The organism is Streptomyces albus subsp. chlorinus (assembly GCF_013302895.1).
Taxonomy (GTDB): Bacteria; Actinomycetota; Actinomycetes; order Streptomycetales; family Streptomycetaceae; genus Streptomyces; species Streptomyces chlorinus.
This window is the reverse complement of the sequence record NZ_VJOK01000001.1, coordinates 996,135-1,053,293: the sequence shown is the minus strand read 5'-3', so window position 1 is coordinate 1,053,293 and position 57,159 is coordinate 996,135. Positions and strand designations below refer to the sequence as shown.

The 57,159-nt window shown below is 73.5% G+C and carries 52 protein-coding genes, 1 pseudogene and 1 riboswitch (1 of these 54 cut by a window edge); of the genes and pseudogenes, 45 read left to right on the top strand and 8 right to left on the bottom strand.

Annotated elements, in window-relative coordinates; genetic code table 11:
* The 9 genes from mltG to nusB all read left to right on the top strand — a co-directional run.
* A protein-coding gene (mltG, locus tag FM076_RS04855) for an endolytic transglycosylase MltG (protein WP_173868691.1) crosses the window boundary here: on the top strand, positions 1–692 show its 3' end. Its footprint begins 1,327 nt before the window's first position; only the last 692 of its 2,019 coding nucleotides appear in the window; the start codon falls outside the window, past its left edge; the stop codon is at positions 690–692.
* Entirely contained in the window at positions 692–1,531 is an 840-nt protein-coding gene (locus FM076_RS04850; protein ID WP_173868690.1) for a shikimate dehydrogenase, read from the top strand. The genes mltG and FM076_RS04850 overlap by 1 nt, the downstream gene beginning before the upstream one ends.
* 90 nt (positions 1,532–1,621) lie before the next feature.
* Positions 1,622–2,806 (top strand): chorismate synthase, encoded by a 1,185-nt coding sequence (aroC, locus tag FM076_RS04845; protein ID WP_173868689.1) that lies wholly within the window; start codon positions 1,622–1,624, stop codon positions 2,804–2,806.
* Positions 2,803–3,336 carry a shikimate kinase gene (locus FM076_RS04840; protein ID WP_173868688.1) on the top strand — a complete coding sequence of 178 codons (534 nt, stop codon included), beginning with the start codon at positions 2,803–2,805 and terminating at the stop codon, positions 3,334–3,336. The genes aroC and FM076_RS04840 overlap by 4 nt, the downstream gene beginning before the upstream one ends.
* On the top strand, positions 3,333–4,433 hold the full coding sequence (gene aroB / locus FM076_RS04835; protein WP_173868687.1) for a 3-dehydroquinate synthase: 1,101 nt from the start codon (positions 3,333–3,335) through the stop codon (positions 4,431–4,433). The genes FM076_RS04840 and aroB overlap by 4 nt, the downstream gene beginning before the upstream one ends.
* 226 nt (positions 4,434–4,659) lie before the next feature.
* Complete coding sequence (locus tag FM076_RS04830; RefSeq protein ID WP_243274304.1) at positions 4,660–5,664, top strand: AAA family ATPase; 1,005 nt, start codon at positions 4,660–4,662, stop codon at positions 5,662–5,664.
* Between the two features lie 236 nt (positions 5,665–5,900).
* A complete protein-coding gene (locus FM076_RS04825; RefSeq protein ID WP_173868685.1) occupies positions 5,901–7,097 on the top strand; it encodes a M24 family metallopeptidase in 1,197 nt (398 codons plus the stop codon).
* 82 nt (positions 7,098–7,179) lie between these two features.
* Complete coding sequence (gene efp / locus FM076_RS04820) at positions 7,180–7,746, top strand: elongation factor P (RefSeq protein ID WP_016467707.1); 567 nt, start codon at positions 7,180–7,182, stop codon at positions 7,744–7,746.
* A 2-nt stretch (positions 7,747–7,748) separates the two neighbouring features.
* Positions 7,749–8,174, top strand: coding sequence for a transcription antitermination factor NusB (gene nusB, locus FM076_RS04815; RefSeq protein ID WP_173868684.1), 426 nt, complete (start codon positions 7,749–7,751; stop codon positions 8,172–8,174).
* Between the two features lie 199 nt (positions 8,175–8,373).
* Here nusB and FM076_RS04810 read toward each other — a convergent pair whose 3' ends face one another.
* Positions 8,374–8,874, bottom strand: a complete 501-nt coding sequence (locus FM076_RS04810) for a transcriptional regulator BldD (RefSeq protein ID WP_030407913.1) — start codon at positions 8,872–8,874, stop codon at positions 8,374–8,376.
* Between the two features lie 250 nt (positions 8,875–9,124).
* Here FM076_RS04810 and pyrR point away from each other — a divergent pair, with 250 nt between their 5' ends.
* The 14 genes from pyrR to FM076_RS04740 all read left to right on the top strand — a co-directional run bounded on the left by pyrR (position 9,125) and on the right by FM076_RS04740 (position 26,763).
* A complete protein-coding gene (gene pyrR, locus FM076_RS04805; RefSeq protein WP_173868683.1) occupies positions 9,125–9,742 on the top strand; it encodes a bifunctional pyr operon transcriptional regulator/uracil phosphoribosyltransferase PyrR in 618 nt (205 codons plus the stop codon).
* 186 nt (positions 9,743–9,928) lie between these two features.
* Positions 9,929–10,945 (top strand): aspartate carbamoyltransferase catalytic subunit, encoded by a 1,017-nt coding sequence (locus FM076_RS04800; RefSeq protein WP_173868682.1) that lies wholly within the window; start codon positions 9,929–9,931, stop codon positions 10,943–10,945.
* A gap of 1 nt (position 10,946) precedes the next feature.
* Positions 10,947–12,245 (top strand): dihydroorotase, encoded by a 1,299-nt coding sequence (locus tag FM076_RS04795; RefSeq protein ID WP_173868681.1) that lies wholly within the window; start codon positions 10,947–10,949, stop codon positions 12,243–12,245.
* 5 nt (positions 12,246–12,250) lie between these two features.
* Positions 12,251–12,841, top strand: coding sequence for a hypothetical protein (locus FM076_RS04790; RefSeq protein ID WP_173868680.1), 591 nt, complete (start codon positions 12,251–12,253; stop codon positions 12,839–12,841).
* Positions 12,841–13,995 (top strand): glutamine-hydrolyzing carbamoyl-phosphate synthase small subunit, encoded by a 1,155-nt coding sequence (carA, locus tag FM076_RS04785; RefSeq protein WP_173874513.1) that lies wholly within the window; start codon positions 12,841–12,843, stop codon positions 13,993–13,995. The genes FM076_RS04790 and carA overlap by 1 nt, the downstream gene beginning before the upstream one ends.
* Positions 13,988–17,308 carry a carbamoyl-phosphate synthase large subunit gene (gene carB / locus FM076_RS04780; RefSeq protein ID WP_173868679.1) on the top strand — a complete coding sequence of 1,107 codons (3,321 nt, stop codon included), beginning with the start codon at positions 13,988–13,990 and terminating at the stop codon, positions 17,306–17,308. The genes carA and carB overlap by 8 nt, the downstream gene beginning before the upstream one ends.
* 107 nt (positions 17,309–17,415) lie before the next feature.
* Positions 17,416–18,540 (top strand): quinone-dependent dihydroorotate dehydrogenase, encoded by a 1,125-nt coding sequence (locus FM076_RS04775; protein ID WP_173868678.1) that lies wholly within the window; start codon positions 17,416–17,418, stop codon positions 18,538–18,540.
* Positions 18,537–19,376: an orotidine-5'-phosphate decarboxylase gene (gene pyrF / locus FM076_RS04770; RefSeq protein ID WP_173868677.1), complete on the top strand. Its 840-nt coding sequence runs from the start codon at positions 18,537–18,539 to the stop codon at positions 19,374–19,376. Before FM076_RS04775 ends, pyrF begins: the two co-directional genes overlap by 4 nt.
* A 272-nt stretch (positions 19,377–19,648) precedes the next feature.
* Positions 19,649–19,972, top strand: coding sequence for an integration host factor (locus FM076_RS04765; protein ID WP_019356158.1), 324 nt, complete (start codon positions 19,649–19,651; stop codon positions 19,970–19,972).
* 37 nt (positions 19,973–20,009) lie between these two features.
* Positions 20,010–20,606 (top strand): guanylate kinase, encoded by a 597-nt coding sequence (gene gmk, locus FM076_RS04760; protein WP_173868676.1) that lies wholly within the window; start codon positions 20,010–20,012, stop codon positions 20,604–20,606.
* Between the two features lie 66 nt (positions 20,607–20,672).
* Positions 20,673–20,951 carry a DNA-directed RNA polymerase subunit omega gene (gene rpoZ / locus FM076_RS04755; protein WP_173868675.1) on the top strand — a complete coding sequence of 93 codons (279 nt, stop codon included), beginning with the start codon at positions 20,673–20,675 and terminating at the stop codon, positions 20,949–20,951.
* Positions 20,952–21,053: 102 nt separating this feature from the next.
* Positions 21,054–22,298 carry a bifunctional phosphopantothenoylcysteine decarboxylase/phosphopantothenate--cysteine ligase CoaBC gene (gene coaBC, locus FM076_RS04750; protein ID WP_173868674.1) on the top strand — a complete coding sequence of 415 codons (1,245 nt, stop codon included), beginning with the start codon at positions 21,054–21,056 and terminating at the stop codon, positions 22,296–22,298.
* A 576-nt stretch (positions 22,299–22,874) separates the two neighbouring features.
* Positions 22,875–24,083 carry a methionine adenosyltransferase gene (gene metK, locus FM076_RS04745; RefSeq protein WP_173868673.1) on the top strand — a complete coding sequence of 403 codons (1,209 nt, stop codon included), beginning with the start codon at positions 22,875–22,877 and terminating at the stop codon, positions 24,081–24,083.
* A gap of 520 nt (positions 24,084–24,603) precedes the next feature.
* On the top strand, positions 24,604–26,763 hold the full coding sequence (locus FM076_RS04740) for a primosomal protein N' (RefSeq protein WP_173868672.1): 2,160 nt from the start codon (positions 24,604–24,606) through the stop codon (positions 26,761–26,763).
* A 375-nt stretch (positions 26,764–27,138) separates the two neighbouring features.
* Here FM076_RS04740 and FM076_RS04735 read toward each other — a convergent pair whose 3' ends face one another.
* Positions 27,139–27,948 (bottom strand): hypothetical protein, encoded by an 810-nt coding sequence (locus FM076_RS04735; protein ID WP_430625923.1) that lies wholly within the window; start codon positions 27,946–27,948, stop codon positions 27,139–27,141.
* Positions 27,949–28,262: 314 nt separating this feature from the next.
* Here FM076_RS04735 and fmt point away from each other — a divergent pair, with 314 nt between their 5' ends.
* From fmt to FM076_RS04695, 8 genes are all read left to right on the top strand, one after another.
* The gene (gene fmt, locus FM076_RS04730; RefSeq protein ID WP_173868671.1) at positions 28,263–29,207 is read left to right on the top strand and encodes a methionyl-tRNA formyltransferase; all 945 of its coding nucleotides are present in this window, start codon (positions 28,263–28,265) and stop codon (positions 29,205–29,207) included.
* A gap of 105 nt (positions 29,208–29,312) precedes the next feature.
* On the top strand, positions 29,313–30,785 hold the full coding sequence (locus FM076_RS04725) for an RsmB/NOP family class I SAM-dependent RNA methyltransferase (protein ID WP_173868670.1): 1,473 nt from the start codon (positions 29,313–29,315) through the stop codon (positions 30,783–30,785).
* Between the two features lie 73 nt (positions 30,786–30,858).
* Complete coding sequence (gene rpe / locus FM076_RS04720) at positions 30,859–31,542, top strand: ribulose-phosphate 3-epimerase (protein ID WP_173868669.1); 684 nt, start codon at positions 30,859–30,861, stop codon at positions 31,540–31,542.
* Positions 31,543–31,675: 133 nt separating this feature from the next.
* Complete coding sequence (locus tag FM076_RS04715) at positions 31,676–32,674, top strand: sugar-binding transcriptional regulator (RefSeq protein WP_173868668.1); 999 nt, start codon at positions 31,676–31,678, stop codon at positions 32,672–32,674.
* A 98-nt stretch (positions 32,675–32,772) separates the two neighbouring features.
* The gene (locus FM076_RS04710; protein WP_173868667.1) at positions 32,773–33,249 is read left to right on the top strand and encodes a cation:proton antiporter regulatory subunit; all 477 of its coding nucleotides are present in this window, start codon (positions 32,773–32,775) and stop codon (positions 33,247–33,249) included.
* 39 nt (positions 33,250–33,288) lie between these two features.
* Positions 33,289–34,542 carry a cation:proton antiporter gene (locus FM076_RS04705; RefSeq protein WP_173868666.1) on the top strand — a complete coding sequence of 418 codons (1,254 nt, stop codon included), beginning with the start codon at positions 33,289–33,291 and terminating at the stop codon, positions 34,540–34,542.
* A 104-nt stretch (positions 34,543–34,646) separates the two neighbouring features.
* Positions 34,647–36,092: a GuaB1 family IMP dehydrogenase-related protein gene (locus tag FM076_RS04700; RefSeq protein ID WP_173868665.1), complete on the top strand. Its 1,446-nt coding sequence runs from the start codon at positions 34,647–34,649 to the stop codon at positions 36,090–36,092.
* 106 nt (positions 36,093–36,198) lie between these two features.
* Positions 36,199–36,903 carry a class I SAM-dependent methyltransferase gene (locus FM076_RS04695; RefSeq protein ID WP_173868664.1) on the top strand — a complete coding sequence of 235 codons (705 nt, stop codon included), beginning with the start codon at positions 36,199–36,201 and terminating at the stop codon, positions 36,901–36,903.
* Here FM076_RS04695 and FM076_RS04690 read toward each other — a convergent pair.
* Entirely contained in the window at positions 36,867–37,898 is a 1,032-nt protein-coding gene (locus FM076_RS04690; RefSeq protein ID WP_173868663.1) for a GDSL-type esterase/lipase family protein, read from the bottom strand. The genes FM076_RS04695 and FM076_RS04690 overlap by 37 nt on opposite strands.
* A 60-nt stretch (positions 37,899–37,958) precedes the next feature.
* Between FM076_RS04690 and FM076_RS04685 the strand changes: the two are divergent.
* The 3 genes and pseudogenes from FM076_RS04685 (at position 37,959) to FM076_RS04675 (ending at position 41,183) form a co-directional block, all read left to right on the top strand.
* Positions 37,959–38,427: pseudogene (locus FM076_RS04685) on the top strand (Lrp/AsnC family transcriptional regulator).
* 136 nt (positions 38,428–38,563) lie between these two features.
* On the top strand, positions 38,564–39,379 hold the full coding sequence (locus FM076_RS04680; protein WP_173868662.1) for a carbon-nitrogen hydrolase family protein: 816 nt from the start codon (positions 38,564–38,566) through the stop codon (positions 39,377–39,379).
* A gap of 82 nt (positions 39,380–39,461) precedes the next feature.
* Positions 39,462–41,183, top strand: coding sequence for a flavin monoamine oxidase family protein (locus FM076_RS04675; protein WP_173868661.1), 1,722 nt, complete (start codon positions 39,462–39,464; stop codon positions 41,181–41,183).
* Positions 41,184–41,235: 52 nt separating this feature from the next.
* Here the strand turns inward: FM076_RS04675 and FM076_RS04670 are convergent, their stop codons facing one another.
* On the bottom strand, positions 41,236–42,162 hold the full coding sequence (locus tag FM076_RS04670) for a TIGR03619 family F420-dependent LLM class oxidoreductase (RefSeq protein ID WP_173868660.1): 927 nt from the start codon (positions 42,160–42,162) through the stop codon (positions 41,236–41,238).
* 130 nt (positions 42,163–42,292) lie between these two features.
* Complete coding sequence (locus FM076_RS04665) at positions 42,293–43,000, bottom strand: DUF5995 family protein (RefSeq protein WP_173868659.1); 708 nt, start codon at positions 42,998–43,000, stop codon at positions 42,293–42,295.
* Positions 43,001–43,146: 146 nt separating this feature from the next.
* Here FM076_RS04665 and FM076_RS04660 point away from each other — a divergent pair, with 146 nt between their 5' ends.
* On the top strand, positions 43,147–43,683 hold the full coding sequence (locus FM076_RS04660; protein ID WP_173868658.1) for a GNAT family N-acetyltransferase: 537 nt from the start codon (positions 43,147–43,149) through the stop codon (positions 43,681–43,683).
* Here FM076_RS04660 and FM076_RS04655 read toward each other — a convergent pair.
* Both FM076_RS04655 and FM076_RS04650 read right to left on the bottom strand, forming a co-directional pair.
* Positions 43,647–45,044, bottom strand: a complete 1,398-nt coding sequence (locus FM076_RS04655; protein WP_173868657.1) for a uracil-xanthine permease family protein — start codon at positions 45,042–45,044, stop codon at positions 43,647–43,649. The genes FM076_RS04660 and FM076_RS04655 overlap by 37 nt on opposite strands.
* 99 nt (positions 45,045–45,143) lie before the next feature.
* Positions 45,144–46,361: an MFS transporter gene (locus FM076_RS04650; protein WP_173874512.1), complete on the bottom strand. Its 1,218-nt coding sequence runs from the start codon at positions 46,359–46,361 to the stop codon at positions 45,144–45,146.
* Positions 46,362–47,022: 661 nt separating this feature from the next.
* A riboswitch (FMN riboswitch) is annotated at positions 47,023–47,153 on the top strand.
* Between the two features lie 204 nt (positions 47,154–47,357).
* On the opposite strand from FM076_RS04650, the gene ribD reads away from it, so the two are divergent.
* The 10 genes from ribD (at position 47,358) to FM076_RS04600 (ending at position 56,415) form a co-directional block, all read left to right on the top strand.
* Positions 47,358–48,587, top strand: a complete 1,230-nt coding sequence (gene ribD / locus FM076_RS04645) for a bifunctional diaminohydroxyphosphoribosylaminopyrimidine deaminase/5-amino-6-(5-phosphoribosylamino)uracil reductase RibD (RefSeq protein ID WP_173874511.1) — start codon at positions 47,358–47,360, stop codon at positions 48,585–48,587.
* Positions 48,588–49,247 (top strand): riboflavin synthase, encoded by a 660-nt coding sequence (locus FM076_RS04640; protein ID WP_173868656.1) that lies wholly within the window; start codon positions 48,588–48,590, stop codon positions 49,245–49,247.
* Positions 49,244–49,924, top strand: coding sequence for a nicotinamide mononucleotide transporter (locus FM076_RS04635; protein ID WP_173868655.1), 681 nt, complete (start codon positions 49,244–49,246; stop codon positions 49,922–49,924). The genes FM076_RS04640 and FM076_RS04635 overlap by 4 nt, the downstream gene beginning before the upstream one ends.
* A gap of 46 nt (positions 49,925–49,970) precedes the next feature.
* Entirely contained in the window at positions 49,971–51,332 is a 1,362-nt protein-coding gene (locus tag FM076_RS04630) for a bifunctional 3,4-dihydroxy-2-butanone-4-phosphate synthase/GTP cyclohydrolase II (RefSeq protein WP_180217714.1), read from the top strand.
* A gap of 114 nt (positions 51,333–51,446) precedes the next feature.
* The gene (gene ribH, locus FM076_RS04625) at positions 51,447–51,932 is read left to right on the top strand and encodes a 6,7-dimethyl-8-ribityllumazine synthase (RefSeq protein WP_173868654.1); all 486 of its coding nucleotides are present in this window, start codon (positions 51,447–51,449) and stop codon (positions 51,930–51,932) included.
* A 34-nt stretch (positions 51,933–51,966) separates the two neighbouring features.
* Positions 51,967–52,239 (top strand): phosphoribosyl-ATP diphosphatase, encoded by a 273-nt coding sequence (locus FM076_RS04620; protein ID WP_173868653.1) that lies wholly within the window; start codon positions 51,967–51,969, stop codon positions 52,237–52,239.
* A 71-nt stretch (positions 52,240–52,310) separates the two neighbouring features.
* Complete coding sequence (gene hisG / locus FM076_RS04615; RefSeq protein ID WP_173868652.1) at positions 52,311–53,159, top strand: ATP phosphoribosyltransferase; 849 nt, start codon at positions 52,311–52,313, stop codon at positions 53,157–53,159.
* A gap of 14 nt (positions 53,160–53,173) precedes the next feature.
* Positions 53,174–53,692 (top strand): PH domain-containing protein, encoded by a 519-nt coding sequence (locus FM076_RS04610; protein ID WP_173868651.1) that lies wholly within the window; start codon positions 53,174–53,176, stop codon positions 53,690–53,692.
* Between the two features lie 177 nt (positions 53,693–53,869).
* Entirely contained in the window at positions 53,870–55,270 is a 1,401-nt protein-coding gene (locus FM076_RS04605; RefSeq protein WP_173868650.1) for a hemolysin family protein, read from the top strand.
* A complete protein-coding gene (locus FM076_RS04600) occupies positions 55,267–56,415 on the top strand; it encodes a hemolysin family protein (RefSeq protein ID WP_173868649.1) in 1,149 nt (382 codons plus the stop codon). The genes FM076_RS04605 and FM076_RS04600 overlap by 4 nt, the downstream gene beginning before the upstream one ends.
* On the opposite strand, the gene FM076_RS04595 is transcribed toward FM076_RS04600, so the two are convergent.
* Positions 56,339–57,159 (bottom strand): AAA family ATPase (locus tag FM076_RS04595; protein WP_173868648.1); only part of this gene is annotated, 821 nt, incomplete at its 5' end. The two genes, FM076_RS04600 and FM076_RS04595, sit on opposite strands and share 77 nt — an antisense overlap.

Sequence of the window (57,159 nt, the reverse complement as noted above, 5' to 3'; positions counted from 1 at the left end):
TCATCGTCGCCGAGGGCTGGCGGGCCACCAGGGTCTACGAGGAGATCGACAAGAAGCTCGACGTCTCCAAGGGCACCACGAAGAAGGTGGCCGAGTCCGGGGACATCGGTCTGCCCAAGTGGGCGCACGGGAAGCCGGAGGGTTTCCTCTTCCCCTCCAAGTACAGCATCGGCAAGAGCAGCACCCCCAAGGAGGTGCTCCGCAAGATGGTCCACCGGGCGGAGGCCGAGTACGCCAAGGTGGGGCTGGAGGACGAGGCCGAGAAGGCCGGCAAGACCCCCGAGCAGATCGTCACCATAGCCTCGCTCATCCAGGCGGAGGCCCAGGAGGACCACGAGTTCGGCAAGGTGTCCCGCGTCATCTACAACCGCCTCGACAAGGACATGAGGCTCGGCTTCGACTCGACCATCAACTACGCGAGGGGGCGCTTCACGCTGGACATCTCCGTCGCCGACACCAAGTACCCCTCGCCGTACAACACGTATCTGCACAAGGGGCTCCCGCCGGGGCCCATCAGCAACCCAGGGCACCAGGCGATAGAGGCGGCACTGAAACCCACGGACGGTGACTGGCTGTACTTCGTCACCGTCAAGCCGGGAGACACCCGCTTCACCGACGACCCCGCCGAGCACCAGAAGAACGTCGACGACTTCAACAGGGAACAGCGCAAAGAGAAGGAGAACGGCGGCTGATGCCACATTCCCCCTCGCGTACCGCCGGCCGTGCCGCCGTCCTCGGCTCCCCCATCGCGCACTCGCTCTCGCCGGTGCTGCACCGCGCGGCCTACGCGGAACTCGGCCTCGACGGGTGGACGTACGACCGGTACGAAGTGACCGAACAGGGCATCCCGGGCTTCCTCGCCGGGCTGGACGACCGGTGGGCGGGGCTCTCGCTCACCATGCCGCTGAAGCGGGCCGTGCTCCCGCTGCTCGACGAGGTCAGCGGCACGGCCGCCTCCGTGGAGGCCGTCAACACCGTGGTGTTCACCGAGGACGGGCGCCGCAAGGGCGACAACACCGACATCCCCGGCATGGTCGCCGCGCTGGCCGAGCGCGGGATCACACGGGTGGAGACCGCCACCGTTCTGGGCGCCGGCGCCACGGCCTCCTCCGCGCTGGCCGCCCTCGCCCGGATCTGCGACGGCGAGGTCACCGCCTACGTACGCGGCCAGGAGCGGGCCCGCGAGATGCGGGGCTGGGGCGAACGGCTCGGGATGCGGGTGCGCACGGACGACTGGTCGCGCGCCGCCGAGGGGCTGCGGGCGCCGCTCGTGGTGGCCACCACCCCGGCGGGCGCCACGGACGGGCTCGCCCACGCCGTGCCCGCCCCGGGCGGCACCCTCTTCGACGTCCTCTACGACCCGTGGCCGACACCGCTGGCCGCCGCCTGGAACGGGGCCGTCGTGGGCGGCCTCGACCTGCTGGTGCACCAGGCCGTGCTCCAGGTCGAGCAGATGACGGGCTGCCGCCCGGCGCCGCTGGCCGCCATGCGCGAGGCGGGCGAGGCGGAGCTGCGGGCCCGCGCCGGTTGACCGGCCCTTGCGGGCAGGCCCCTCCCCGCGGCATGGGAGGATCGGTTCCAGGAACGTGGACGGGCCGCAAGACGGCCGAGAGGAGCACCGTTGAGCAGGTTGCGCTGGCTGACCGCAGGGGAGTCGCACGGCCCCGCACTCGTGGCGACGCTGGAGGGCCTCCCCTCCGGTGTCCCGGTGACCACGGACATGGTCGCCGACGAGCTGGCGCGCCGCCGCCTCGGCTACGGCCGCGGCGCCCGCATGAAGTTCGAGCGTGACGAGGTCACCTTCCTCGGCGGCGTGCGCCACGGGCTGACCCTCGGCTCGCCGGTCGCGATCATGGTCGGCAACACCGAGTGGCCCAAGTGGGAGAAGGTGATGGCGGCCGATCCAATCGCCCCCGCCGAGCTGGAGCAGCTGGCCCGCAACGCGCCGCTGACCCGCCCCCGCCCCGGCCACGCCGACCTGGCGGGCATGCAGAAGTACGGCTTCGACGAGGCCCGTCCCGTCCTGGAGCGCGCCTCTGCGCGTGAGACCGCGGCGCGGGTGGCACTGGGCACCGTCGCGCGCTCCTACCTGCGCGAGACCGCCGGCGTGGAGATCGTCTCGCACGTGGTGGAGCTGGGCGCGGCCAAGGCGCCCTACGGCACCCTCCCGCAGCCCGGTGACGTCGCACGGCTGGACGCCGACCCGGTGCGGTGCCTGGACGCGGCGGCGAGCGAGGCGATGGTCGCCGAGATCGACCAGGCCCACAAGGACGGCGACACCCTCGGCGGTGTCGTCGAGGTCGTCGCCCACGGCGTGCCCGTCGGCCTGGGCTCGCACGTGCACTGGGACCGGCGGCTGGACGCCCGGCTGGCCGGTGCGCTCATGGGCATCCAGGCCATCAAGGGCGTGGAACTGGGTGACGGCTTCGACTTGGCGCGCGTCCCGGGCTCCCTGGCGCACGACGAGATCCTGGCGACCCCGGACGGCATCCGCCGCGCCTCGGGGCGCAGCGGCGGCACCGAGGGCGGCCTGTCCACCGGTGAACTGCTGCGCGTGCGGGCCGCGATGAAGCCGATCGCCACCGTCCCGCGCGCGCTGGCCACCGTCGACGTCCGCACCGGCGAGCCCGACAAGGCGCACCATCAGCGCTCGGACGTGTGTGCCGTGCCGGCCGCCGGGATCGTCGCCGAGGCGATGGTGGCGCTGGTGCTGGCGGACGCGGTGGCCGAGAAGTTCGGCGGGGACAGCGTCGCCGAGACCCGCCGCAACGTGCGCGGCTTCCTCGACAGCCTGGAGATCAAGTGACCGGTCCCGTCGTGGTGCTCGTCGGCCCCATGGGGGTCGGCAAGTCGACCGTGGGCGCGATCCTCGCCGAACGCCTCGGCGTGACGTGCCGCGACACCGACCAGGACATCGTCGAGACGGCGGGCAAGCCGGTCTCGGAGATCTTCCTGGAAGAGGGCGAGCCGCACTTCCGCGAGCTGGAGCGGGCCGCCGTGCGTACCGCGCTGGCCGAACACACCGGCGTCCTGGCGCTGGGCGGCGGCGCGGTGCTCGCCGAGGAGACCCGCCGGCTGCTGGCCGGACACCCGGTGGTCTTCCTGGAGATGGGCGTGAACGAGGCCGTCAAACGCGTCGGCCTGGACGCCCCGCGGCCGCTGCTCGTGATCAACCCGCGCCAGCAGTGGCGCAGGCTGATGGAGGAGCGCAGGCCGCTGTACACCGAGGTGGCCCGCGCCGTCGTCAGCACCGAGGACCGCACGCCCGAGCAGGTCGCGGACGAGATCCTCGCCGCCCTGCAGCTCCCTTCCACCCAGCCGGAGAAGCAGCAATGACCACGCAGGACCCCGCCGTGACCCGTATCCCCGTCGGCGGCACGGCGGGCACGGCCCCCTACGAGGTGCTCGTCGGACGGCAGCTCCTCGGTGAACTCCCCGGCCTCATCGGCTCCCAGGCGCAGCGGGTCGCCGTGCTGCACCCGGAGGCGCTCGCCTCCACCGGGGAGGCACTCCGCGAGGACCTGGCAGCGCAGGGATACGAGACCGTCGCCGTCCAACTGCCCAACGCGGAGGAGTCGAAGACCGCCGAGGTCGCCGCCTACTGCTGGAAGGCCCTGGGCCAGTCCGGTTTCACCCGCACCGATGTGATCGTCGGCGTCGGGGGCGGGGCCACCACCGACGTGGCCGGGTTCGTCGCGGCCACCTGGCTGCGCGGGGTGCGGTGGATCGCCGTGCCGACGACCGTGCTGGGCATGGTGGACGCGGCGGTCGGCGGCAAGACCGGCATCAACACCGCCGAGGGCAAGAACCTGGTGGGCGCCTTCCACCCGCCGGCCGGGGTGTTGTGCGACCTGGCGGCCCTGGATTCGCTGGGCGTCCACGACTACGTCAGCGGGCTCGCGGAGATCATCAAGGCGGGCTTCATCGCCGACCCCGCGATCCTGGAGCTGATCGAGTCCGACCCGGCCGCGGCCCGTACCCCGCAGGGCCCGCACACCGCCGAGCTGATCGAGCGCTCGATCCGCGTCAAGGCCGAGGTCGTCTCCGAGGACCTGAAGGAGTCGGGCCGCCGCGAGATCCTCAACTACGGGCACACCCTCGGTCACGCCATCGAGAAGAACGAGCGCTACAACTGGCGGCACGGCGCCGCCGTCTCGGTCGGCATGGTCTTCGCCGCCGAGCTGGGGCGCATCGCGGGCCGGCTGGACGACGCGACGGCCGACCGGCACCGCGCGGTGCTGGAGTCGGTGGGCCTGCCCGTCACCTACCGGGGCGACCAGTGGCCCAAGCTGCTGGAGACCATGAAGGTCGACAAGAAGTCCCGCGGCAACCGGCTGCGTTTCATCGTCCTGGAGGGGCTGGCCAAGCCGGCCGTCCTGGAGAGCCCCGACCCCGCGATGCTGCTGGCGGCGCACGCCGAGATCGCCGCCTGAGAGCCCGGGGCGCCGCCGGGCCGTCCGCGCGTCCTCCGGCGGCCGGGCGGCCCGCGCGTTCCGGTGCGGAACCGCGGGCCGCCACCAGGCGTCGGGCACTTGGGAGCTGATCCGGCCGTTCACACGGAGACGGCCGGGGAAGGTACCGTCAGTGGTCGAACGCACGGCATATCGGATGGCGCTGCCCACCAGCGCCCGACACACCTGGGACGGAGTTGGGGTCCGGATGCAGCACAGCGGTGCCCAAGGTGCCTATGGAGGCTTCGGGGCACGGTGGCCGGCCCCGCCGGCGTCTCCCGGCGCCCTCGCGGCGGGCGGTCCGGTCCCGCCGCCGCACCCGCACGCCCAGGTGCCGCAGCCGCAGGGCCACACCCAGGTCCCGCCGCCGCACTCCCCGCACCCCCACACCCACCCGCATCCGCACACCCCGCCGCACTCCCCGCACCCGCAGCAGGCTCCCCAGCCGCCGCAACAGCCCCCGGCACCGCCCCAGCAGCACCCGCGGCCGGTTCCGGGCCCCCCGCCGGCCGTCCCCGCTCCTCCGGCGGGCGCCCCTCCGCAGCCGGGCGGCAGCATGCCGCCGGCCGAGGCGACGGGCCACGTCAGGCTGCCGGCCGGCGCCCCCGTGGAGATACCGGCGCCGGACGCGACACCGGCCCAGCTGGACGCCACCCGCGCCGCCGTCGCGGTCCTGCTCATCGGCCCCGCGGGCGCGGGCAAGACGACCGTCGCCCGGTACTGGGCCGACCACCGCGCCGTGCCCACGGCCCACATCAGCCTGGACGACGTGCGCGAGTGGGTCCGCTCCGGGTTCGCCGACCCGCAGACGGGCTGGAACGAGAACTCCGAGGCGCAGTACCGCCTCGCGCGCCGCACCTGCGGCTTCGCGGCCCGCAACTTCCTGGCCAACGGCATCTCCTGCATCCTGGACGACGCCGTCTTCCCCGACTGGCCCGTCATCGGCCTCGGCGGCTGGAAGCGCCACGTGGGCCCCGGGCTGATTCCCGTGGTGCTGCTCCCCGGCCTGGACGTCGTCCTGGAGCGGAACGCGGAGCGGACCGGGAACCGGCGGCTCGCCGACGAGGAGGTGGCGCACATCCACGGCCGCATGGCCGGCTGGTACAGCTCCGGGCTGCCGATCATCGACAACTCGCGGCAGGACGTGGCCAGCACGGCGCAGATGCTGGACAACGTGGTCGCGCGCAGCCTCGCCAGCCCGGTGAGCTGGTGACGGCCGCCTCCGTGCTCTGACCCCCCTGCCCCAGTCACTGTTCCTGCCCCTGTCATTGTCCGTGGCCCTGTCATCGGCCCTGATCCTGGCTCTGGCCCTGGGGCGGTCCCGGTCCCCGGCTTGGTGCCCGCTGCCGGGCGTGCCGGGCCGTACGGTGGGCCGGGGATCTTCTCCGCCGTCGCCCGTCCGGCCGCGTCCGGGCGGCCCCCGCGCCCCGTGCTGCGTACCCTCGGCATATGTCTGAGGTGCATGTGTCCCGCCGCGCCCGGCTGCGCGACCGCTGTGCGGCGAGCACCGCCCACGACGGCCCCGCCGACGCGGTGCTGATCTCCAGTCCCGCCAATGTCCGCTATCTGACCGGCCGCGCGGCCCCCGGCAGCGCCTTGCTGCTCGGCCCGGACGGCCAGGACACCCTCGTCTCGGTACCGGGCGGGGGTCCGGCCAACGGTGCCCATCCCGCCGACGACCTGCGCGAAGTCACGCTTCAGGTGCGCGGCGGCCCGCTGGGCGTACCCCCCGGCCACGGTCCGGGGAGCTGTCCGGGAGACGCGGAGAGCGGGAGCGGCGCCCATGGGGACGCCGTCGTGGCCGCGGCCGGCCTCGCCGAGCGGAGCGGGGCCCGCGCCCTCGCCGTCGAGGAGCACCATCTGACCGTCGCCCGGCACCGCGCGCTGGCCGCCGCCGCGCCCTCGCTCCACCTGGCGGACCTGGGGCTGGCCGTGGAGCAGCAGCGGGTCGTCAAGGACGAGGAGGAGATCTCCGCGCTGCGCGTCGCCGCCGAGATCACCGACCAGGCCCTGGGCGAACTGCTGGAGTCGATCCTGGTCGGCCGCACGGAGCGGCACCTGGCCCTCGAACTGGAGCGCCGTCTGATCGACCACGGCGCCGAGGGCGCGGCCTTCCCCACCTCGGTGGGCACCGGCCCCAACTCCGGGCTGGCCGGCCACCGGCCCACCGACCGGCGGGTGGAGGAGGGCGACTTCCTCTCCGTACGGCTGGGGGCCCGCTACCGCGGCTACCGCTGCCAGATCGGCCGCACGTTCGTCATCGGCACCGCGCCCGCCAGTTGGCAGATCGAGCTGTACGACATCGTCTTCGCCGCCCAGCGGGCCGCCCGGGAGTCGCTGGGCCCGGGGACGGAGTGCCGTGAGGTGGACCGGGCCGCCCGCCAGGTGCTGGGGGCCGCCGGGCACGGCGCGGCGCTCGGCGAGTCGACGGGGCACGGGGTGGGGCTGGAAATCGGTGAGGACCCTCGGCTCTCCCCGGCGGCCGTGGGTAAACTGGACGCTTGTGTGCCGGTCACCGTCGAACCGGGGGTCCATCTCCCGGGCCGGGGCGGCGTCCGGATCGACGACACGCTCGTCGTCCGCCCGCAAGCGGACGGCGGACCCGAGCTACTCACCATCACGACCAAGGAGCTGCTCGCCCTCTAGCCCCTGCGGGGGCCGGCCCACGGGTCGCGGAGGCGCGGCAGCCGCTTTGGTCTCCGCAGCAGTCTCAGGAGATTCCGCGACCGTGGCTTCCACGAACGACCTCAAGAACGGCATGGTGCTCAAGCTCGACGGCGACCAGCTGTGGTCCGTTGTCGAGTTCCAGCACGTCAAGCCGGGCAAGGGCCCCGCCTTCGTCCGCACCAAGCTGAAGAACGTCCTGTCCGGCAAGATCGTCGACAAGACGTTCAACGCGGGCACCAAGGTCGAAACGGCCACCGTGGACCGACGGGACATGCAGTTCTCGTACATGGACGGCGACTACTTCGTCTTCATGGACATGCAGACCTATGACCAGCTCCACGTCGACCGCAAGACCGTCGGCGACGCGGCCAACTACCTGATCGAGGGCTTCGACGCCACGGTCGCCATGCACGAGGGCGAGGTGCTCAACGTCGAGCTGCCGGCCGCCGTCGAGCTGACGATCAAGCACACCGAGCCGGGCGTCCAGGGCGACCGCTCCACCGGCGGGTCCAAGCCCGCCGAGCTGGAGACCGGCTACCAGATCCAGGTGCCGCTGTTCATCACCACCGGCGAGAAGATCAAGGTGGACACCCGCTCCGGCGAGTACCTCGGCCGGGTGAACAGCTAACCGTGGCCGCACGCAACAAGGCCCGCAAGCGCGCCTTCCAGATCCTCTTCGAGGCCGACCAGCGCGGTGCCGACGTGCGGACCGTGCTCGCGGACTGGTTGCGGCTCGCCCGGACGGACAGCCGGCAGCCGCCGGTCTCCGAGTACGCGATGGACCTCGTCGAGGGGTACGCGGAGAACGCCGCGCGGATCGACGAACTGCTCTCCACCTACGCGGTGGGCTGGACGCTCGACCGGATGCCCGACGTGGACCGGAGCATCCTGCGGCTCGGGGTCCACGAGCTGCTGTGGGTCGACGACGTCCCGGACGCCGTCGTCATCGACGAGGCCGTCCAGCTGGCGAAGGAGTTCTCGACCGACGAGTCCCCGGGCTTCGTCAACGGCCTGCTGGGCCGGCTGAAGGAACTGAAGCCGACGCTGAGGCGGTAACCCTCTTTCCGCCGCGGCGGCGGTGGGTCACAACGCAACAAACCGGCGGTGCCCAGCCGGCCGGACCCGTCCTGCGGATCGGGTCACGGCCGGTTCGGCACCGCCGGTCCACGCCATGGGGCGGCGCTCCCCCCCCCGCCTCCGGCTGGCCGGGAGGTGTCCCCGGTCGCGGCGGAAGGAGATGCTCCGCGGAAGAGGGTCACACCTCTTCGTGGGACACCGCCCTGCGGGCGTCCGCGTCCAGTACACCCCAGCTGATCAGCTGCTCCGTCAGCACGGACGGCGACTGGTCGTAGATGACGGCCAGTGTGCGCAGGTCGTCCTGGCGGATCGAGAGGACCTTGCCGTTGTAGTCCCCGCGCTGCGACTGGATGGTCGCGGCATACCGCTGGAGCGGACCGGCCTTCTCGGCCGGCACGTGGGCGAGGCGCTCCAGGTCGAGCACCAGCTTCGGCGGGGGCTCGGCGGCCCCGCCCGGAGTGGTTCCCGGTAGCAGCTCCTGCACCGGGACACCGTAGAAGTCGGCCAGCTCGGCGAGGCGCTGCACGGTCACGGCCCGGTCGCCGCGCTCGTACGAGCCCACCACGACCGCCTTCCAACGGCCCTGGGACTTCTCCTCGACACCGTGGAGGGAGAGGCCCTGCTGGGTGCGGATGGCGCGGAGCTTGGCTCCGAGCTGTTTGGCGTATTCGCTGGACATATGGCTCCCCGGACGCTGTGTTTCGCGCTGTCTCACGCTGAGCGGCTGCGCCACGCGAATCGCTGCGCCGCGCTCTTGGTAACTCACTGTGAGGTTACGCAGCGTAATGTGCCGCGTCAAGCCGAGGGGGTCCAGACGGCTGGTGCTGCCCCCGGGCGGGGCCGTCGGCGGGGCCTGGTAGCGTTGAGCGACGACAGACAGACGTCCTTTAAGGCCCGTCCCGTGAGGCGGGGAAGGAGGTCCGGTTTCCATGGACGACAGCAGCAGCGCAAGCCTGCAGCCGGCGCGCCCCGTACTGGAGGCGCCGGACATCAAGCGGGTCCTCACCCGCATCGCCCACGAGATCGTCGAGCGCGCCAAGGGCGCCGACGACGTGGTGCTTCTCGGCATTCCCACCCGCGGCGTCTTCCTCGCCCGGCGGCTGGCCGCCAAGCTCGAAGAGATCACCGGCAGGGCGATCCCCGTCGGCTCGCTCGACATCACGATGTACCGGGACGATCTCCGTCTCGGCCCCGCACGGGCCCTCGCCCGCACCGAGATCCCGGCCGAGGGCGTGGACGGACGGCTCGTCGTCCTCGTCGACGACGTGCTCTACTCCGGCCGCACCATCCGTGCCGCACTGGATGCCCTGGGTGACATCGGGCGCCCCCGCGCGGTGCAGCTCGCCGTTCTCGTGGACCGCGGTCACCGCGAGCTTCCCATCCGCGCCGACTACGTCGGCAAGAACCTGCCCACGTCGCAGCGCGAGATCGTCAAGGTGCAGCTGACCGAGGAGGACGGCCACGACGGCGTGCTGCTCGGCGCCCGCGCGACCGGCCCCGACGACGCGTCCGAGCCCGCCTCCCGCGGCACCGCCCCGGCGGGCTAGCCGCGCCCCGAACCGCTCCGGCCCCCGCCCGGCACCCGCTGACGGTACGCGACGGGGCGCGCGGAACGCCGCCGTACGCCGTCATGCCCGCACGACCCGGGTGCTCCCGGCGCGTACACCTGTGCGCGGAGCCCCGCGGCCTCGCGACGACCTCCATCCGACCCCACGGAAGGCACAAGGCAACAGATGAAGCGCCACCTCATCTCGGCCGCCGACCTCACCCGCGACGACGCCGTCCTCATCCTCGACACCGCCGAGGAGATGGCCCGGTTCGCCGACCGGCCGATCAAGAAACTGCCCACCCTGCGCGGCCGCACCATCGTCAACCTCTTCTTCGAGGACTCCACCCGCACCCGGATCTCCTTCGAGGCCGCGGCCAAGCGGCTGTCCGCCGACGTGATCAACTTCTCCGCGAAGGGCTCCTCGGTCTCCAAGGGAGAGTCCCTCAAGGACACCGCGCTCACCCTGGAGGCCATGGGCGCCGACGCCGTCGTCATCCGGCACGGCGACTCGGGCGCCCCGCACCGGCTGGCCACCTCCGGGTGGATCGGCGGCTCGGTCGTCAACGCCGGTGACGGCACCCACGAGCACCCCACCCAGGCGCTGCTGGACGCCTTCACCATGCGCCGCCGGCTGGTCGGCGCGGAGGGCGCGGGGCTCGACGGCCGGCGCATCACCATCGTCGGCGACATCCTGCACAGCCGCGTCGCCCGCTCCAACGTCCACCTGCTGTCCACACTGGGCGCCCACGTCACGCTCGTCGCGCCGCCCACGCTGCTGCCCATCGGCGTCGAGAGCTGGCCGTGCGAGGTCTCCTACGACCTGGACGCCGTGCTGGCCAAGTCCGACGCCGTGATGATGCTGCGCGTCCAGCGCGAGCGGATGAACGCGGCCTTCTTCCCCACCGAGCGTGAGTACGCCCGCCGCTACGGCCTGGACGGCGAGCGGATGGCGCGGATGCCCGAGCGGTCCATCGTGATGCACCCCGGGCCCATGAACCGCGGCATGGAGATCACCGCCGAGGTCGCCGACTCGCCCCGCTGCACCGCCGTCGAACAGGTGGCCAACGGCGTCAGCATCCGGATGGCCGTGATGTATCTGCTGCTCGGCGGCGCCGAGCCGGCCCGCCCCGCACCCGCCCCGGAGGGTGGCGCGGCAAGCCGCCCGCACGCCGGCGGGTCCCGTACGAAGGAGGACCACTGAGATGACCGAGCCGGACGACAAGACGCTGATCCGCGGGGCGCGGCTGCTGGGCGGTGAGCCGCAGGACGTCCTGCTGGCCGACGGCACCGTCCAGGAGATCGGCCGGGGCATCGAAGCGCCCGGCGCCGAGGTGGTCGAGGCCCAGGGCGGCATCCTGCTGCCGGGCCTGGTGGACCTGCACACCCATCTGCGCGAGCCCGGCCGCGAGGACTCCGAGACCGTGCTGACCGGCACCCGGGCCGCCGCCAAGGGCGGCTACACCGCCGTGCACGCCATGGCCAACACCTTCCCCGTCGCCGACACCGCGGGCGTCGTCGAGCAGGTGTGGCGGCTGGGCAAGGAGTACGGCTACTGCGACGTACGCCCTGTCGGCGCCGTCACCGTCGGCCTGGAGGGCAAGCAGCTCGCCGAGCTGGGCGCCATGCACGACTCCGCCGCCGGGGTGCGGGTCTTCTCCGACGACGGCAAGTGCGTGGACGACGCGGTGATCATGCGGCGGGCCCTGGAGTACGTGAAGGCGTTCGACGGTGTGGTCGCCCAGCACGCCCAGGAGCCCCGGCTGACCGAGGGCGCCCAGATGAACGAGGGCACCGTCTCCGCCGAACTCGGGCTCGCCGGCTGGCCGGCCGTCGCCGAGGAGTCGATCATCGCCCGGGACGTGCTGCTCGCCGCCCACGTCGGCTCCCGCGTCCACATCTGCCACCTGTCCACGGCCGGCTCCGTGGAGATCGTGCGCTGGGCCAAGTCCAAGGGCTGGAACGTCACCGCCGAGGTGACCCCGCACCACCTGCTGCTCACCGACGAGATGGTGCGCTCCTACAACCCCGTCTACAAGGTGAACCCGCCGCTGCGCACCGAGGCCGACGTCATGGCGCTCCGCGAGGCCCTGGCCGACGGCACCATCGACTGCGTCGCCACCGACCACGCGCCGCACCCGCACGAGGACAAGGACTGCGAGTGGGGCGCGGCGGCCATGGGCATGGTCGGCCTGGAGACGGCCCTCTCGGTGGTCCAGCACACCATGGTGGAGACCGGGCTGCTGGACTGGGCGCAGGTCGCCGACCGCATGTCCCACCGGCCCGCCGCCATCGGCCGGCTGGAGGGCCACGGCCGCCCCGTGGCGCACGGCGAGCCCGCCAACCTGGTTCTCGTCGACGCGGCTTACCGTGGACAGGTGGACCCCGCGGGCTTCGCCTCCCGCAGCGCCAACACCCCCTACGAGGGCCGTGAGCTGCCCGGACGCGTCACCCACACCTGGCTGCGGGGCCGCGCGACGGTTGTGGACGGGGTACTGAGGTGAGCGGCGTGTCGAACCACCCTGGGGCCGCACTGGCGGCCGCCCAGAAATCCCAGGAAGTCACCGACTGGGCCGCCCGCGCGGGCTGGGTCGTCGGCCTCCTGCTGTTCATCGCCCTGCTGTACTGGCTGATGCGCCAGGGCTGGAAGTGGCGCGGCACCCTCCAGGGAGACCTGCCCGAACTGCCGCAGCGGCCCGCGCAGGTGGGCGAGCCGCTGCTGGAGGCGGCCGGCCGCTACCACGGCTCCACCAGCGCCGGGCAGTGGCTCGACCGGATCGTCGCCCACGGCCTGGGCACCCGCAGCCGGGCCGAGCTGATCCTGACCGACGAGGGGCTTCAGGTGCGGCGCCCCGGCGCTGAGGACTTCTTCGTCCCCGCCGGGCAGCTGCGCGGCGCCCGGCTCGACACCGGCATCGCGGGCAAGGTCCTGACCGAGGGCGGCCTGCTGATCGTCACCTGGGAGCTGGGCGGACGGCGGCTGGACTCCGGATTCCGCTTCGACCACTCGGCCGCGCAGGCCGAGTGGGTCGAGAAGATCAACGCAATGAGCGGCGACAACGGCGTCGCGGCGACGCAGCAGCACAAGGAAGGCGCATGATGACGACCTCCGCCAGGGGAGCGACCGGCACGACGGCGAGGGACGCCCTTCTCGTCCTGGAGGACGGCCGTACCTTCCGCGGGCGTGCCTACGGGGCCGTGGGGGAGACCTTCGGCGAGGCCGTGTTCTCCACCGGGATGACCGGCTACCAGGAAACCCTGACCGACCCCTCCTACCACCGCCAGGTCGTCGTGATGACGGCCCCGCACGTGGGCAACACCGGTGTCAACGACGAGGACGCCGAGTCCGGCCGGATCTGGGTGGCCGGCTACGTGGTCCGCGACCCGGCCCGCACCCCCTCCAACTGGCGCGCCACCCGCTCCCTGGACGAGGAGCTGCGCGACCAGGGCGTCGTGGGCATCAGCGGCGTGGACACCCGCGCCCTCACCCGCCATCTGCGCGAGCGCGGCGCTATGCGGGTCGGCATCTTCTCCGGCGAGGCCGCGGCGGCGGGCGAGGCCGGACTGCTCGCCCGCGTCCAGCAGGCGCCCGTCATGAAGGGCGCCGACCTGAGCGGCGAGGTCGCCACCAAGGAGGCCTATGTCGTCCCCGCGCTCGGGGAGAAGCGGTTCACCGTCGCCGCCGTGGACCTGGGCATCAAGGGCATGACCCCGCAGCGGATGGCCGAGCGCGGCATAGAGGTGCACGTGCTGCCCGCCACCGCGACCGCCGAGGACATCGAGGCCGTCGCGCCCGACGGGGTGTTCTTCTCCAACGGCCCCGGTGACCCGGCCACCGCCGACCACCCGGTGGAGCTGATGCGCGGCGTGCTGGAGCGCGGCACCCCGCTGTTCGGGATCTGCTTCGGCAACCAGATCCTCGGCCGCGCGCTGGGCTTCGGCACCTTCAAGCTCAAGTACGGGCACCGCGGCATCAACCAACCGGTCCAGGACCGTACGACCGGAAAGGTCGAGGTCACCGCGCACAACCACGGCTTCGCCGTGGACGCGCCCACCGACCGGGTCAGCGACACCCCCTACGGCCGAGCCGAGGTCTCGCACGTGTGTCTGAACGACGGTGTCGTCGAGGGACTGCGGCTCCTCGACAGGCCCGCCTTCAGCGTCCAGTACCACCCCGAAGCGGCAGCGGGTCCGCACGACGCCGCCTACCTCTTCGACCGCTTCGTCACCCTCATGGAGGACCAGCGTGCCTAAGCGCACCGATATCCAGTCCGTCCTGGTCATCGGATCGGGCCCGATCGTCATCGGGCAGGCCGCCGAGTTCGACTACTCCGGCACCCAGGCGTGCCGCGTGCTCAAGGCCGAGGGCCTGCGCGTGATCCTGGTCAACTCCAACCCGGCCACCATCATGACCGACCCGGAGATCGCCGACGCCACCTACGTCGAGCCGATCACCCCCGACTTCGTCGAGAAGATCATCGCCAAGGAGCGGCCCGACGCGCTCCTGCCCACCCTCGGCGGCCAGACCGCGCTCAACACCGCGATCTCCCTCCACGAGTCCGGCGTGCTGGACAAGCACGGGGTCGAGCTGATCGGCGCCCGCCCCGAGGCCATCCACAAGGGCGAGGACCGCGACCAGTTCAAGGAGGTCGTCGAGGCCGTCCGCCGCAAGATCGGCCACGGCGAGTCCGCGCGCTCCTACATCTGCCACTCCATGGACGACGTGCTGCGCGGCGTCGAGGAGCTGGGCGGTTACCCGGTCGTCGTCCGCCCCTCCTTCACCATGGGCGGCGCCGGCTCCGGCTTCGCGCACGACGAGGAGGAGCTGCGCCGTATCGCCGGGCAGGGGCTGGCCCTCTCGCCGACCACCGAGGTGCTCCTGGAGGAGTCCATCCTCGGCTGGAAGGAGTACGAGCTGGAGCTGATGCGCGACAAGATGGACAACGTCGTGGTCGTCTGCTCCATCGAGAACTTCGACCCGATGGGCGTGCACACCGGTGACTCGATCACCGTGGCGCCCGCCATGACGCTGACCGACCGCGAGTACCAGGTGCTGCGCGACATCGGCATCGCCGTCATCCGCGAGGTCGGCGTGGACACCGGCGGCTGCAACATCCAGTTCGCCGTCAACCCCGAGGACGGCCGGGTCGTCGTCATCGAGATGAACCCGCGCGTCTCCCGCTCCTCCGCGCTCGCCTCCAAGGCCACCGGCTTCCCGATCGCGAAGATCGCCGCGAAGCTGGCCGTCGGCTACACGCTGGACGAGATCCCCAACGACATCACCCAGGAGACCCCGGCCTCCTTCGAGCCCACGCTCGACTATGTCGTCGTCAAGGCTCCCCGCTTCGCCTTCGAGAAGTTCCCGGCCGCCGACTCCACCCTCACCACCACCATGAAGTCGGTCGGCGAGGCCATGGCCATCGGCCGCAACTTCACCGAGGCGTTCAACAAGGCGCTGCGCTCCCTGGAGAAGAAGGGCAGCCAGTTCGACTTCGCCACCCCGGTGGCCGAGCTGGGCGACAAGGCGGAGCTGCTGGAGCGGGCCGCCCGCCCCACCGACGGCCGGATCAACACCGTCATGGCCGCCATCCGCGCGGGTGCCACGCCCCAGGAGGTCTTCGACGCGACGAAGATCGACCCCTGGTTCGTCGACCAGCTCTTCCTCGTCAAGGAGACCGCCGACGAGATCGCGGCGGCACCCGAGCTGAGCGCCGGGCTGTTCGCCCATGCGAAGCGGCACGGCTTCTCCGACGCGCAGATCGCCGCCATCCGCTCGCTGCGCGAGGACGTGGTGCGCGAGGTCCGGCACGCGCTCGGCATCCGCCCCGTCTACAAGACCGTGGACACCTGCGCCGCCGAGTTCGCCGCGAAGACGCCGTACTTCTACTCCTCCTACGACGAGGAGACCGAGGTCGCGCCCCGCGAGAAGCCCGCGGTGATCATCCTCGGCTCGGGACCCAACCGCATCGGCCAGGGCATCGAGTTCGACTACTCCTGCGTCCACGCCTCCTTCGCACTGCGTGACGCCGGCTACGAGACCGTGATGGTCAACTGCAACCCGGAGACCGTCTCCACCGACTACGACACCTCCGACCGGCTCTACTTCGAGCCGCTCACCCTGGAGGACGTCCTGGAGATCGTCCACGCCGAGCAGCAGGCCGGCCCCGTCGCCGGTGTCCTGGTCCAGCTCGGCGGCCAGACCCCGCTGGGCCTGGCCCAGGCACTCAAGGACAACGGGGTGCCCATCGTCGGCACCTCGCCCGAGGCCATCGAGCTGGCGGAGGAGCGCGGCGCCTTCGGCCGGGTGCTCACCGAGGCCGGACTGCCCGCCCCCAAGTACGGCACCGCCTTCTCCTTCGAGCAGGCCAAGGGCATCGCCGCCGAGATCGGCTACCCCGTCATGGTCCGCCCCTCCTATGTGCTGGGTGGCCGGGGCATGGAGATCGTCTACGACGAGCCGTCCCTGGAGTCCTACCTGGAGCGCCACGCCGGCCTCATCGAGAAGCACCCGGTCCTCATCGACCGCTTCCTCGACGACGCCATCGAGATCGACGTGGACGCGCTCTACGACGGCCAGGAGCTGTACCTCGGCGGTGTCATGGAGCACATCGAGGAGGCCGGCATCCACTCCGGCGACTCGGCCTGCGCCCTGCCGCCGATCACGCTGGGCGGCTACGACATCAAGCGGCTCCGCGCCTCCACCGAGGCCATCGCCCGCGGCGTCGGCGTCCGGGGCCTGATCAACATCCAGTTCGCCATGGCGGGCGACATCCTCTACGTCCTGGAGGCCAACCCGCGCGCCTCCCGTACGGTGCCCTTCACCTCCAAGGCGACCGCCGTCCCGCTCGCCAAGGCGGCGGCCCGCATCTCGCTGGGCGCCACCATCGCCGAGCTGCGTGCCGAGGGGCTGCTCCCCGCCGAGGGCGACGGCGGCGACCTGCCGCTGGACGCGCCGATCTCCGTCAAGGAGGCGGTCCTGCCCTGGAGCCGGTTCCGCGACGTGCAGGGCCGCGGGGTGGACACCGTGCTCGGCCCCGAGATGCGCTCGACCGGCGAGGTCATGGGCATCGACTCGGTCTTCGGCACCGCCTACGCCAAGTCCCAGACCGCCGCCTACGGGGCGCTGCCCGACAAGGGCCGCGCCTTCGTCTCGGTCGCCAACCGCGACAAGCGCGCGCTCATCTTCCCCGCGCGTGAGCTGGTCGCCATGGGCTTCGAACTGCTGGCCACCTCCGGTACGGCCGAGGTCCTGCGGCGCAACGGGATCGACGCGAGGGTCGTCCGCAAGCACAGCCAGGGCCCGGGCCCGAACGGCGAGCCGACCATCGTGCAGCTCATCCACGACGGCGAGGTCGACCTGATCGTCAACACCCCGTACGGGACGGGCGGCCGCCTCGACGGGTACGACATCCGCACCGCGGCCGTCGCCCGGGCTGTGCCGTGCCTGACCACCGTGCAGGCACTGGCCGCCGCCGTGCAGGGCATCGACGCCATGGACCGGGACGAGGTGAACGTCCGCTCCCTGCAGGAGCACGCCGGCCACCTGATCGCCGCCCGCACGAGCTGAGGCCCTCCCGCTCCCGTCCCGCCCCTCTCCGCAACCGGGCTCTCCGCGCCCGGACCCCGGGAAGGGGCGGGGCGGGGGCACGACCCACCACAGGAACCCACCACCCCATGTACGGACTCCTCTTCCGCACCGTCTTCTGCCGCATGGATCCGGAAAAGGCCCACCACCTGGCCTTCTCCTGGATCCGGGCGGCAGCCCGCGTCCCCGTCCTGCGCACCTTCGCCGCCGCCGTCCTCGCCCCCCGCCACAAGCAGCTCCGTATCGAGGCCCTGGGCCGGCGGATGCACGGCCCGCTCGGGCTGGCCGCCGGGTTCGACAAGAACGCGGAGGGCATCGACGGCCTGGCCATGCTCGGCTTCGACCATGTCGAGGTCGGCACCGTCACCGGCAGCGCCCAGCCGGGCAACCCGAAGAAGCGGCTGTTCCGGCTGGCCGGGGACCGGGCGCTGATCAACCGGATGGGTTTCAACAACGACGGCTCGGCGGCCGTGGCGGCCCGGCTGGCCGACCGGCGCCCCGTCTTCCGCACGACTGTCGGCGTCAACATCGGCAAGACGAAGGCCGTCCCGGAGGCGGAGGCCGCCGCCGACTACGTCCTCTCCGCCGAGGCGCTCGCCCCGCACGCCGACTACCTCGTCGTCAACGTCTCCTCGCCCAACACGCCCGGCCTGCGCGACCTCCAGGCGAGCGAACACCTGCGCCCGCTGCTGACAGCCGTCCGGGAGGCCGCCGACCGCGCGGTCACCACCCGGCGCGTGCCGCTGCTGGTCAAGATCGCCCCGGACCTGGCGGACGAGGACATCGACGCCGTCGCCGATCTCGCGCTCGAACTGGGCCTGGACGGGATCATCGCGACGAACACCACCATCGCCAGGGAGGGGCTCGGGCTGGTCTCCGGCCCGGAGCTGACCGCCGAGACCGGCGGCCTGTCCGGGGAGCCGGTCCGCGACCGGTCGCTGGAGGTGCTGCGCCGCCTCTACGCCCGCGTCGGCGGCCGGCTCACGCTCGTCGGCGTCGGCGGCGTCACCACCGCCGAGGACGCCTGGCGCCGCATCCTGGCCGGGGCCACGCTCGTCCAGGGCTACACGGCGTTCCTGTACGAGGGGCCGCTGTGGATGCGCCGGATGCACAAGGGGCTCGCCGAGAGGCTCGCGGCCAGCCCCTACGCCACCCTCGCCGAGGCCGTCGGCGCCGAGCACCGTGCCGGAGACGGACGGGGGAGGACCGCATGACCGGGCCGGAACCCTTCGGCACCCGCCTGCGCCGCGCCATGGACACCCGCGGCCCGCTGTGCGTCGGCATCGACCCGCACGCCTCGCTGCTGCACGCCTGGGGGCTGGACGACGACGTCGCCGGCCTTGAGCGGTTCAGCCGCACGGTGGTGGAGGCGCTGGCCGACCGGGCCGCCGTCCTCAAGCCGCAGGCGGCCTTCTACGAGCGTTTCGGCTCGCGGGGCGTCGCCGTGCTGGAGCAGACGGTGGCCGAGGCCCGCGCCGCCGGCGCCCTGGTGGTCATGGACGCCAAGCGCGGCGACATCGGCTCCACCATGGACGCCTACGCCGCCGCCTTCCTCCACCCGGACAGCCCGCTGTTCTCGGACGCGCTGACCGTCAGCCCGTACCTCGGCTTCGGCGCGCTGGACCCGGCGGTGGAGGCGGCCACGGCCGCCGGCGCCGGGCTCTTCGTGCTGGCGCTCACCTCCAACCCGGAGGGCTCGGAGGTGCAGCGCGCGGTCCGCGCCGACGGCTCGACGGTGGCGGCCACCGTGCTGCGGCACCTGGCGGAGCGGAACGCGGGCGCCGCGCCGCTGGGCTCGTTCGGCGCGGTGGTCGGCGCGACGCTCGGTGACCTGTCGGCGTTCGACCTGGCGGTCAACGGCCCGCTGCTGGCCCCCGGCATCGGGGCGCAGGGTGCGAGGCCGGCGGACCTGCCCGCGGTCTTCGGGCCGGCTGTCCGGAATGTCGTACCCAGCGTGAGCCGGGGTGTTCTTCGTCACGGACCCGGAGTGGGCGGACTGCGGGATTCCGCGGCGCGCTTCGCCGACGAGGTGCGGGCCGCGGTCGCCTGACGGCTGCGGAATCCGCACCCGTTTTCGACCCGGAACCGGAGCCGGAGACCGGACCGGATCCAAAAAATGCGTCGATTATGTCCAGAAATGTCCTGGTCGAGCGAGGCTGACCAGGACTTTTCGTCTGTTCTCGCTGACTCCTGCGCTCACGCCCGCTAGTCTCCGTCGAGAGCACCGCGAACAGCCGCGTTGCTCGTTGCTCCGCAGGTGGGGGAGTACTAGGTTCCTCACCGATCCGTATCCGACAGTTCGACATCCGAGGTGACGTAGGCGTGGCTCTTCCGCCCCTTACCCCTGAACAGCGCGCAGCCGCGCTCGAAAAGGCCGCCGCGGCTCGCCGGGAGCGCGCCGAGGTCAAGAACCGGCTCAAGCACTCCGGCGCGTCCCTGCACGAGGTCATCAAGCAGGGCCAGGAGAACGATGTGATCGGCAAGATGAAGGTCTCCGCTCTCCTGGAGTCCCTGCCCGGCGTCGGCAAGGTCCGCGCCAAGCAGATCATGGAGCGCCTCGGGATCTCCGAGAGCCGCCGGGTCCGTGGCCTCGGCTCCAACCAGATCGCCGCTCTGGAGCGCGAGTTCGGAGGCGCGAACGCCTGAGGTCTCAGGCACTCCCGTTAACCGGGATAATCGCTGCATGAGTTCTGCAGTTCCCCGGGGGGAGACCCCGGCACCCCCGGTCGGCACGTCGCGGCTGACCGTGCTCTCCGGTCCCTCCGGGGTCGGTAAGAGCACGGTCGTCGCCCATATGCGCAAGGCCCATCCGGAGGTCTGGCTCTCCGTCTCCGCCACCACCCGCAGGCCCCGCCCCGGCGAGCGCCACGGCGTGCAGTACTTCTTCGTCGACGACGAGGAGTTCGACAAGCTGGTCGCCAACGGCGAACTGCTGGAGTGGGCCGAGTTCGCGGGCAACCGCTACGGCACGCCCCGTCAGGCGGTGCTGGAGCACCTCCGGCGCGGGGAACCCGTCCTGCTGGAGATCGACCTGCAGGGCGCCCGGCTGGTCAAGCAGTCCATGCCTCAGGCGCAGCTCGTCTTCCTCGCTCCGCCCAGCTGGGAGGAGCTGGTCAGGCGGCTGACCGGCCGGGGCACCGAGGCGCCGGACGTCATCGAGCGCAGGCTCGAGGTGGCGCGCACCGAACTGGCGGCCGAGTCCGAGTTCGACCGGACGCTGGTCAACACCTCCGTCGAGGACGTGAGCGCCGAGCTGCTAGCCTTGATGCGTATCGATTGACCTCCAGCGCTCAGCGCGCTGCGCGCGCATCGATCCCCTCCTCAATCACCCTTCGGAAGGCAGAGAGTGTCCTCTTCCATCACCACGCCCGAGGGCATCATCAACCCGCCGATTGATGAGCTGCTCGAGGCCACCGACTCCAAGTACAGCCTCGTGATCTACGCCGCCAAGCGCGCGCGACAGATCAACGCGTACTACTCCCAGCTCGGTGAGGGCCTCCTCGAGTACGTCGGCCCGCTGGTGGACACCCACGTGCACGAGAAGCCGCTCTCCATCGCGCTCCGTGAGATCAACGCCGGACTCCTCACCTCCGAGTCCGTCGACGCTCCGCCGGTCACCCAGTAACCGGTCGGTACCACTGCACAAGGGCCCGGCAGCGCGGCTGCCGGGCCCCTGGTGTGTCATAGCCCTGGGGGACCGGGCACAGCGACGCGTGGGGAGTAACGAGTGAGGCAGCAGCGGGACGAGCGGGCGGCGGCGGGCAGGCCGAAGGTCGTACTGGGAGTGAGCGGCGGCATCGCCGCGTACAAGGCGTGCGAGCTGGCGCGGCGGCTGACCGAGAGCGGCCACGACGTGCGGGCCGTCCCGACCGAGTCGGCACTGCACTTCGTCGGGGCCGCCACCTGGTCGGCACTGACCGGGCACCCGGTGGCGACCGAGGTGTGGGAGTCCGTCCACGAGGTGCCGCACGTGCGCATCGGCCAGGAGGCCGACCTCGTCGTCGTCGCCCCCGCCACCGCCGACCTGCTGGCCAAGGCGGCGCACGGCCTCGCCGACGACCTGCTCACCAACACGCTGCTGACGGCGCGATGTCCCCTCGTCTTCGCGCCCGCGATGCACACCGAGATGTGGGAGCACCCCGCCACCCAGGAGAACGTCGCCACGCTGCGGCGGCGGGGCGCCCTCGTCATCGAACCGGCCGTCGGCCGCCTGACCGGCAAGGACACCGGCAAGGGACGGCTGCCCGACCCGGACGCCCTCTTCGACGTCTGCCGCCGGGTCCTCGCCCGCGGGGCGGCGGGCGCGGGCACCGACCTGGCCGGGCGGCACGTCGTCGTCACCGCGGGCGGCACCCGCGAGCCCCTCGACCCGGTGCGCTTCCTCGGCAACCGCTCCAGCGGCAAGCAGGGCTACGCGCTCGCCCGTACGGCCGCCGCCCGCGGCGCCCGGGTGACGCTCGTCTCGGCGAACAGCGCGCTGCCCGACCCGGCCGGCGTGGACCTCGTCCGGGCGGGCAGCGCCGGGGAGCTGCGCGAGGCCGTGATGGAGGCCGCCGCCGACGCGGACGCCGTGGTGATGGCCGCGGCCGTCGCCGACTTCCGCCCCGCCACCTACGCCACCGGCAAGATCAAGAAGCAGGAGGGCCGCGAACCCGAGCCGCTGGCCCTGGTGCGCAACCCCGACATCCTCGCCGAGCTGTCCGCGAACCGGCCGCGCCCCGGCCAGATCGTGGCCGGCTTCGCCGCCGAGACCGACGACGTGCTCGCCCACGGCCGGGCCAAGCTCGCCGCCAAAGGCTGTGACCTGCTGGTCGTCAACGAGGTGGGGGAGAGCAAGACCTTCGGCTCGGAGGAGAACGAGGCCGTCGTACTGGGTGCCGACGGCAGCGAGACGCCCGTCCCGTACGGCCCGAAGGAGGCCCTCGCCGAGACGGTCTGGGACCTGATCGCGGAGCGTTTGCCGCACAGCTGACATCCGGCGTGCGGCGGCGGTGGCGCCGGGGTCTTCCCGGGTGCCGCCGCCGGCAGCCCCCGCGTGGTGACGGCTGGGGCGGGTGTGGTCACGTACGGTCACGGTGGGGCGGAGGGCCGGAGCGGTGGCCGGTGGCGCTCGGAGGCGGCGGGAGTCCCCGGGGCGCCCCGGAACCCCGGTTTGACGGTTTCGCCGCGGGGCACCCGCACCCGGTGCGGCCGAGGGCCGGTCGGGGCGGAGGGTTTGCCTCCGGGGGCTGTCCGGGCCTCTTCCGGGGGTCGTACGGTGGAAATCGACATCTTGCCCGAGTGGGCCGGAAGTAGTCGAACAGGGCCGGAACGGCACTCTTGACGGAGGGCCCGGCCGACCGACACTCCCTGACTTGTCCGGATCTCCGGCGGCCCTCCGGCCGCGCTGGAGCCTGGATCGAGCAGGTCATGGTCGTCTCGGAGTTCGAGAGTCCGTGATTGGATGCGGGCGGAGATGGATAAACTGGCCGCGGACCGTGCTTGGGCGCAGCCCCCGACCGGTCCGCCCCATGCTCAGCCAGCAGCCGCTGCAACCCCAGGGAGCGATGTGTCGCGCCGCTTGTTCACCTCGGAATCTGTGACCGAGGGTCACCCTGACAAGATCGCTGACCAGATCAGCGACACGATCCTCGACGCCCTCCTCAAGGAAGACCCGCACTCCCGGGTCGCCGTCGAGACGCTGATCACCACCGGCCTCGTCCACGTGGCCGGAGAGGTGACGACCAAGGCCTACGCGCCGATCTCCACGCTTGTGCGCAACAAGATCCTGGAGATCGGCTACGACTCGTCCAAGAAGGGCTTCGACGGCGCCTCCTGCGGCGTCTCGGAGTCCATCGGTGCCCAGTCGCCCGACATCGCCCAGGGCGTGGACACCGCGTACGAACGCCGTGTCGAGGGCGACGAGGACGAACTCGACGAGCAGGGCGCGGGCGACCAGGGCCTGATGTTCGGCTACGCCTGCGACGAGACGGCCGAGTACATGCCGCTGCCGATCACGCTGGCGCACCGGCTCTCCGAGCGGCTGTCGGCCGTCCGGAAGAACGGGACGATCCCCTACCTGCGTCCCGACGGCAAGACCCAGGTCACCATCGAGTACAACGGCGACAAGGCCGTGCGGCTGGACACCGTCGTGGTCTCCTCCCAGCACGCCGCCGACATCGACCTCGACTCGCTGCTGGCACCCGACATCCGCGAGTTCGTCGTGGAACCCGAGCTGAAGGCCCTGGTGGACGAGGGCATCAAGCTGGACACCGAGGGCTACCGGCTGCTGGTCAACCCGACCGGCCGCTTCGAGATCGGCGGGCCGATGGGTGACGCCGGTCTCACCGGCCGGAAGATCATCATCGACACCTACGGCGGTATGGCCCGCCACGGCGGCGGTGCCTTCTCCGGCAAGGACCCCTCCAAGGTCGACCGCTCCGCCGCGTACGCCATGCGCTGGGTCGCCAAGAACGTCGTGGCCGCCGGCCTCGCCTCCCGCTGCGAGGTGCAGGTCGCGTACGCCATCGGCAAGGCCGAGCCGGTCGGCCTCTTCGTGGAGACCTTCGGCACCGCGACGGTGGACGTCGAGAAGATCGAGCAGGCCATCACGGACGTCTTCGACCTCCGCCCGGCCGCGATCATCCGCGACCTCGACCTGCTGCGCCCCATCTACGCGCAGACCGCCGCCTACGGCCACTTCGGCCGCGCGCTGCCCGACTTCACCTGGGAGCGCACGGACCGGGTGGAGGCCCTGCGCAAGGCGGTCGGGATCTGACCCGTCCCGCCCGCGCCGCGCACCGAGCACGGACCGAGGGCCCGGCACCCCATGCTGGCGGGGTGCCGGGCCCTCGGCGGGTGAAAGTCCCTCGCCCCTCCTCCGTCCCGTCCCCTACGGTGGACGCGGACGCGCCCGGTGCGCGGGCGGGGGCTCCTTCCTCCATTTGAGAGTCGTCTCTCCGCGGGTTCGAATCCCGCCGCCGGCCTCGGCGGCCGGTGTGGCCGAGCGGCCCAAGGCGATGGCCGGGTGCATGCCCGGGCCCCGGCCGACCAGACCTCGGGCGCGTCCCTCACCCGGCGGATGCCGGACGATGTGAGCACCGCTCCGGCAGGCCCCGCCCCGCCGCGCCCACCGCCGAGCACCCCCACGACACCGTCGGCCGCACCGGCGCCGTACGGCGACCGGCGCGCTGCTCGCCCACGCGTTCCTCGCCATGCTCGACGGCACCGTCCCGGGGACCGCGCTGCCGCGTATCGTGGCCGGCCGCGGTGTCGGTGCGGTCTGCCAGACTGGCCCTGTGAGCAGGGACGACGGCGAGGGCGAGGAGCGGCAGGGGCAGCCGGAACAGCTCGCGCTGATCCGCGAGACGGTCCGCGAGCACAAGGCCCGCCGGCCCCGGGCCAAGCCCCGCACCTGGCGGGGCGCCGAGTCGGCCGCCCGGCTGCCGGTGGCGCGGGTGCTGGTGGACAAGGGGCTGGTCCATCTCGACCGCTTCTTCGACTACGCCGTGCCGGCGGCGATGGACGAGGAGGCGCAGCCCGGAGTCCGCGTCAGGGTGCGGTTCGGCGCCGGGGAGCGCGAGGGGCGCCGCGAGGGCGGGGGCCTCATCAACGGGTTCATCGTCGAGCGGCGTGCCGACACCGACTTCACGGGGCGGCTCGCCCCGATCGCCCAGGTCCTCTCGCCGGAGCCGGTCCTCACCCCGGAGCTGCTCCAGCTGTGCCGGGCCGTCGCCGACCGCTACGCGGGCTCCCTCGCCGACGTCGTCCAACTGGCGGTCCCGCCCCGGCGGGCCAAGGCCGAGACGCAGCCCTCGCCGCGCCGGCCGCCGCGACCTCCGGTGCCCGAGCCGGGCGGCTGGGCACGCTATCCGCAGGGCCCCGCCTTCCTCCGGGCGCTGGCGGAGAAGGGCACGCCCCGCGCCGTCTGGACGGCCCTCCCCGGCGCGCACAGCTGGGCGGACGAACTGGCCCGTGCCCTGGCGACGACGCTCGCGGCGGGGCGCGGCGCGCTGGCCGTCCTGCCGGACGGGAAGTCGGCGGCGCGGGTGGACGCGGCCCTCACCGCGCTGGTCGGTGAGGGGCAGCATGTGCTGCTGACCGCCGAGGCCGGGCCCGAACCGCGCTACCGGCGCTGGCTGGCCGTCAACCGGGGCGCGGTGCGGGCCGTGGTGGGGACGCGGGCGGCGATGTTCGCGCCGGTCCGCCGCCTCGGTCTCGCCGCGATCTGGGAGGACGGGGACAGCGGTCACAGCGAGGACCGCGCCCCCCAGCCGCACGCCCGAGAGGTGCTGCTCCAGCGGGCCGTCACCGAGCAGGCGGCGTTCCTGCTCGGGGCGCACGGGTGCACCGTGGAGGCGGCCCAGCTGGTGGAGTCCGGGTTCGCCCGCCCGCTCGCGGCCGACCGGGAGACGGTGCGGGCGGTCATGCCCCGGGTGCGTACGGCGGCCGAGGGGGACGAGGGGCGGGACCCGGCGGCGCGCAGCGCCCGGCTGCCGAGCCTCGCCTGGCGCACCGCGCGGGACGCGCTGGAGCGGGGCCCCGTGCTGGTGCAGGTTCCGCGCCGCGGCTATGTGCCCCGGCTGGTGTGCGAGCGGTGCCGGGAGCCGGCCCGGTGCGCGCACTGTTCCGGGCCGCTGGAGGCGGCGGGCGAGGGCACGGTCCTGCGCTGCGGCTGGTGCGCCCGTGAGACGCCGGAGTGGCGCTGCCCCATGTGCGGAGGGGTACGGCTGCGCGGCAGCGTCATCGGTGCCCGGCGTACGGCGGAGGAGCTGGGACGCGCGTTCCCCTCGGTGCCGGTGCGGACCTCGGGCGGAGAGCATGTGCTGGAGTCGGTGCCGGCCCGTCCCGCGCTGGTCGTCGCCACGCCGGGCGCCGAGCCGGTGCCGGAGGGCGGTGAGGGCTACGTGGCCGCGCTGCTGCTGGACGGCTGGGCGCTGCTGGGGCGCCCCGATCTGCGTGCGGGAGAGGAGGCGCTGCGCCGCTGGCTGGGTGCCGCCTCGCTGGTGCGGCCGCAGGGTGAGGGCGGCAGTGTGGTGGTCGTCGCGGAGGAGTCGATGCGGCCGGTGCAGGCTCTGGTGCGCTGGGATCCCGCCGGGCACGCGCTGCGGGAGCTGGCGGACCGGGCGGAGCTGGGCTTCCCGCCGGTCTCGCGGATGGCGGCGGTCACCGGTCCTCCGCAGGCGGTGGCCGCGCTGCTCGCTTCCGCGTGGGAGGCCGGACTGCCCGAGGGTGCACAGGTGTTGGGACCGGTTCCGCTGCCGGTTCCGGAGCCGGGACGGCCGCGCCGTCCGGGCGACCCGCCACCCGGGGAGCAGTGGGAGCGGGCCCTGGTACGGGTGCCACGGGGCAGCGGCGCCGCACTGGCGGCCGCGTTGAAGACGGCGCTGGCAGGGCGGTTGGCGCGCAGGGAGGGCCCGGCCCCGTACGTGCGCGTCGACCCGCTCGACATCGGCTGAGGCGGCGACCGGGCCGGCCGGCGCCGGGGGAGGCGCCAGGTGCGAGGGGGCGTGCGGATGCCGGGACGTGCCTGTGCCCCGTCTCCGCGGGGCCACGGCTGCCGGAGCCTTCCGGGGGCTGCCGGAGCCTTCCGGCGGGTGCCGTATCAGCGAGGGCGGATGCCTTGAATGGGCGTTCCGCTGAGCACGTTCGGCGCCGGGGGAGGGCCCAGTCACGCCACCACCGAGCGGGACAACGACGGCCCCGGGCGCGCCGGTTCCACGGCGGCAGCGCACGGCGGCGGCCCGGGAGCCGCCCACGCTTCCGTGCACGGCGGCGGCTCCGGCTCCCGCGCGCCCCTTGGCGCACCGGCCTTGGGCGCACCCGCCATGGCGCTACGACAACAACCTCCCGGGCACGACAGCGCCCCCGGCACAGGGCGGCTCCACCCGGTCGGACACGACTCTGCCCGGTGCGCAGGCACCGGGCAGAAGGCGGCAGGAGGCGGGGGAAGGGAGGCCGAACGGGTCTGGGCGGCCTAGCCGTTGCGGGGCGAGGGGAGCGCCCCCCGCGCGCGGCTCGTGGCGTGGGTCGCGGCGGGTCTCGGGCCGCGGCTCGTGACGGGGGTCGTGCCTGGGGTCGTGCCGTGGATCGTGGCGGGGCTCGTACGCCGCCGAGGGGGCCGGGGACGTCGGCTGCGGCGGGATGGAGCGGGCGGCGGGCACGGCGGCCCGGGGCGTAGCGGTGGCCGCGCCCTGCGATGCGGGGGAGGGCAGCGCACGGGCTGCGGCGGCCACGGTCTCGGGCTGGCGCGGCGCGGGTGTCTCGGCGTTCTCCGGGGTGGTGCGCGCGGCGCCGCGCCGCGACGAGCCGTACCGGCGGTGCACGGCCTGTTTGGTGACCCCCAGCGCGGACCCCACGGCGTCCCAGGAGAAGCCGAGTGAGCGGTCGAAGTCCACCGCCGCTGTCACCAGGGTCTCGACACTGTCGCGTAGTTCCTGGGCGAGTCTGACGGTCGGCGCGGGGGCGCGGCCGTAGACGACGAAGCCCGTGGAGGGGCCGGTGCGTCGCGGGCGATAGACGTTGCCGAGCTGCGCCGTGAGGGTGCGCAGCGCGTCCACCTGCCGGCGGACCCGCTCGATGTCCCGTACCAGAAGATGCAGGCTGGCCCGCGCCTGGGCGTCGTGGGTTGCGTGGTCGGCCATGAAAAAGCCTCTCGGACCGGCTGAAGGGGGGATGTTCAGCTGTGGTGCTGTGTGGGGTGACTGACTGTGCGAACGTTGGGGAAGGAGGGGGAGCGAGGCCGCGGTGCCCGCGCGATGCGGCAGCGGCACTCGATGGCACTCGATCCGGTCAATCTGACTTGACCAACGCCGCGACGGGGCCTCGGGTCACGCTGCGGGGGCGCGGAGGGAGCTTCGGCAGGGCGCGCGGACGCTCGTACGCCCCCTCCGGTGCTGCCGGGGCGTTGACCGTAAACTGGGCTGTCTTTCCGCGTGTGAGAGGTAGTTCGCCACCGATGAGGCTCGTCTTCGCCGGCACCCCCGAGGTAGCCGTCCCCGCGCTCGACACCCTGATCGCCTCCGAGCGGCACGAGGTCGCCGCCGTGGTCACCCGGCCCGACGCCCGGGCGGGGCGCGGCAGGCGGCTGGTGCCCAGCCCCGTGGCCCAGCGCGCGGAGGAGGCCGGCATCGAGGTGCTGAAGCCCGCGCGGCCCCGGGACGAGGACTTCCTGGCGCGGCTGCGGGAGATCGGGCCGGACTGCTGCCCCGTGGTGGCCTACGGTGCGCTGCTGCCCCGGGTCGCCCTCGACGTGCCGCCCAAGGGCTGGGTCAACCTGCACTTCTCCCTGCTGCCCGCCTGGCGCGGCGCCGCTCCCGTGCAGCACGCGCTGCTGGCCGGGGACGAGGTGAGCGGTGCCACCACCTTCCTCATCGAGGAGGGGCTCGACTCGGGCCCCGTCTACGGGGTGGTGACCGAACAGGTGCGCCCGCGGGACACCAGCGGGGACCTGCTGACCCGGCTCGCGTTCGCGGGCGCCGGGCTGCTGGCGGCCACCATGGACGGCATCGAGGACGGCACCCTGCAGGCGGTGCCGCAGCCGGAGGAGGGGGTCTCCCTGGCGCCGAAGATCAGCGTGGAGGACGCCCGTATCGACTGGACGGCGCCCGCCCTGCGGGTCGACCGCGTGGTGCGGGCCTGCTCACCCGCGCCCGGGGCGTGGACGCTCTTCCGCGGGGAGCGGCTCAAGGTGCGCTCCCTGGCGCCCCTCGGCGCGGACAGCAGGCAGGGCGAGGCGCTCGCCCCCGGTGAGCTGCGGTCCGGCAAGAACGCCGTGCACGTGGGGACGGGGTCGCACCCCGTCGAGCTGGAGTGGGTGCAGCCGCAGGGCAAGAAGCCGATGCGGGCCGCGGACTGGGCGCGCGGGACGCGTCTGGAGCCGGGCGACCGGTTCGGGGAGTGACGCCCGGCGCCGTCGCGCGGTGCCGGGGGAGCGGGGCGGTGAGGGCGGTGCGCCGAGGTCGTAGGGTGGGGGTCTCGATCCCTCATCTCGCGGAGCACATTCATCTTGAGCACTCAACCCCGCCGGGGCGGCCGACCGGCCGGCAGGCCGTACCGGCGTCCGCGCAAGGACCCGGTCAGGATCCTGGCGTTCGAGGCGCTGCGGGCCGTCGACGAGCGTGACGCGTACGCGAACCTCGTGCTGCCCCCGATGCTGCGGAAGGCCCGCGAGAAGGACCCCGCCGAGGGCGGGATCGACGCGCGGGACGCGGCATTGGCCACCGAGTTGGTGTACGGCACGCTGCGCCGGCAGGGGACCTACGACGCGATCATCGCCGAGTGCGTGGACCGGCCGCTGCGCGAGGTGGACCCGCCGGTGCTGGACGTGCTGTCCCTGGGCGCCCACCAGTTGCTCGGCACCCGCATCCCGCGGCACGCGGCCGTGAGCGCCACGGTGGAGCTGGCCCGGGTGGTGCTGGGGGACGGGCGCGCGAAGTTCGTCAACGCGGTGCTGCGGCGCGTCGCCGCCGACGATCTCGACGGCTGGCTGGACCGGATCGCGCCGCCCTACGACGAGGACCCCGAGGAGCACCTCGCGCTGCGGTACGCGCACCCGCGCTGGGTCGTCTCCGCGCTGTGGGACGCGCTGGGGGCGCCCTCGGCGGCGGCCCAGGGAGGCGGGGGCGGGGACATCACCGACCTGCTGGAGGCCGACAACGAGCGTCCCGAGGTCACCCTCGTGGCGCGGCCGGGGCGGTGCACCACCGACGAGTTGAGCAGTGAGGAGACCCTCCCCGGCCGCTGGTCGCCGTACGCGGTGCGGCTGGCCGAGGGGGGCGAGCCGGGGGCGCTGGACGCCGTCCGGGAGGGCCGCGCCGGGGTGCAGGACGAGGGGAGCCAACTGGTGGCGCTGGCCATGGCGGCGGCGCCCCTCGACGGGCCCGACGAGCGGTGGCTCGACATGTGCGCGGGGCCGGGCGGCAAGGCGGCGCTGCTGGGCGCGCTGGCGGCCGAGCGGGGGGCCGCGCTGCTGGCCGCCGAGAAGCAGCCGCACCGGGCCCGCCTCGTCGCCCGTGCCCTGGAGGGCAACCCGGGGCCGTGGGCCGTGGTGGCCTCCGACGGGACGCGGCCCGCGTGGCGGCCGGGCGGCTTCGACCGGGTGCTGGTGGATGTGCCCTGCACCGGGCTGGGAGCGCTGCGGCGCCGGCCCGAGGCCCGGTGGCGGCGCAGGCCCGAGGACCTGGCGGGGTTCGCTCCGCTCCAGCGGGGGCTGCTGCGGCAGGCCGTGGCGGCGGCCAGGCCGGGCGGTGTCGTCGCGTACGTGACGTGCTCGCCGCACCTGGCCGAGACCCGTGCCGTGGTGGACGACGTGCTGCGGGGCCTGCGGAAGGAGTCCGACGGGACGGCCGCCGAGCTGCTGGACGCCCGTGAGCTGCTGCCGGGCGTCCCCGCGCTGGGGGAGGGCCCGGACATCCAGCTGTGGCCGCATCTGCACGGCACCGACGCGATGTATCTGGCGCTGCTGCGCCGGACCGCGTGAGGGCCTGACGGCCGCCCGGGAGGCGGCCCCACCGCGTGCTCACCTCGAACACCCACACGGAATACTGGTAACCATGGCTCAGATCAACCCCAGCATCCTGTCCGCCGACTTCGCCCGCCTCGCCGAGGAGGCCCGGCGGGTGGGCGGTGAGGGCGGCGCCGACTGGCTCCACGTCGATGTCATGGACAACCACTTCGTGCCCAATCTGACGCTGGGCGCGCCGGTCGTCGCCTCGCTCCGCAAGGCGACGGACACCCCGCTGGACTGCCATCTGATGATCGAGGACCCGGACCGCTGGGCGCCCGCCTACGTGGAGGCCGGCGCGGGCTCGGTCACCTTCCACGCGGAGGCCGCCGCCGCCCCCGTCCGGCTGGCCCGCGAGGTGCGGGCCCTGGGCGCCCGCGCGTCGATGGCGCTCAAGCCCGCCACCCCCGTCGAGCCGTACGAGGACCTGCTGCCGGAGCTGGACATGCTGCTGGTCATGACGGTGGAGCCGGGCTTCGGCGGGCAGGCTTTCCTGGACATCATGCTGCCCAAGATCCGCCGCACCCGGCAGCTGATCGACAAGCACGGGCTGGAGATGTGGCTCCAGGTGGACGGCGGTGTCTCGGCGTCCACCATCGAGCGGTGCGCGGAGGCCGGCGCCGACGTGTTCGTGGCGGGTTCGGCCGTCTACGGGACCGAGGACCCGGCCGCGGCCGTGCGGGCGCTGCGGCGGCAGGCCGAGCGGGCGGCCGGAACGGCCGGGGAGAGCTGAGGTGAACGCCGGGTGACCGACGTCACGTAGGCCAGGGGATCTGCAAGGATGAACGCGCGGCGCGCCAGCGCCACCAGCGCGGACACGGCAAGACAGTGAGGTGAGAGCGGTGTCGTCGGGGCGAGCCACGCGAATGGGACCCGCCGAACTCATGCAGGCTGCGGCGATGGCCCGCCGCTTCTATCTGGAGGGCAAATCCAAGATCCAGATCGCGGACGAGTTCGGGGTGAGCCGCTTCAAGGTGGCCCGGGTCCTGGAGACCGCGCTGGAACGTGATCTGGTGCGGATCGAGATCCGGGTGCCCGCCGAACTGGACGCCGAGCGCTCCGACGCGCTGCGGGCCCGCTTCGGGCTGCGCCACGCGGTCGTCGTCGAGTCGCCCACCGAGGCCGTGGACGACGCCGCCGACCCGGAGAACCTGGGCGAGGTGGCCGCCGACCTGCTCGGCGAACTCGTCACCGACGGCGATGTGCTGGGGCTGGCCTGGGGCCGCTCCACCATCCACATGGCGACGGCGCTGCGCCAGCTGCCGCCCTGCACCGTCGTACAGCTGACCGGGGTCTACGACGCCGGAACGGCCGACCGCGGCTCGGTGGAGGCCGTACGGCGGGCCGCCGAGGTCGCCGGGGGAGAGGCGCACCCCATCTACGCGCCGATGCTGCTGCCCGACAGCGCCACGGCCGCCGCGCTGCGCAACCAGACCGGTATCGCCCGGGCCTTCGAGTACTTCGACAAGGTGACCGTCGCCGCCGTCTCCATCGGCTCCTGGGAGCCGGGCATCTCGACCGTGCACGACATGCTCAGCCCGCAGGAGCGCGAGCACTACTCGTCGCTGGGTGTCGCCGCCGAGATGTCCGCGCACCTGTTCGACGCCCAGGGGCGGCGGATCGGCCGCGACCTGGGGGAGCGCTGCATCACCGTGGAGGCCGAGCGCCTGCGCCGCGTCCCGGAGGTCGTCGCCATCGCCGGCGGACACCGCAAGGCCGCCGCCATCGGCGCCGTGCTCCGCTCCGGCCTGGTCACCAGCCTGGTGACCGACACGGCGGCGGCGGACTGGCTGCTCACCGAGGAAGAAGCGGGGCCCCGTCCGGCGTTGGAGCGTACGGATCCGGACAGCACCGCCACTTCCTAGACCGCCGCATCGGAGAACGTGCGCAGCAAGGACACCGCGAAGACCTCACAGCAGGCCGCTTCGCAGACCTCGTGGAAGGTTCAGAAGGGCAGCACGCCATGACGACCAAGAGCACCAAGCTGCCGGGGCTGGGCAAGCAGTACGACATCACCACCCGGGCCGGCCGGCACATCTCCGTGGTCGCCCACCAGGACGGCCGCAGGTTCCTCGGCTTCTACCGGGAGGACGACCCGGACGCGTGCCAGGCCACGGTCCAGCTCGACCGGGAGGAGGCGGTCTCCCTCGCGGAGATCCTCGCCCCCGGCGAGAACCCCCGGCTGGGGACGTGCGAGATGGAGATCGACCTGGTCACCGTCCGCATCCCGCTCTCGGGCCAGTCCCCCTACAGCGGGGAGCCGCTGGGCGCGACGCGGGCGCGGACCCGCACCGGCGCCTCCATTGTCGCCGTCCTGCGCCGCACCGGTGCCGTCCCCTCCCCCGGGCCGGACTTCCGGCTGGAGGCGGGCGACACGCTCGTCGCCGTCGGCACCCGGGAAGGGGTGGACGAGCTGACCCGGATCATCTCCGGCACGTAAGAACGCTGGACAAGCCGCTGGACAACTGAAAGGCCCTCCGTGCACGACACCACCGTCCTGCTGATCGAACTCGGCGCCGTCATCCTGGGCCTGGGGCTGGTAGGCCGCTTCGCGGGCCGCATCGGGCTCTCCCCGATCCCGCTCTATCTGCTGGGCGGTCTCGCGTTCGGGCACGGAGGGTTCTTCCCGCTGACGGCCAGCGAGGGGTTCATCGAGGTCGGCGCGGAGATAGGGGTGATCCTGCTCCTGCTGCTGCTCGGCCTGGAGTACAGCGCCTCGGAGCTGGTGACGAGTCTGCGCACCCAGTACCCGTCCGGCCTGGTGGACTTCCTGCTCAACGCGGTGCCGGGTGCCGTGGCGGCGGTCCTGCTGGGCTGGGGGCCGGTCGCGGCAGTGGCGCTGGCGGGCGTCACCTGGATCTCCTCCTCGGGGGTCATCGCGAAGGTCCTCACCGATCTGGGCCGCCTCGGCAACCGGGAGACGCCCGTCATCCTCGGCGTGCTGGTCATCGAGGACCTGTCCATGGCGCTCTACCTGCCGCTGCTGACCGCCCTGGTGGCCGGACTCGGGCTGGCGGGCACCAGCGTGGCGATGCTCGTCGCGGTGGGCACGGTCGGCATCGTGCTGCTGGTCGCGCTGCGCTTCGGGCGGCACATCAGCCGCGCCGTCAGCTCCAACACCCCCGAGATGCTGCTGCTCGTCGTGCTGGGGCTCACCCTGCTGATCGCGGGCATCGCCGCCAAGCTCCAGGTCTCGGCCGCCGTCGGCGCCTTCCTGGTGGGCATCGCGCTGTCGGGGGAGACGGCGGAGAACGCGCGCAGCCTGCTGACGCCGTTGCGGGACCTGTTCGCCGCCGTCTTCTTCGTCTTCTTCGGGCTCAACACCGCCCCGTCCCAGATACCGCCGGTGCTGCTGCCCGCCCTGGTGCTGGCCCTGGTCACCTCCGTCACCAAGGTCGTCACCGGCTGGTACGCGGCGGGGCGTGCGGGCGTGGGCAGCAAGGGCAGGCTGCGCGCGGGCGGGGCCCTGGTGGCGCGCGGCGAGTTCTCCATCGTGATCGCCGGTCTCGCCGCGGGCACCGACCCGCGGATCACCCCGCTGGCCACCGCCTATGTGATGATCCTGGTGATCTTCGGGCCGTTGACGGCACGCTGGACGGAACCCCTGGTGCGCGGCACGAAGGGGCTGTTCGACGCCCGCCGGGAGCGGCGGGCGCGCGAGCGGGAGCAGCCGGCGCCCCCGCGGGCCGAGGCCACGCCCGATCCGGTGGGCGGCGGCGGTCACGCCGGGTAGGCGCCGCCCCGGCACCGGGTGAGCGGCTCGTACGATCCCACCAAGCCCTCCCCGGTCACTCCGGCGGATCGTCCGTTCTCGCATGGATGTGCGGCCGTGGGAGAATGAAGTACGTGCGTTTCCTCAATGATCAGCGGCCCCCGTACGACCTGACGTACGACGACGTCTTCATGGTGCCGAACCGCTCCGCGGTCGGTTCCCGGCAGGGCGTGGACCTCTCCTCCCCCGACGGCACGGGCACCACCATCCCCCTGGTGGTCGCCAACATGACCGCCATCGCCGGACGCCGTATGGCCGAGACCGTCGCCCGCCGCGGCGGGCTCGTGGTGATCCCGCAGGACATCCCGATCGACGTCGTCACCGAGGTCATCGGCTGGGTCAAGCGGCGGCACCACGTCCTGGACACCCCCATCACCCTCGCACCCACCCAGACCGTCGCCGACGCGCTCTCGCTGCTGCCCAAGCGGGCCCACGGCGCGGGCGTCGTGGTGCGGGACGGGCGGCCCGTCGGCGTCGTCACCGAGTCCGACCTGACGGGCGTGGACCGCTTCACGCAGCTGACCGAGGTCATGACGAGCGAGCTGATGGTGCTCGACGCGGACATCGACCCGCGCGACGCGTTCAACCAGCTCGACGCGGCGCACTTCAAGTTCGCGCCCGCCGTCGACGCCGACGGCAAGCTCGTCGGCATCCTCACCCGCAAGGGCGCCCTGCGGGCCACCCTCTACACCCCCGCCCTCGACGCGAACGGTGCCCTGCGCATCGCCGCCGCCGTGGGCATCAACGGAGACGTCGCGGCCCGGGCGAAGGCGCTGCTCGACGCCGGGGTCGACACCCTCGTCGTGGACACCGCGCACGGCCACCAGGAAGGCATGATCGAGGCGCTCAGGGCCGTCCGGGCGCTCGGGCCCGCGGTGCCGGTCGTGGCCGGCAACGTCGTGGCCGCCGAGGGTACGCGCGACCTGATCGAGGCGGGCGCCGACATCGTCAAGGTCGGCGTCGGCCCCGGCGCCATGTGCACGACCCGCATGATGACCGGCGTCGGCAGGCCGCAGTTTTCCGCCGTCCTCGAATGCGCAGCCGAGGCGCGCAAGTACGGCAAGCACGTGTGGGCCGACGGCGGTGTCCGCCACCCGCGCGACGTCGCCATGGCGCTGGCCGCCGGAGCCTCCAACGTGATGATCGGCTCCTGGTTCGCCGGCACCTACGAGTCGCCCGGCGACCTCCAGCAGTCCGCCGACGGGCGGCTCTACAAGGAGTCGTTCGGCATGGCCTCCGCGCGGGCCGTACGCAACCGTACCGCCGAGGAGTCGGCCTACGACCGGGCCCGCAAGGGCCTGTTCGAGGAGGGCATCTCCACCTCCCGGATGTTCCTCGACCCGGCCAGGCCGGGCGTCGAGGACCTGATCGACTCGATCATCGCGGGCGTCCGCTCCTCCTGCACCTACGCGGGCGCCGCGACGCTGGAGGAGTTCGCCGACAAGGCGGTCGTCGGCGTGCAGAGCGCCGCCGGTTACGCGGAGGGCAAGCCGCTGCACGCCAGCTGGTGACGGCCCGCGAGGCCACCACGACGCGCGGCGCCGCACCCCACGGGTGCGGCGCCGCGCGCGTGAGGGGGTCTTCCACGGCCCCCGTCCGCGTGGTCGGATGGCCGGCATGACCACCTACACGCGCCACGCCAACTCCGGTACCGGGCCGGGGCAGATCACCCCGGACGGCTGTGCCGTCGAGGTCTACGCCCGGATCCCGGACATGGGAGAGACCGCGATCGTCGCCTCCGCCGTGACCGAGCCGCGCGGCCTGACCCTCCTCGAACTCGGTGCCGGCGCGGGGCGGATGACCCACGCCCTGGTCCGCCGGGGCTTCCGGGTCACCGCGGTCGACGAGTCGCCCGGCATGCTCGACCTGATCGAGGACGCCCGCACCGTGCGCTCCGCCATCGAGGACCTCGATCTGGGCGAGCGGTTCGACGTGGTCACCCTCGCCTCCTTCCTCGTCAACAGCGCCGACGACGACCAGCGCACCGGACTCCTGGACACCTGCGCCCGGCACGTCGCCCCCGGCGGCTGCGTCGTCATCCAGCGCCAGCACGACAGCCGGCACGAGGACGTGGGGCCGGGGCACGGCTGGAGCGGCGGCGGGATGACCATCACCACCAGAAGCGTCGAACCCGTCGGGGACGGCATCGTGCGTTCCCTCGTGGAGTACGCCTTCGACGGCCGGACCTGGAGCCAGACGTACTACACGCGGCTGCTGACCGAACCGGTCTTCACCGACGTGCTGGCCGCCTCCGGGCTGCGCCTCGACCGGTGGCTGACCGACCGTCACGACTGGGCGCGCGCGGTGCCGTCGGCCGGCTGAGGCGAGGGGACGCCCAGCTCCTCGCGCAGCGCGCGGGCCACCGCCGAGGCGATCCGCGCATGCCCCTCGTCGTCGGGGTGGACGCCGTCCACCAGCCGGTCGGGGCCGACCAGCCCGGCGCCCGGCAGCAGGGCGAGACGGCCGTCCCCGCGGGCGATACGGGCGCGCACCGCCTCCTCCATGGCGGTGCGCAGCTCGGCAAGCGTGGCGCCCAGCGGGTTGGGCGTCCGCTCCGCGTCGGGGCGCGCCAGTGGCGAGACGACCAGCAGCGGTGTGCGCGGATGCCCGGCGCGCACCAGGCCGAGGAAGGCATCGACGGTCTCGGCCAGCAGCCCTGCCGAATACGGCACTCCTCTCCAGCAGTTGCAGCCGAACGCCACGGTGAGGACCTCGCCCGGCAGGGCCGCCAGCTGCTGGGCACTGGCCGGTTCGCCGTGCGCGGAGCCCGAATAGCCCAGATTGACGGTGTCCAGTCCGAGCGCGCGGCCCGCGCGGGCCGGCCAGCCCCGCGACGGCATGGCCGCCGACCAGCCCTCCACGATGGAGTCGCCGTACACCAGCCAGCGCGGCCGCGGTGGCGCGGGCCGGGCACCCCGTACGCCCAGCAGCACGGGTGAGTACCCCTCCGGCGGGTGGAGGACGCCTGAGCCGCCGGGCCAGTCGACGCGCAGCACGCGCTCCTCCTCGCTGGGGGTCTCCGGGACGACGGCCAGCCGCTCACCGTCCCGCAGCACCTCCCAGGCGCGGCCCCCCTCGCGCAGCGCGTCCACCGTGCCCAGGGCACCGGCCCGGTAACGCACCTCGAACGGGCCCTTCGCGGTGAATTCCAGCCGCACCCCCACCGGCATCACCGCCCGCGCCCAGGTCGCCAGCGGCAGCCGCGCGGCGTCCGCCGGGTCGGCGCGGACGCAGCGGTCCCCGTCCCACCAGCCCACGCCCCGCACGAACGGCCTGGCGTCCTGCCACCGATCCGCCGCGTCCCCGGTGCTCCGCACGTCTCACCTGTACCTTCCGTCGTTCCGTGCCGCCTTCGGCGTCGTGTTCTACTAAGCGCCGTGCCACCACAGAACGATCTCGACACCCTCGACGAACACATCGTCCACGCCCTCGCCGAGGACGCCCGCCGCACCTACGCCGACATCGGCGCGGAGGTCGGCCTCTCGGCGCCCGCCGTCAAGCGCCGTGTGGACCGGCTGCGGGAGCGCGGCGCCATCAAGGGGTTCACCGTGCGGGTCGACCCGTCCGCCCTCGGGTGGCAGACGGAGGGCTTCATCGAGATGTACTGCCGCTCCCGCACGTCCCCGGAGGACATCCACCGGGCCCTCGCCCCCTACCCCGAGGTCGCCTCGGCCTCCACGGTGACCGGGGGGGGCGGACGCGCTCGTCCAGGTCTTCGCCGCGGACATGCGGCACTTCGAGACCGTGCTCGAACGGATCGCGGGGGAGCCCTTCGTGGAGCGCACCAAATCCGTCCTGGTGCTCTCCCCGCTGCTGCGCCGCTACACCGCCGGCCCGCCGCTGTGAGCAGCGCTTCCGGAGCTGACCCGGGACCTGAGCACAACAAAACGACTGTGCCACGGGCAATCGCGCAAGAAAGCGGGGGTCACCTCGCAAGATCGACCGCTTGCCGCCCGCCGGGGTGCTCCGTAGCGTCGAAGACGTGCGCATCGCCCTCCACCAGACCCGGTCCCACGGCCTGGACACCCTCGACGACGCGGCCCGCGAGGCCGCCGCGCGGGGCGCCCGTCTGCTGCTGACGCCCGAGCTGTCCCTGACCGGATACGCCCTCGCCGACCCGGCCGAGCACGCGGAGCCCGCCGACGGTCCGAGTGCCGCCGCGGTCTCCCGGATCGCACGGCGGCACGGGGTCGCGGTGGTCTACGGCTACCCGGAGCGCGGGGAGGGCGGCGCCGTCCACAACTCCGTGCGGCTCGTCGGCCCCGACGGCCGGGCCCTCGCCGACTACCGCAAGACGCACCTGTACGGCCCGTACGAGGCCGAGCACTACACCCCCGGCACCCGGCTCCCGGTCCAGGCCGTGCTGGACGGGCTCACCCTGGGCCTGCTGGTCTGCTACGACGTGGAGTTCCCCGAGGCCGTCCGCGCGCACGCCCTCGCGGGCACGGACGTGCTCCTGGTGCCGACGGCGCTGATGCGCCCGTACGACACCGTCGCCACGACACTCGTCCCCGCGCGGGCCGTCGAGAGCCAGCTCTACGTCGCCTACGCCAACCGCGCCGGCCGGGAAGGGGAGTTCGACTTCGCCGGGCTGAGCTGTCTGGCCGCGCCCGACGGCACCGTGCCGGCCCGGGCCGACGGCGAGGCGCACACCGTGCTGGTGGCCGACGCGGACCCCGCGCTGCTGCGGACCTCCCGCGAGAACAACCCCTACCTGGCCGACCGCCGCCCCGAGCTGTATCCGTCCCGGGCCGAACCCGTCCCGAGCCTGACCCGTCCCGAGCCTGACCCGGTCTGAGCCGGACCCGGCCCGGACCGTCCGGCACCGGCCGGAGCGACCTGTGCACCGACCACGTCCCGTTCCCCAGGAGCACCACCCCATGACCTCCACCGTGCCCACGGCCGCCCACGAGCAGGACGAGCGGCAGCAGGACGCCCAGGGCCGCGCCGAGCGGCCGCTGACCATGTTCGGCCCCGACTTCCCCTTCGCCTACGACGACTACCTCGCGCACCCGGCGGGGCTCGGTGCCGTACCGCCCGCCGAGCACGGCACCGAGGTCGCCGTCATCGGCGGCGGACTCTCGGGCCTGGTGACGGCGTACGAGCTGATGAAGATGGGGCTCAAGCCGGTCGTGCACGAGGCCGACCAGCTCGGCGGCCGGCTGCGCACCGCCTCCTTCGAGGGCGGCGACCCGGAACTGCGCGCGGAGATGGGCGCCATGCGCTTCCCGCCGTCCTCCACCGCGCTCCAGCACTACATCGACCTGACCGGGCTGGAGACCAGGCCGTTCCCCAACCCGCTGGCGCCCGACACCCCCTCCACCGTCGTCGACCTCAAGGGCGAGACGCACTACGCGCGCACCCTGGAGGACCTGCCGCCCGTCTACCACCAGGTGATGGAGGCGTGGAACACCTGCCTGGAGGAGGGCGCCGACTTCTCCGCCATGCAGCGCGCGATACGCGAGCGGGACGTGCCCCGCATCCGGGAGATCTGGTCCGCGCTGGTGGAGAAGCTCGACAACCAGACCTTCTACGGCTTCCTGTGCGACTCCCCGGCCTTCTCCTCCTTCCGGCACCGCGAGATCTTCGGCCAGGTCGGCTTCGGCACCGGCGGCTGGGACACCGACTTCCCCAACTCCATCCTGGAGATCCTGCGCGTCGTCTACACCGGGGCCGACGACGACCACCGCGGCGTCGTCGGCGGCTGCCAGCAGCTGCCGCTCAGGCTGTGGGAACGCGCGCCGGACAAGCTCGTCCACTGGCCGCAGGGCACCAGCCTGGCCACGCTGCACCCGAACGGCGAGCCGCGCCCGGCCGTCACCCGGCTGCACCGTACGGCGGGCAACCGCGTGACCGTCACCGACGCGGCCGGCGACATCCGCACCTACCGGGCGGCCGTCTTCACCGCCCAGTCCTGGATGCTGCTCAGCCGCATCGACTGCGACGACGACCTGCTGCCCATCGACCACTGGACGGCGGTCGAGCGCACCCACTACATGGAGTCCTCGAAGCTGTTCGTGCCGGTGGACCGGCCGTTCTGGCTGGACAAGGACCCGGTCACCGGCCGCGACACGATGAGCATGACGCTCACCGACCGCATGACCCGCGGCACCTACCTGCTGGACGACGGACCCGACAAGCCCGCCGTCATCTGCCTCTCCTACACGTGGTGCGACGACAGCCTCAAGTGGCTGCCGCTGGACGCGGGCGAGCGGATGGAGGTGATGCTCAAGTCGCTGGGCGAGATCTATCCCGGCGTCGACATCCGCAAGCACATCACCGGCAACCCGCTCACCATCTCCTGGGAGGACGAGCCCTACTTCCTCGGCGCGTTCAAGGCGAACCTGCCGGGCCACTACCGCTACCAGCGGCGGCTGTTCACCCACTTCATGCAGGACCGGCTGCCCGCCGACCGCCGTGGCCTCTTCCTGGCGGGCGACGACATCTCCTGGACGGCGGGCTGGGCCGAGGGGGCCGTGCAGACCGCGCTCAACGCCGTCTGGGGCGTCATGCGGCACTTCGGCGGCTCGTGCGACCCCGCCAACCCCGGGCCGGGTGACGTCTTCGACGAGATCGAGCCGGTGCGGCTGCCCGAGGACTGAGCCGGGGCGTGGGCCGGGACCGCGGGAAGGCGGGGCGGTGGCGGGAGCGCGGTTACAGCCCCGCTTCCGTCGCCGCCTCCCGCAGCAGCCTCGCGGTCTCGATCAGCTCCCGTGCGTCGCCGCTGGTGAGCTGGTTGTCCAGCAGCACCTCGTCCACGCCGGCCCGGGCGGCCGAGGCCAGGTCGTCCACGATCTGCTCGACGCTGCCCTGGTAGGGGCGGCGCTTCCCGTCGACCGGGCGGTCGGTGACCCGTACGAAGGTCCGCAGGGTGATGGTGAGGTCCGCCGGGTCCCTGCCGTGTTCGCGGGCCAGTTCGGCGATGCGGGCGCGGGTGGCGACCAGCTGGTCGTTCGCGACCAGGGACGGCAGCCAGCCGTCGGCCCGCCGCACCAGCCGGCGCAGCGCCCGGTCGGTGCCGCCCGCCAGCAGCACCGGGATGCGGCCGGCCGGCTTGGGGCCCACGGCGGAGGGCGTGAACCGGGTGCGCTCCCCCTCGTAGGCGGCCGGGTCCGCGCCCCAGACGGCGGCGCACACGTCCAGCAGTTCGTCCAGCGCGGCCCCGCGCGAGGCGTAGTCCACGCCCGCGGCCGCGAACTCGTCCCGGGACCAGCCGGTGCCCAGCCCCGCGACGACCCGGCCGCCGCTGGCCGCGTCCAGCGAGCCGAGGGCGCGCGCCAGCAGGAACGGCTGGTGCAGCGGACCCACCAGCACGGCCGAGCCCAGCCGGACCCGTTCGGTGACGGCGGCGGCCAGTGAGAGGGTGACCAGCGGGTCGGAGACCGACCGGAAGTACTCCGACCACCGCTGGCCGGGGATCAGGTACATGTCGTCCACGGGCTGTTCCGGGCGCATGATCCGCTCCAGCACCCAGACGCTGTCGTAGCCGGCCTCCTCGGCGGCGCGTGCCACGGCCGTCACATCGGTGCTCAGATCGTAGGTGCCGGTCTGCGGCAGTCCCAGTCCCAGTCGCAGTGCCATCTCGCCTCCATGCGCCCCAACGCCCGACAGGTCACGTCCGGCACGCGGGTACCGGACGTCTCCCCCTGCCTACGCGATGTGCGCCCGGTCCGGCAACGGTGCCTCCCGCCGCCGGCACCCCCGCACCCCCTCAGTGCCACAGCGGTGTCAGCAGGCAGCGGCCCGTCATCCCGACCGTCGCGTCCAGCCCTTTGGCCATCTCCTCCAGCAGCTCGTCGAAGACCCGCAGCTCCCACAGCGCCCGGAACGCCGCCCAGGCACCGCAGCGCGCCCGCTCCAGGCTCCAGCTGCCGATCAGATGGGTCAGCGGGTCGGCCACGTCCAGCAGGTCGGGGCCCGGCATCAGATCCTCGCGGATCCGCTCCTCCAGGCCGGTCAGCAGCTCGCCGATCCGCTCGAAGTCCGCCTCCAGCGCCTCCGGGCCCACACCGCGCGCCCGGCAGGTGTCCACCAGTGCGAGCGGGAGGTCGTGGCCGATGTGCGCGTTGATGCCCGCCAGTGCGAACTGCAGGGGGTGGATGGAGGGATGGCGCCGGAAGCGGAAGAGCGGGCGCCAGCAGGAGGGCGGGCGCAGGCCCGCCGCCTCGGCGTCCACCGCGTCCAGGAAGCGCCGCGCGAACCGGGTGCCCAGCTCGCCGGTGGCGAGGCGGTCGCCGAAGTGCCCGGCGACCAGCCGCCGTTCCAGCTCCTCGGTCACCGACAGATACACCCGGTTGAAGACGGCCACCCCGTCGACACGCGGCAGGGTCGCGCCGATCTCCCGCATCCGGGCCGTCACTTCGGCGACGGGCGCCGATGCCACCGCGCGCTGCGCGGGAACCTGGTCCGTAGAGGTCATGCCCCGCAGCGTGACAGCCGTCCGCCCGCGGCGGCGGCAGCCCGCACCGTACGGCCCCCGGACGGAGGACGCCGCGGCGGCGCGCGGGCGCCCGGCGGCGGTTATTCGCGTGCGGTACGGCAGGCCCGTGTGATACGCCACCGGGCATGACCGACTTGCGCACCGCCCGGCTGGTACTGCACGCGATGACGCCCGAGGAAGCCGAGCGGATCGTTGCGGGGAAACCCGGCGAGGGAGACCTGTGGGGCCCCGAGTACCCCGACGCCATGGACGTGGAGGGCGCCACCGACCTGCTGAAGGCCTGTGCCACCACGGGAGACCCGCGCCCCTTCGGCAACTACGAGATACGCCGCCGCTTGGACGGACGTGCCGTCGGCGGCCTGGGCTTCAACCGGGTGCCCGACGCGGACGGCACCGTCACCATCGGCTACTCCCTCAACGCCTCGGTGCGCGGCCGGGGTTACGCCTCCGAGGCGCTGCGCGCACTGCTCGACTTCGCCTGGTCCCGCGGCGTCACCCTCGTCAAGGCCGACGCCGACCTCGGCAACCTCGCCTCCCAGCGCGTGATGCGGGCCGTCGGCATGCGGGAGGTGGGGGAGGACCACCGGGTGCGGTACTTCGAACTGGCCGCGCCCGCCGGGGCCGCTCAGCCCTTGCCGCCGTCCGCCTCCGGCTCGTCGTAGGCGCTGGTGCCTTCGTCCAGGAGCGGCTCCTGGGCCTTCAGGTGCGGCGGCGCCAGCGCCTTGAGGACGTGGTAGCCGGTCAGCACGACGAGGGTGCCCAGCGCGATGCCGCCCAGCTCGAAGGAGTCGGTGAACTTCAGGGTGACGCCGCCGATTCCGATGATGATGCCCGCGGCCACCGGCACGAGGTTGAGCGGGTTGCGCATGTCGACGCCGTTGTTGATCCAGATCTGCGCGCCGAGCAGGCCGATCATGCCGTAGAGGATCACGGTGATGCCGCCGAGCACCCCGCCGGGGACGGCCGCGACGACGGCGCCGAACTTGGGGCACAGCCCGAACAGCAGCGCGAAGCACGCGGCGGCCCAGTACGCGGCCGTCGAGTAGACGCGCGTCGCGGCCATCACGCCGATGTTCTCCGAGTACGTGGTGGTGGCCGGGCCGCCGAACGCCGTGGACAGGACGCTGCCGACCCCGTCGGCGGAGATCGCCGTGCCGAGCTTGTCGTCGAGCGGGTCGTCCGTCATCTCGCCCACGGCCTTCACGTGCCCGGCGTTCTCGGCCACCAGCGCGATCACCACCGGGAGCGCCACCAGGACCGCCGGCCAGGTGAAGCCCGGCCCGTGCACGGACGGCAGCCCGAACCAGTCCGCCTTGCCCACACCCGACAGGTCCAGCCGCCAGTGGTCCACCGTCCTGCCGCTCGCGTCCGGCGAGTGGATCCGGCCGAAGACGGCGTCGAACGCCCACGACATCAGATACCCGGCGACCAGCCCCAGGAAAATGGCGATGCGTGACCAGAAGCCGCGCAGGCACACCACGGCGAACCCCGTCAGCAGCATCGTCAGCAGGGCCGTCCACTGGTCCTGCGGCCAGTAGGTGGCGGCCGTGACGGGCGCCAGGTTGAAGCCGATCAGCATGACGACCGCGCCCGTCACCACCGGGGGCATCGCCGCGTGGATGACGCGGGCGCCGAACTTCCGCACGGCCAGGCCGACGAGGACGAGCACGGCGCCCACCACCAGGATGGCGCCGGTCACCGCGGCGCTGCCGCCGCCCTGGCCGCGGATGGTGGCGGCCACCCCCACGAAGGAGAGGCTGCAGCCCAGATAGCTGGGCACCCGGCCGCGGGTCGCGAGCAGGAAGAGCATCGTCGCGAACCCGGACATCATGATGGCCAGGTTCGGGTCGAGGCCCATGAGCACCGGTGCCACGAAACTGGCGCCGAACATCGCCACCACGTGCTGGGCGCCCAGGCCGGCGGTGCGGGGCCAGGAGAGGCGCTCGTCGGGCCGTACCACCGCGCCGGGCGCCGGGACGCGCCCGTCGCCGTGCACCTTCCACCGCACGCCGAGCCCGCCCATGATCGCTCCTGCTCTGTTCTGTGGCCGATTCTGATCGGCCCACATCCTAATTCGCCTGGCGACGCCCTTTTCCCAGCCGTTTCCCAGCCGTTTCCCAGGTCAGGTGCGCAGCACGTGCGCGGTGGCCACCAGGCCGAGGAGGAGAGCGGTGACGACGCCGAAGGAGAAGGACAGCGTCGTCGTCTCCGCGATCCAGCCGACGATCGCGGGGGCGGCCAGTCCGGAGGCGTAGGCGAGGGTGGCCACGCCCGCGATGGCCTGGCCGGGCGCGGCGGCCGTCGTACGGCCGGCGGCGGCGAAGCAGAGCGGGACGACCACCGCGATGCCGATGCCGATCAGCGCGAACCCCGCCACCGCCGCCGGGGGCGTGTGCGCGACGACGACCAGCGCGGCGCCCAGCGAGGCGAGCACGCCCCCGGCCCGTACCGTCGTGACCGGGCCGAGGCGCCGCACCACCGCGTCGCCCGACAGCCGGGCCAGCGCCATGGTGCAGGCGAACGCCGTGTACGCCGAGGCGGCGAGCCCGGGTTCGGCTCCCGTCACGTCCGCGAGGTAGATGCCGGACCAGTCCATGGAGGCGCCCTCGGCGAAGACCGCGCAGAAACCGAGCAGTCCGATGGCGAGAACTCCGCGCGTGGGCAGGGCGAACCGGGGAGGCGCCTCGGCTTCACCCTCGGCCGGAGCCGGAGCCGGAGCCGGAGCCGGAGCCGGAGCCGGCGCGGGTGCCGGCGCGGACGTGGGCCGTCCGTCGGCGGAGGCCGGCTCGTCACCGGGTGTCCAGCGGGCGGCGAGCACCGCGACGGCGGCGAGCAGCGGGGCGGTGAGGGCGAGGTGCAGTCGCGCGTCCAGCCCCGCGTGCGCGGCCACGGCCCCGCCCGCGCCGCCCACCAGCGTCCCCACGCTCCACAGCCCGTGCAGCCCCGACATCACCGAGCGCCCGTACGCCTCCTCGACCCGCACGCCCTGGGCGTTCATCGCCACGTCCATCAGCCCGAGCCCGCACCCGTACAGGAACAGGGACAGGCACAGCCACCCCAGCGCGGGGGCCAGCGGCGGCAGCACCAGGCCCGCGCAGCAGGCCAGGGAGACCGAGGCGAGGGCGCGCCGCGGACCGTACCGGTGGGCCAGCCGGGCCGAGAGGGGCATGGCGGCGGTGGCCCCGGCGGTCATGAAGACCAGGGCGAGCCCCAGCCAGCCGGGGCCCAGGTCCAGGTGCTCGCGCAGCCACGGGATGCGGGTGGCGAACGTCCCGCTGGCCGTCCCGTGCACCGCGAAGACGACGGAGACGGCGACCCGCGCGACCCGCGCGGGGCGCACCGGTCGGCTGGGAGGGGTGCGGACGAGCGCGGTGGCCGCGTCCTCGGCCCGCTCCGTCCGGGCCTTCTCCGGCCGGGCCTGCTCTGTCCGGTTGCCCTCCGTCCGGTCGCCCTCCGGCCGGGCCTGCTCCTCCTCCGCCGCCCGTCCCGCCGGGTGCCTCGGGCCGGGGCCGGGCCGGGGAGCCTCCGGCGCCCCGTCCACGGCACCGCCGGGGGAGGAGCCACCGGAACCGGTCTCAGCTCCGGCCCCGGAACCGGCCCCGGCCCCGGTCCCCGAACCGATCCCGCTCCCGGAACCGACCTCGGTCCCCGAACCGGCCTCGTCCCTGGACGACCCCGTTCCGGAACCTCCCGCGGTTTTGGGGCCGGTCCCCGCGTCGGCCGCCCCCGTACCGGCCCGCGCCTGGGACTTTTCGTCGCCCGCTCGCATGCCGTCTCCCTGCCGCGCCGCGCCCGCACCTCGTGGTGCCTGCCGTCCGTCCCGTTGCCGGACCCGCCCGAGCGCGGCCCCGTGCGCTGATCGTGCCCCGCCCGCGGGGCGCTCGAACGCGTGCGTGCCCGGAAACGCGAGGGCCCGGCTGCGGCCGCTGTGAGTCAGCCCACAGGCTCCGGTCGCACAGCCCCCACCCCCGCGTGGCAGACTGGACGGGTACCAGTGACGTCAGCGCACTCCGGGGTCGGTGAAAGTCCGAACCGGCGGTTACAGTCCGCGACCCGGCCGCATCCAGTGGCCGGTTGACCAGGTGAGATTCCTGGACCGACGGTGAAAGTCCGGATGGGAGGCAGTGCGCGGCGGACCGCGACGGTACACCGCCGTGCGGCGGTCCCCTCCGGGCGACAGAACCGGAGCGGGCCCCTCCGTTCGGACTGGTGTGCACCCGGAGCGCGTCCGTCCCTCGTCCCGCAGCAGCCCCGGAGTCCGTGCCCGAAGAGGCAGGAGGACCCGGTGGCCCCCCATCCCCAGGCGCCGTCCGCGCCGCAGGCGGAGCGCGAGGCGATGCGCCGCGCCCTCGTCCTCGCGGCCCGCGGACTCGGCTCCACCAGCCCCAACCCGGTCGTCGGCTGCGTCATCCTCGACCAGGCGGGACGCACTGTGGGCGAGGGCTGGCACCAGCGCGCCGGCGGGCCGCACGCCGAGATCCACGCCCTGGCCGAGGCGGGTGACGACGCCCGCGGCGGCACCGCCGTGGTCACCCTCGAACCCTGCGACTACACCGGGCGCACCGGCCCCTGCGCGCAGGCCCTCATCGACGCGGGTGTCTCCCGCGTCGTCTACGCCGTTCGCGACCCCAGCCCCCGTGCGGCCGGCGGCGCCCGCACCCTGGCCGCCGCCGGTATCGACGTCGAGGGCGGGCTGCTGGCCGAGGAGGCCGCCGCGGGCAACGTGGCGTGGCTGACCTCCGTCCTGCACGGCCGCCCCTACGTGACGTGGAAGTACGCCGCCACCCTCGACGGGCGCACCGCCGCCGCCGACGGCTCCAGCCGCTGGATCACCTCCGCCGAGGCCCGCGCCGACGTGCACCGGCTGCGCGCCGAGTCCGACGCCGTCCTCGTCGGCTCCGGGACGGCCCGCACCGATGACCCGCACCTGGCCGTACGGGACGTTCCGGGCGCGGTCCAGCCGCTGCGCGTCGTCGTGGACACCGAGGCCGCCGTCGTCAGGCCCGGAGCGCGGGTTCTCGACGCCGTCGCCCCCACCCTCGTCGCCGTCGCCCAGGACGCGGACACCGCCGCGCTCGAGGCCGCGCTGCGGGGCGCCGGGGGCTCCGCCGGGCTGCTGCGGCTGCCCCGGGCCGCCGAGGGCGCGGCGGGGCTCGACCTGTCCGCGCTGCTGACGGCCCTGTGCGAGCGGGGGGTGCGCTCCGTGCTGCTGGAGGGCGGTGCCACGCTCGCGGGCGCCTTCGTCGCCGCCGGGCTGGTGGACCGGGTGGTCGGCTATCTCGCCCCCGTACTGCTGGGCGCGGGGCCGCCCGCGCTGGGGGAGGCCGGAATCAGCACCATCGCGCAGGCGTTGCGGCTCACCGTGAGCGACAGCGTGCGCATCGGCCCCGACCTGCGGATCACCGCGGTGGGCCCCACGGCGTCCGGGACGGCACACGCCGCCGCGGCCGGGCCGGCCGATCCGGCAGGGCACACCGAACCGACAGGGTCCGCCGACCCGGCCGGCGCCGAACCGTCCCACCAGACCGAGCAGTCCGAGCTGACCGAGCAGTCCGAGGAGTCCTGAGTGTTCACCGGAATCGTGGAAGAGCTGGGCGAGGTCGTCGCCGTCGAGGACCGCGGCGAGTCGGCCCGGCTGCGGCTGCGCGGACCGCGCGTCACCGCGGACGCGCGGCACGGCGACTCGATCGCCGTCAACGGCGTGTGCCTGACCGTCGTCGAGACGAGTGAGGGCGAGTTCACCGCCGACGTCATGGCCGAGACCCTGCACCGCTCCAGCCTCGGCGCGCTCCGCGTGGGCTCGCCCGTCAACCTGGAGCGCCCCCTGGCGCTGGGCGGGCGGCTCGACGGCCACCTCGTCCAGGGCCACGTGGACGGCACGGGCACCCTCACCGCCCGCCGCGACGCCGACAGCGGCACCGACCTGACGATCGCGCTGCCCGACGGGCTGGGCCGGTACCTGGTGGAGAAGGGCTCCATCACCGTGGACGGTGTCAGCCTCACCGTGGTCGAGGCCGCCGGCGACCACTTCACGGTCTCCCTCATCCCGACCACCCTTGCGCTCACCACCCTCGGCACCAAGCAGCCCGGCGACCCGGTCAACCTGGAGGTCGACGTGCTGGCCAAGTACGTCGAGCGGCTGCTGGGCGCTTCCGCGCAGGGCGCCGGCGCGCAGGGGCAGGCGCGGCAGGAGGCGGCACAGGCGGCGAAGGAAGTCCTGCGGTGAACGTCTTCCAGTGGCTCAACAGCGAGGCGTTCACCGCCTTCGGCCAGCACGTCATCTGGTCCGACATGCTGGGCAACAGCATCGGCCTGCTCGCCCTCGCCTTCGGCTGGCGGCGCTCCATAGTCACCTGGCCCGCACAGCTGCTGTCGGGGCTCGTCCTCGTCGGCGCCTTCGCGTACGCGCACCTGGCGGGCGGTGTCGGCAAGCAGCTGCTGGTCATCACCGTGGCGGTGTGGGGCTGGTACCAGTGGCGGCGCGGCCACCGGAAGGCGCAGGACGGCTCCATCGCCGTCCGGTTCGCCACCTGGCGCGAGCGCGGCGTGCTGGCACTGGGCACCGCCCTGGGCACCGTCGCCGTGGGCACCCTCTTCACCCTCGTCCCCGCCCTCTCGTGGAGCCCGTGGGCGGACGCCTACATCTTCGTGGGCACGCTGACGGCGATGGTCGCCCAGGCGCGCGGCCTGGTGGAGTTCTGGTTCGCCTGGCTGCTGGTCGACGTGGTCGGAGTGCCACTCGCCTTCCACAGCGGGCTGGCCTTCTCCGCCCTCGTCTACGTCGTCTACCTCGGCCTCGTCCTGTGGGGCCTGCGTGCCTGGTGGCAGCGCTCCCGCAGCGACGCCCGCGCCCTGGCCGCCCGCACCGAGCCCGCCCTGCCCGGGGCCGGAGCCGCGCTGTGAACCGGCGGACGCCACCGCAGCGCACCGCAATGGAAGGAGCCCGCCCATGACCGCGCTTCCCGACCGGTACGACGCGCCTCCCGCGCCGCGCGTCCCCGGCATCCCCGGACCGGACGCCGCCGGCGAGGCGCTCGCCCTCGCGCTCGACCCCGTCGAGGAGGCGGTCCGCGACATCGGCGAGGGCCGCCCGGTCGTGGTCGTGGACGACGAGAGCCGGGAGAACGAGGGCGACCTCGTGGTGGCGGCCGAGCTGATCACCCCCGAGATCGTCGCCTTCATGATGAGCGAGTGCCGGGGGCTGATCTGCACCCCCATGGAGGCCGCCGACCTCGACCGGCTGGCCCTGCCGCAGATGGTCGCGGACAACACCGAGTCCATGGGCACCGCCTTCACCGTCTCCGTGGACGCGACGGGCGCGCACGGCGTCACCACCGGCATCTCCGCCGCCGACCGGGCCGCCACCATACGGCTGCTGGCCAGCGCCGAGGCCGGCGCCGAGGACTTCGTCCGCCCCGGGCACGCCTTCCCGCTGCGGGCCAGGCCGGGCGGGGTCCTCGCCCGCGCCGGCCACACCGAGGCGGGCGTGGACCTGGCCCGGCTCGCCGGGCTGCGGCCCGCCGCCGCCATCGTCGAGATCGCCGGCGAGGACGGCGCCATGCTGCGGCTGCCCGAACTGGTGCCGTTCGCGCGCAAGCACGGGCTGCGGATCATCTCCATCGAGGACCTGATCGCCTACCGCCGCTCCGCCGAACCCACCGTGCGCCGCGAGGCCACGACGAGGCTGCCCACCCGGCACGGCGAGTTCCGCGCCTACGGCTACCGCTCCACCGTCGACGGTGTGGAGCACATCGCGCTGGTCGTCGGCGACATCGCCGGCCCCGGCGAGCGGGAGGGAGCCGTCGGCGGCGAGGACGTCCTGGTGCGGGTGCACTCCGAGTGCCTGACGGGTGACGTCTTCGGCTCGCAGCGCTGCGACTGCGGACCGCAGCTGGACGCCTCGCTCGAACGTGTGCAGCGGGAGGGCCGGGGCATCGTCCTGTACCTGCGCGGCCACGAGGGCCGGGGCATCGGCCTGCTGTCCAAACTGCGCGCCTACGAGCTGCAGGAGCAGGGCCGCGACACCCTGGACGCCAACCTCGAACTGGGCCTGCCCGCGGACGCGCGCGACTACACCGCGGCCGCGCGGATCCTCTCCGACCTGGGCGTGCGCTCCCTGCGGCTGATGACCAACAACCCGGACAAGACCGCCGCGCTGCTCCGCCACGGGCTCCGCGTCACCGGGCGGGAGCCGATGCCCGTACAGGCGGGGGAGCACAACCTGCGCTACCTGCGCACCAAGCGTGACCGGATGGGTCACGACCTGCCCTGGCTGGACGCGGACCGCACCTCGCCCTGCGGCAGCCAGTGACCTACCGCCCCCGCGGGGAACGGCCGGGGGCCCGGTACCGGTACCCGCTACCGGCACAGCACCAGCGACAACCAGTACACACACCAGTCACCACGCACAGCACGAGGAGCCACCGTGAGCGGCAAGGGCGCACCCGAACTGACCGTCAAGAACTGCCAGGACCTGCGGGTCGCCGTGGTGGCGGCGCAGTGGCACCAGCAGGTGATGGACGGCCTGGTCGACGGCGCCCTGCGGGCGCTGCGCGAGCTGGGCATCGACGAGCCGACCCTGCTGCGTGTCCCCGGCAGCTTCGAGCTGCCCGTCGTCGCCAAGGTCCTTGCCGACCGGGGCTATGACGCGATCGTCGCACTCGGCGTCGTCATCCGGGGCGGCACCCCGCACTTCGACTATGTGTGCCAAGGCGTCACCCAGGGCCTCACCGAGGTGGCCGTCCGCACCGGCGTCCCCGTCGGCTTCGGCGTCCTGACCTGCGACGACGACCAGCAGGCGCTCGCCCGCGCGGGCCTGCCCGGGTCCGCGGAGGACAAGGGACATGAGGCCGTCACCGCGGCGGTGGCCACGGCCGCGGCGCTGCGGACCGTCGCCGAACCCTGGCGCTGAGGGGAGCCCGCGACCGCGTAGGGTGTCAGACACCATGGCGAACAAGACATTCGAGCAGCTCTTCGCCGAGCTGGAGCACAAGGCCGTCCACGGCGACCCCGCCACCTCCCGCACCGCCGAGCTCGCCGCGCAGGGCGTGCACGCCATCGGGAAGAAGATCGTGGAGGAGGCCGCCGAGGTCTGGATGGCCGCCGAGTACGAGGGGAATACGCGTACGGCCGAGGAGATCTCCCAGCTCCTCTACCATCTCCAGGTGCTCATGGCCGCCAAGGGCATCTCCCTCGACGACGTATACGCTCACCTCTGAGCGGCCCCCTCCCCGCGAGCACCCCGCTCGGCACCCTCTCCGCACCGCTGACGAACAAAGGAAGCTCCCTCATGCTGCGCATCGCCGTCCCCAACAAGGGTTCTCTCTCCGGCCCTGCCGGGGAGATGCTGCATGAGGCCGGATACCAGCAGCGCAAAGCCTCCAAGGAACTCGTGCTGGTGGACCCGGACAACGAGGTGGAGTTCTTCTACCTGCGCCCCCGCGACATCGCCATCTACGTCAGCTCCGGGCGCCTCGACATCGGCATCACCGGCCGCGACCTGCTGCTGGACTCCGGCGCGCGGGCCGAGGAACTGCTTCCGCTGGGCTTCGCCCGCTCCACCTTCCACTACGCCGCCAAGCCCGGCACCATCTCCTCGGCCGAGGACCTGAGCGGGCTGACCGTCGCCACCTCCTACGAGGGGCTGGTCGCCAAGCACCTGGCGGACAAGGGCATCGACGCCTCCGTCGTCCACCTCGACGGCGCCGTGGAGACGGCCATCGAACTGGGCGTCGCCCAGGTGATCGCGGACGTGGTGGAGACGGGCACCTCGCTGCGCAACGCGGGCCTGGAGGTCGTGGGCGAGCCCATCCTCCAGTCGGAGGCCGTCGTCATCCGGCGCACCGGCGCCGACCCGGACACCCCCAAGGTGCAGCAGTTCCTGCGCCGCCTCCAGGGCGTCCTGGTGGCCCGCAGCTACGTGATGATGGACTACGACATCCGCGCCGAGCACCTGGAGGAGGCCGTCGCCCTCACCCCGGGTCTGGAGTCGCCGACCATCTCCCCGCTGCACGACCAGGGATGGGTCGCCGTCCGCTCCATGGTCCGCACCACGGAGGCCCAGCGGATCATGGACGACCTCTACGAGCTGGGGGCCCGCGCCATCCTGACCACGGGCATCCACGCCTGCCGTCTGTGACCGGAGCGAACCGCATGACCGACACTCCTGACACCAGCGGCCGGGCCGGCGACGCCGTGGCCGCCGCCGAAGTGCCCGCGCTGCCCGTCACGTTCCGGCCCACCCGCACGCGGGTGGTGCTGCTGACGGTCGGCGTCGCCGTGTTCGTCGTCCTCACCGCCGTCTCGCTGATGCTGCGGATGGGCGGCGGTGAGCGGGCCAGCTTCATCGTCACCGCCGCGCTCTTCCTCGCCGTCCTGGTGCTGTTGAGCCGCCCCCGGGTGACCGTGGAGGCCGACGGGGTCACGGTCGTCAACCTGACGACCAGGCGCCGCCTGGTCTGGGCGCAGATCCTCGCCGTCCGGCTGCGCCCCGGCGACCCCTGGGTCTCCCTCGACCTGTCCGACGGCACCAGCCTGCCCGCCATGGGCATCCAGCCCGGCATCGCCAAGCGGCAGGCCCTCGCCCAGGCACGCGCCCTGCGCGCCCTCGTCGACCAGGGCGGCCCGCGCGAGGGCGCCCCCGACGGCACGGCGGACTCCCCCGGAAGGTGAACCCCGGCGCGGTGCAGCGCGTCTTCGCGGGGTGAGGCGCAGTGTCTACTCTGTTCCCACCGGCATGAGCCGCCCCGCGCTCTGCGGGCACCTGCGACCCGAGGAGTGACCACCACCAGCGATGGACGGATCGTCCTGTAGTACGAGCGCCGTGATCCCCGCACCCGGGGGCGCGGCATGACCCTCCCGCTCCTGCTGCTCGGCGTGGCGTTCCTGCTCATCCTCGCCAACGGCTTCTTCGTCGCGGCGGAGTTCGGGCTCGTCACCGTCGAGAAGGCCGAGGCCGAGCGCGCCGCCGCCCACGGCGACCGCCAGGCCCGCACCGTCGTCCGCGCCCTGCGCGAGCTGTCCTTCCAACTGTCCGGTACGCAACTGGGCATCACCCTCACCTCCCTCGTCACCGGCATGCTGGCCGAACCGGCGCTGGCCCGGCTGCTGGCCGGCCCGCTCACCGCCGCGGGGCTGCCGCTCGGCGCGGTCGGCGGCGTGGCCGTCGCCGCCGGCATGCTGACCGCCTCCGCCGTGCAGATGGTCGTCGGCGAACTCGTCCCCAAGAACTGGGCGGTCTCCCGGCCGCTGGCGGTGGCCCGGTTCGTCGCCGGGCCGCAGCGGCTCTTCTCCCGCCTCTTCCGCCCGGTGATCGCCCTGCTGAACGCCGCGGCCAACCGCGTGGTGCGCCTCTTCGGCGTCCAGCCCGCCGAGGAGCTGGCCTCCGCCCGCACGCCGGGCGAACTCGTCTCGCTGGCGCACCACTCGGCGCGGGCCGGCGCCCTGGAACCAGGCACCGCCGACCTGTTCGTGCGCACCCTCGGGCTCGGCGGGCTGACCGCGCAGCAGGTGATGACACCGCGCGTGCGGGTCAGCGCCCTCCAGACGCAGGCCACCGCGCAGGACGTGCTCAACCTGACCCGCGCCACCGGGCTCTCCCGGTTCCCCGTCTACCAGAACACGCTGGACGAGGTCGTCGGCATGGTCCACCTCAAGGACGCCCTCGCCGTCCCCGCGCACCGGCGCCTGCGCACGCCCGTGCTGCGCGTCGCCGTACCCGCGCTGCTCGTCCCGCAGTCGCTTCCGGTCAGGCCGCTGCTGGCGCGGCTGCGCAGCGAACAGCCCATCGCCGTCGTCGTCGACGAGTACGGCGGCACCGCGGGCGTGGTGACGCTGGAGGACATCGTCGAGGAGATCGTCGGCGAGGTGCGGGACGAGCACGACGGACAGCTCTACGACGAACTGCCCGAACTCGCCCCCGTGGCGCCCGAAGCGGAGGGCCGCCCGGCCTGGGAGGCCGACGGCGGCTGCCGCGTCGGCCAGCTGCGCCGCATCGGCCTGGAAGTGCCCGAGGGGCCGTACGAGACCGTGGCCGGGCTGGTCGCGGACCTGCTGGGGCGCATTCCCGTGCCCGGCGACACGGCGCAGCTGACGGTGGACCAGGGCGACGGCCAGGAGCCGGCGCGGTGGCAGCTGCGGGTCCGGCACGTGGCCCACCACCGGGCCGAACGGGTCCGCGTCATCGCCCCGGACCGCGGCCGGGCCGAACCCGTGCGGGCCGTGCGCGGCGTGGAGGCGGCGGCACGATGAGCGCCCTGCAACTGCTGTTCGCCGCACTGCTGGTGCTCGGCAACGGCTTCTTCGTCGGCGCCGAGTTCGCGCTCGTCTCCGTACGCCGCAGCCAGATCGAACCGCTGGCCGCCCAGGGCTCGGCACGGGCCCGGCGGGTGCTGCGGGGGCTGGAGACGCTGCCGCAGATGATGGCCGCCGCGCAGTTCGGCATCACGGTGTGCTCGCTGACGCTGGGCGCCGTGGCCGAACCGACGCTGGCACACCTGCTGGAGCCCGTCTTCCACGCCCTGCGGATGCCGCACGCGCTGATCCATCCCGCCGGATACGTCATCGCGCTGGCCGTCGTCGTCTTCTTCCACCTGGTGGTGGGCGAGATGGTGCCCAAGAACCTGGCCATGGCGGCGCCCGAGCGCACCGCGCTGTGGCTGGGGCCCGCGCTGGTGGCCTTCGCGCGGCTCACCCGTCCGGTCACCGCCGCCCTGGGGGCCTGCGCCACCGTGGTGCTGCGCCTCTTCCGCGTCGAGCCGAAGGACGAGGTCGAGGCGGTCTTCACCAGCGAGCAGCTCAACCGGCTGGTGGCCGACTCGCGGCAGGCCGGACTGCTGGAGGCCGACGAGCACGAACGGCTCGCCGACGCGCTGGAACTGGGCTCAAGACCGCTGACCGAGGTGCTGCTGGGCGGCACCGACCTGGTCACCGTCGGGCCCGGGGTCACCCCGCGCGAGGTGGAGGCACTGACCGTGGGCACCGGATACTCGCGCTTCCCCGTGCGTGCCGAGGACGGCGGCTTCCTCGGCTACCTCCACGTCAAGGACGTCCTCGACCTGGAGGAGAGCGACAGCGCGGTGCCGCCGCGGCTGTGGCGGCCCATGGCCACGCTGCCCGGCCAGCTGCCGCTGGACGACGCGCTCACCGCGATGCGGGCCGGCGCCTCCCACCTGGCGGCCGTCGCGGACGCCGAGGGGCGGATCCTGGGCGTGGCCGCCCTGGAGGACGTGCTGGAGATGCTCGTCGGCGAGGTCCACGATCCCGCGCACGCCGAGCGCACGCCGCCCGCGGCGCTGAGCCTCCCGCAGCCGTTCGGCCTCAGCCGGGCGGCTGCGGGCCGGGACGAGGGCCGTCCGGACCCCGCCCCGACAGCACCTCCCCGTACGCCTGCATGAGGTCGGGCAACCGCAGGGTCGCCAGGTCGTCCCTGGTGGGTGTGCCCGTGTAGCCGGAGAGCCGCAGATCGCGGTAGGCGCAGCTCTTCTCGTAGAGGGTGCGCAGGAAGCGGCCGTTGCCCAGCTCGTCGATCCAGCCCTGCTCGACGACGTGGCCGCTGATGCTGCGCAGCTCCTCCAGCGCCTCTTCGTCCCACACGTCGCCGTTGTCGGCGGCCAGCACCTCGCCGATCGCCGTCAGCTCCAGCGGGCGGTAGCTGGGGAAGTCCACCCGGGTGGTGAAACGGGAGGAGAGCCCCGGGTTGGCCGCCAGCAGCCGGTCCATCCCCTCCGGATAGCCGGCCAGGATCACCACGAGCTGGTCCCGGTTGTCCTCGGCGCGCTTGAGCAGCACCTGGAGCGCCTCGTCGCCGTACGCGTCGCCCTTCGTGTAGCCGGAGTTGGAGAGCGCGTACGCCTCGTCGACGAACAGCACACCGCCCAGCGCCGAGTCGATGAGCTCGTTCGCCTTGACGGCGGTCTGCCCCAAATACTCGCCCACCAGGTCGGCGCGCTGGGCCTCGACCAGGTGGTCCCCGCCCAGCAGGCCCAGCGCGTAGAAGGCGCGGCCGAGGATGCGCGCCACCGTGGTCTTGCCCGTGCCGGAGGGCCCGGAGAAGACGAAGTGCCGCTTCGGCGGCTGGACCGGCAGCCCCTGACCGGCCCGCAGCCGGGCCATGCGCAGCTGCGCGGAGAGCGCCCTCA

Bases quoted from the DNA above. Each gene is read 5' to 3' on its own strand.
- FM076_RS04850 (WP_173868690.1), top strand. From the start codon at position 692: ATGCCACATTCCCCCTCGCGTACCGCCGGCCGTGCCGCCGTCCTCGGC.
- aroB (WP_173868687.1), top strand. From the start codon at position 3,333: ATGACCACGCAGGACCCCGCCGTGACCCGTATCCCCGTCGGCGGCACG.
- FM076_RS04830 (WP_243274304.1), top strand. From the start codon at position 4,660: ATGCAGCACAGCGGTGCCCAAGGTGCCTATGGAGGCTTCGGGGCACGG.
- FM076_RS04825 (WP_173868685.1), top strand. From the start codon at position 5,901: ATGTCTGAGGTGCATGTGTCCCGCCGCGCCCGGCTGCGCGACCGCTGT.
- FM076_RS04810 (WP_030407913.1), bottom strand. From the start codon at position 8,874: ATGTCCAGCGAATACGCCAAACAGCTCGGAGCCAAGCTCCGCGCCATC.
- pyrR (WP_173868683.1), top strand. From the start codon at position 9,125: ATGGACGACAGCAGCAGCGCAAGCCTGCAGCCGGCGCGCCCCGTACTG.
- FM076_RS04800 (WP_173868682.1), top strand. From the start codon at position 9,929: ATGAAGCGCCACCTCATCTCGGCCGCCGACCTCACCCGCGACGACGCC.
- FM076_RS04795 (WP_173868681.1), top strand. From the start codon at position 10,947: ATGACCGAGCCGGACGACAAGACGCTGATCCGCGGGGCGCGGCTGCTG.
- carA (WP_173874513.1), top strand. From the start codon at position 12,841: ATGACGACCTCCGCCAGGGGAGCGACCGGCACGACGGCGAGGGACGCC.
- FM076_RS04775 (WP_173868678.1), top strand. From the start codon at position 17,416: ATGTACGGACTCCTCTTCCGCACCGTCTTCTGCCGCATGGATCCGGAA.
- pyrF (WP_173868677.1), top strand. From the start codon at position 18,537: ATGACCGGGCCGGAACCCTTCGGCACCCGCCTGCGCCGCGCCATGGAC.
- gmk (WP_173868676.1), top strand. From the start codon at position 20,010: ATGAGTTCTGCAGTTCCCCGGGGGGAGACCCCGGCACCCCCGGTCGGC.
- FM076_RS04735 (WP_430625923.1), bottom strand. From the start codon at position 27,948: ATGGCCGACCACGCAACCCACGACGCCCAGGCGCGGGCCAGCCTGCAT.
- fmt (WP_173868671.1), top strand. From the start codon at position 28,263: ATGAGGCTCGTCTTCGCCGGCACCCCCGAGGTAGCCGTCCCCGCGCTC.
- rpe (WP_173868669.1), top strand. From the start codon at position 30,859: ATGGCTCAGATCAACCCCAGCATCCTGTCCGCCGACTTCGCCCGCCTC.
- FM076_RS04715 (WP_173868668.1), top strand. From the start codon at position 31,676: ATGGGACCCGCCGAACTCATGCAGGCTGCGGCGATGGCCCGCCGCTTC.
- FM076_RS04710 (WP_173868667.1), top strand. From the start codon at position 32,773: ATGACGACCAAGAGCACCAAGCTGCCGGGGCTGGGCAAGCAGTACGAC.
- FM076_RS04700 (WP_173868665.1), top strand. From the start codon at position 34,647: ATGAAGTACGTGCGTTTCCTCAATGATCAGCGGCCCCCGTACGACCTG.
- FM076_RS04695 (WP_173868664.1), top strand. From the start codon at position 36,199: ATGACCACCTACACGCGCCACGCCAACTCCGGTACCGGGCCGGGGCAG.
- FM076_RS04675 (WP_173868661.1), top strand. From the start codon at position 39,462: ATGACCTCCACCGTGCCCACGGCCGCCCACGAGCAGGACGAGCGGCAG.
- FM076_RS04670 (WP_173868660.1), bottom strand. From the start codon at position 42,162: ATGGCACTGCGACTGGGACTGGGACTGCCGCAGACCGGCACCTACGAT.
- FM076_RS04665 (WP_173868659.1), bottom strand. From the start codon at position 43,000: ATGACCTCTACGGACCAGGTTCCCGCGCAGCGCGCGGTGGCATCGGCG.
- FM076_RS04660 (WP_173868658.1), top strand. From the start codon at position 43,147: ATGACCGACTTGCGCACCGCCCGGCTGGTACTGCACGCGATGACGCCC.
- FM076_RS04655 (WP_173868657.1), bottom strand. From the start codon at position 45,044: ATGGGCGGGCTCGGCGTGCGGTGGAAGGTGCACGGCGACGGGCGCGTC.
- ribD (WP_173874511.1), top strand. From the start codon at position 47,358: ATGCGCCGCGCCCTCGTCCTCGCGGCCCGCGGACTCGGCTCCACCAGC.
- FM076_RS04630 (WP_180217714.1), top strand. From the start codon at position 49,971: ATGACCGCGCTTCCCGACCGGTACGACGCGCCTCCCGCGCCGCGCGTC.
- FM076_RS04620 (WP_173868653.1), top strand. From the start codon at position 51,967: ATGGCGAACAAGACATTCGAGCAGCTCTTCGCCGAGCTGGAGCACAAG.
- hisG (WP_173868652.1), top strand. From the start codon at position 52,311: ATGCTGCGCATCGCCGTCCCCAACAAGGGTTCTCTCTCCGGCCCTGCC.
- FM076_RS04610 (WP_173868651.1), top strand. From the start codon at position 53,174: ATGACCGACACTCCTGACACCAGCGGCCGGGCCGGCGACGCCGTGGCC.
- FM076_RS04605 (WP_173868650.1), top strand. From the start codon at position 53,870: ATGACCCTCCCGCTCCTGCTGCTCGGCGTGGCGTTCCTGCTCATCCTC.
- FM076_RS04600 (WP_173868649.1), top strand. From the start codon at position 55,267: ATGAGCGCCCTGCAACTGCTGTTCGCCGCACTGCTGGTGCTCGGCAAC.